The organism is Pseudomonas sp. HN8-3, from assembly GCF_020790195.1.
Taxonomy (GTDB): domain Bacteria; phylum Pseudomonadota; class Gammaproteobacteria; order Pseudomonadales; family Pseudomonadaceae; genus Aquipseudomonas; species Aquipseudomonas synxantha_A.
Window position 1 is genome coordinate 2,512,280 of sequence record NZ_CP086206.1, and the last position, 56,523, is coordinate 2,568,802.

Annotated in this window: 54 protein-coding genes (2 of these 54 only partly in view); 32 read left to right on the forward strand and 22 right to left on the reverse strand. The window is 60.6% G+C overall.

Annotated elements, in window-relative coordinates; genetic code table 11:
* Together LJX92_RS11095 and LJX92_RS11100 are read right to left on the reverse strand one after the other, a co-directional pair.
* On the reverse strand, positions 1–1,501 hold the 5' portion of the coding sequence (locus LJX92_RS11095; protein WP_228309761.1) for an ATP-binding protein. The gene continues 1,271 nt to the left of window position 1, outside the view; only the first 1,501 of its 2,772 coding nucleotides appear in the window; it begins with the start codon at positions 1,499–1,501; its stop codon lies beyond the left edge, outside the window.
* A gap of 58 nt (positions 1,502–1,559) precedes the next feature.
* Complete coding sequence (locus LJX92_RS11100) at positions 1,560–1,958, reverse strand: helix-turn-helix domain-containing protein (RefSeq protein WP_103734404.1); 399 nt, start codon at positions 1,956–1,958, stop codon at positions 1,560–1,562.
* 203 nt (positions 1,959–2,161) lie between these two features.
* Between LJX92_RS11100 and LJX92_RS11105 the strand changes: the two genes are divergently transcribed.
* From LJX92_RS11105 to LJX92_RS11125, 5 genes are all read left to right on the forward strand, one after another.
* A complete protein-coding gene (locus tag LJX92_RS11105; protein ID WP_228309762.1) occupies positions 2,162–3,067 on the forward strand; it encodes a LysR family transcriptional regulator in 906 nt (301 codons plus the stop codon).
* A gap of 124 nt (positions 3,068–3,191) precedes the next feature.
* A complete protein-coding gene (locus LJX92_RS11110; protein ID WP_032876263.1) occupies positions 3,192–3,782 on the forward strand; it encodes an antibiotic biosynthesis monooxygenase in 591 nt (196 codons plus the stop codon).
* Positions 3,779–5,617 carry an amidohydrolase gene (locus LJX92_RS11115; protein ID WP_032876260.1) on the forward strand — a complete coding sequence of 613 codons (1,839 nt, stop codon included), beginning with the start codon at positions 3,779–3,781 and terminating at the stop codon, positions 5,615–5,617. The genes LJX92_RS11110 and LJX92_RS11115 overlap by 4 nt, the downstream gene beginning before the upstream one ends.
* A 24-nt stretch (positions 5,618–5,641) precedes the next feature.
* A complete protein-coding gene (gene ycaC, locus LJX92_RS11120; protein WP_032876257.1) occupies positions 5,642–6,259 on the forward strand; it encodes an isochorismate family cysteine hydrolase YcaC in 618 nt (205 codons plus the stop codon).
* A 180-nt stretch (positions 6,260–6,439) separates the two neighbouring features.
* Complete coding sequence (locus LJX92_RS11125; protein WP_005787668.1) at positions 6,440–7,321, forward strand: LysR family transcriptional regulator; 882 nt, start codon at positions 6,440–6,442, stop codon at positions 7,319–7,321.
* A 44-nt stretch (positions 7,322–7,365) separates the two neighbouring features.
* On the opposite strand, the gene LJX92_RS11130 is transcribed toward LJX92_RS11125, so the two are convergent.
* The 5 genes from LJX92_RS11130 to LJX92_RS11150 form a co-directional block, all read right to left on the reverse strand.
* Complete coding sequence (locus tag LJX92_RS11130; protein ID WP_032876254.1) at positions 7,366–8,310, reverse strand: D-isomer specific 2-hydroxyacid dehydrogenase family protein; 945 nt, start codon at positions 8,308–8,310, stop codon at positions 7,366–7,368.
* Positions 8,307–9,476 carry an acyl-CoA dehydrogenase family protein gene (locus tag LJX92_RS11135; RefSeq protein ID WP_228309763.1) on the reverse strand — a complete coding sequence of 390 codons (1,170 nt, stop codon included), beginning with the start codon at positions 9,474–9,476 and terminating at the stop codon, positions 8,307–8,309. The genes LJX92_RS11130 and LJX92_RS11135 overlap by 4 nt, the downstream gene beginning before the upstream one ends.
* A gap of 66 nt (positions 9,477–9,542) precedes the next feature.
* The gene (locus LJX92_RS11140; protein WP_103734400.1) at positions 9,543–10,517 is read right to left on the reverse strand and encodes an ABC transporter substrate-binding protein; all 975 of its coding nucleotides are present in this window, start codon (positions 10,515–10,517) and stop codon (positions 9,543–9,545) included.
* Positions 10,518–10,599: 82 nt separating this feature from the next.
* A complete protein-coding gene (locus LJX92_RS11145) occupies positions 10,600–12,183 on the reverse strand; it encodes a rhodanese-related sulfurtransferase (RefSeq protein WP_032876248.1) in 1,584 nt (527 codons plus the stop codon).
* Positions 12,180–12,791 carry a cysteine dioxygenase gene (locus tag LJX92_RS11150; protein WP_103734398.1) on the reverse strand — a complete coding sequence of 204 codons (612 nt, stop codon included), beginning with the start codon at positions 12,789–12,791 and terminating at the stop codon, positions 12,180–12,182. Before LJX92_RS11150 ends, LJX92_RS11145 begins: the two co-directional genes overlap by 4 nt.
* A 213-nt stretch (positions 12,792–13,004) precedes the next feature.
* Between LJX92_RS11150 and LJX92_RS11155 the strand changes: the two genes are divergently transcribed.
* Both LJX92_RS11155 and LJX92_RS11160 read left to right on the forward strand, forming a co-directional pair.
* Positions 13,005–13,910 (forward strand): LysR family transcriptional regulator, encoded by a 906-nt coding sequence (locus LJX92_RS11155; protein ID WP_228309764.1) that lies wholly within the window; start codon positions 13,005–13,007, stop codon positions 13,908–13,910.
* Between the two features lie 106 nt (positions 13,911–14,016).
* Positions 14,017–14,811, forward strand: coding sequence for a class II aldolase/adducin family protein (locus LJX92_RS11160; RefSeq protein WP_005787679.1), 795 nt, complete (start codon positions 14,017–14,019; stop codon positions 14,809–14,811).
* Between the two features lie 56 nt (positions 14,812–14,867).
* Here the strand turns inward: LJX92_RS11160 and LJX92_RS11165 are convergent, their stop codons facing one another.
* Positions 14,868–15,950: an LLM class flavin-dependent oxidoreductase gene (locus LJX92_RS11165; RefSeq protein ID WP_228309902.1), complete on the reverse strand. Its 1,083-nt coding sequence runs from the start codon at positions 15,948–15,950 to the stop codon at positions 14,868–14,870.
* Positions 15,951–16,264: 314 nt separating this feature from the next.
* Between LJX92_RS11165 and LJX92_RS11170 the strand changes: the two genes are divergently transcribed.
* On the forward strand, positions 16,265–16,609 hold the full coding sequence (locus tag LJX92_RS11170; protein ID WP_032876239.1) for a hypothetical protein: 345 nt from the start codon (positions 16,265–16,267) through the stop codon (positions 16,607–16,609).
* A 55-nt stretch (positions 16,610–16,664) separates the two neighbouring features.
* The gene (gene glsB, locus LJX92_RS11175; protein WP_103734397.1) at positions 16,665–17,573 is read left to right on the forward strand and encodes a glutaminase B; all 909 of its coding nucleotides are present in this window, start codon (positions 16,665–16,667) and stop codon (positions 17,571–17,573) included.
* A gap of 315 nt (positions 17,574–17,888) precedes the next feature.
* Here glsB and mddA read toward each other — a convergent pair whose 3' ends face one another.
* From mddA to LJX92_RS11190, 3 genes are all read right to left on the reverse strand, one after another.
* Positions 17,889–18,656: a methanethiol S-methyltransferase gene (gene mddA / locus LJX92_RS11180; RefSeq protein WP_078821123.1), complete on the reverse strand. Its 768-nt coding sequence runs from the start codon at positions 18,654–18,656 to the stop codon at positions 17,889–17,891.
* Between the two features lie 188 nt (positions 18,657–18,844).
* Positions 18,845–20,089 carry a saccharopine dehydrogenase family protein gene (locus LJX92_RS11185; RefSeq protein ID WP_032876231.1) on the reverse strand — a complete coding sequence of 415 codons (1,245 nt, stop codon included), beginning with the start codon at positions 20,087–20,089 and terminating at the stop codon, positions 18,845–18,847.
* A gap of 28 nt (positions 20,090–20,117) precedes the next feature.
* Complete coding sequence (locus tag LJX92_RS11190; RefSeq protein WP_103734394.1) at positions 20,118–21,215, reverse strand: carboxynorspermidine decarboxylase; 1,098 nt, start codon at positions 21,213–21,215, stop codon at positions 20,118–20,120.
* Positions 21,216–21,503: 288 nt separating this feature from the next.
* On the opposite strand from LJX92_RS11190, the gene metE reads away from it, so the two are divergent.
* The gene (metE, locus tag LJX92_RS11195; RefSeq protein ID WP_228309765.1) at positions 21,504–23,792 is read left to right on the forward strand and encodes a 5-methyltetrahydropteroyltriglutamate--homocysteine S-methyltransferase; all 2,289 of its coding nucleotides are present in this window, start codon (positions 21,504–21,506) and stop codon (positions 23,790–23,792) included.
* A 474-nt stretch (positions 23,793–24,266) separates the two neighbouring features.
* Here metE and LJX92_RS11200 read toward each other — a convergent pair whose 3' ends face one another.
* A complete protein-coding gene (locus tag LJX92_RS11200; protein ID WP_078821126.1) occupies positions 24,267–25,421 on the reverse strand; it encodes a DUF1624 domain-containing protein in 1,155 nt (384 codons plus the stop codon).
* A 71-nt stretch (positions 25,422–25,492) separates the two neighbouring features.
* Here LJX92_RS11200 and LJX92_RS11205 point away from each other — a divergent pair, with 71 nt between their 5' ends.
* Positions 25,493–26,035, forward strand: coding sequence for a DUF924 family protein (locus tag LJX92_RS11205; protein WP_032880980.1), 543 nt, complete (start codon positions 25,493–25,495; stop codon positions 26,033–26,035).
* A gap of 94 nt (positions 26,036–26,129) precedes the next feature.
* On the forward strand, positions 26,130–26,762 hold the full coding sequence (gene yfcF, locus LJX92_RS11210; RefSeq protein ID WP_148853668.1) for a glutathione transferase: 633 nt from the start codon (positions 26,130–26,132) through the stop codon (positions 26,760–26,762).
* Here the strand turns inward: yfcF and LJX92_RS11215 are convergent.
* Positions 26,721–27,005 carry a hypothetical protein gene (locus tag LJX92_RS11215; RefSeq protein ID WP_032876218.1) on the reverse strand — a complete coding sequence of 95 codons (285 nt, stop codon included), beginning with the start codon at positions 27,003–27,005 and terminating at the stop codon, positions 26,721–26,723. The genes yfcF and LJX92_RS11215 overlap by 42 nt on opposite strands.
* A 137-nt stretch (positions 27,006–27,142) precedes the next feature.
* Between LJX92_RS11215 and LJX92_RS11220 the strand changes: the two genes are divergently transcribed.
* Both LJX92_RS11220 and LJX92_RS11225 read left to right on the forward strand, forming a co-directional pair.
* The gene (locus tag LJX92_RS11220; protein WP_078821128.1) at positions 27,143–27,787 is read left to right on the forward strand and encodes an ATPase; all 645 of its coding nucleotides are present in this window, start codon (positions 27,143–27,145) and stop codon (positions 27,785–27,787) included.
* A gap of 45 nt (positions 27,788–27,832) precedes the next feature.
* Complete coding sequence (locus LJX92_RS11225) at positions 27,833–28,174, forward strand: hypothetical protein (RefSeq protein ID WP_032876214.1); 342 nt, start codon at positions 27,833–27,835, stop codon at positions 28,172–28,174.
* A gap of 137 nt (positions 28,175–28,311) precedes the next feature.
* Here LJX92_RS11225 and LJX92_RS11230 read toward each other — a convergent pair whose 3' ends face one another.
* Together LJX92_RS11230 and LJX92_RS11235 are read right to left on the reverse strand one after the other, a co-directional pair.
* Positions 28,312–29,058, reverse strand: a complete 747-nt coding sequence (locus LJX92_RS11230) for a creatininase family protein (RefSeq protein ID WP_032876212.1) — start codon at positions 29,056–29,058, stop codon at positions 28,312–28,314.
* 30 nt (positions 29,059–29,088) lie between these two features.
* Positions 29,089–29,802 carry a murein L,D-transpeptidase catalytic domain family protein gene (locus LJX92_RS11235; protein ID WP_032876209.1) on the reverse strand — a complete coding sequence of 238 codons (714 nt, stop codon included), beginning with the start codon at positions 29,800–29,802 and terminating at the stop codon, positions 29,089–29,091.
* A gap of 40 nt (positions 29,803–29,842) precedes the next feature.
* Here LJX92_RS11235 and LJX92_RS11240 point away from each other — a divergent pair, with 40 nt between their 5' ends.
* Positions 29,843–31,438: a L,D-transpeptidase family protein gene (locus LJX92_RS11240; protein ID WP_228309766.1), complete on the forward strand. Its 1,596-nt coding sequence runs from the start codon at positions 29,843–29,845 to the stop codon at positions 31,436–31,438.
* 37 nt (positions 31,439–31,475) lie between these two features.
* Here the strand turns inward: LJX92_RS11240 and LJX92_RS11245 are convergent, their stop codons facing one another.
* Both LJX92_RS11245 and LJX92_RS11250 read right to left on the reverse strand, forming a co-directional pair.
* Complete coding sequence (locus LJX92_RS11245; RefSeq protein WP_032876203.1) at positions 31,476–32,867, reverse strand: sensor histidine kinase; 1,392 nt, start codon at positions 32,865–32,867, stop codon at positions 31,476–31,478.
* Entirely contained in the window at positions 32,845–33,528 is a 684-nt protein-coding gene (locus LJX92_RS11250) for a response regulator transcription factor (RefSeq protein WP_005787712.1), read from the reverse strand. Before LJX92_RS11250 ends, LJX92_RS11245 begins: the two co-directional genes overlap by 23 nt.
* 303 nt (positions 33,529–33,831) lie before the next feature.
* Between LJX92_RS11250 and LJX92_RS11255 the strand changes: the two genes are divergently transcribed.
* Positions 33,832–34,737 (forward strand): hypothetical protein, encoded by a 906-nt coding sequence (locus LJX92_RS11255; protein WP_005787714.1) that lies wholly within the window; start codon positions 33,832–33,834, stop codon positions 34,735–34,737.
* 101 nt (positions 34,738–34,838) lie between these two features.
* Here LJX92_RS11255 and LJX92_RS11260 read toward each other — a convergent pair whose 3' ends face one another.
* On the reverse strand, positions 34,839–36,074 hold the full coding sequence (locus LJX92_RS11260; protein WP_228309767.1) for a multidrug effflux MFS transporter: 1,236 nt from the start codon (positions 36,072–36,074) through the stop codon (positions 34,839–34,841).
* 92 nt (positions 36,075–36,166) lie between these two features.
* On the opposite strand from LJX92_RS11260, the gene LJX92_RS11265 reads away from it, so the two are divergent.
* Positions 36,167–37,579: a PLP-dependent aminotransferase family protein gene (locus tag LJX92_RS11265; RefSeq protein WP_228309768.1), complete on the forward strand. Its 1,413-nt coding sequence runs from the start codon at positions 36,167–36,169 to the stop codon at positions 37,577–37,579.
* 7 nt (positions 37,580–37,586) lie between these two features.
* On the opposite strand, the gene LJX92_RS11270 is transcribed toward LJX92_RS11265, so the two are convergent.
* Complete coding sequence (locus LJX92_RS11270) at positions 37,587–38,495, reverse strand: MurR/RpiR family transcriptional regulator (protein WP_032876193.1); 909 nt, start codon at positions 38,493–38,495, stop codon at positions 37,587–37,589.
* Positions 38,496–38,779: 284 nt separating this feature from the next.
* Here LJX92_RS11270 and LJX92_RS11275 point away from each other — a divergent pair, with 284 nt between their 5' ends.
* The 13 genes from LJX92_RS11275 to LJX92_RS11335 all read left to right on the forward strand — a co-directional run bounded on the left by LJX92_RS11275 (position 38,780) and on the right by LJX92_RS11335 (position 52,567).
* Positions 38,780–40,717, forward strand: coding sequence for a bifunctional 5-dehydro-2-deoxygluconokinase/5-dehydro-2-deoxyphosphogluconate aldolase (locus tag LJX92_RS11275; protein WP_228309769.1), 1,938 nt, complete (start codon positions 38,780–38,782; stop codon positions 40,715–40,717).
* A gap of 107 nt (positions 40,718–40,824) precedes the next feature.
* Complete coding sequence (gene iolE / locus LJX92_RS11280) at positions 40,825–41,712, forward strand: myo-inosose-2 dehydratase (protein WP_032876187.1); 888 nt, start codon at positions 40,825–40,827, stop codon at positions 41,710–41,712.
* 3 nt (positions 41,713–41,715) lie between these two features.
* Positions 41,716–42,504, forward strand: coding sequence for a 5-deoxy-glucuronate isomerase (iolB, locus tag LJX92_RS11285; RefSeq protein WP_228309770.1), 789 nt, complete (start codon positions 41,716–41,718; stop codon positions 42,502–42,504).
* A 26-nt stretch (positions 42,505–42,530) separates the two neighbouring features.
* Positions 42,531–43,346, forward strand: coding sequence for a TIM barrel protein (locus tag LJX92_RS11290; RefSeq protein WP_078821135.1), 816 nt, complete (start codon positions 42,531–42,533; stop codon positions 43,344–43,346).
* Between the two features lie 10 nt (positions 43,347–43,356).
* Complete coding sequence (gene iolD, locus LJX92_RS11295) at positions 43,357–45,288, forward strand: 3D-(3,5/4)-trihydroxycyclohexane-1,2-dione acylhydrolase (decyclizing) (protein WP_032876180.1); 1,932 nt, start codon at positions 43,357–43,359, stop codon at positions 45,286–45,288.
* Between the two features lie 19 nt (positions 45,289–45,307).
* Complete coding sequence (locus LJX92_RS11300) at positions 45,308–46,318, forward strand: Gfo/Idh/MocA family protein (RefSeq protein ID WP_032876177.1); 1,011 nt, start codon at positions 45,308–45,310, stop codon at positions 46,316–46,318.
* A 94-nt stretch (positions 46,319–46,412) separates the two neighbouring features.
* The gene (locus tag LJX92_RS11305; RefSeq protein WP_228309771.1) at positions 46,413–47,441 is read left to right on the forward strand and encodes a Gfo/Idh/MocA family oxidoreductase; all 1,029 of its coding nucleotides are present in this window, start codon (positions 46,413–46,415) and stop codon (positions 47,439–47,441) included.
* A gap of 126 nt (positions 47,442–47,567) precedes the next feature.
* Positions 47,568–47,744, forward strand: a complete 177-nt coding sequence (locus tag LJX92_RS11310; RefSeq protein WP_005787736.1) for a hypothetical protein — start codon at positions 47,568–47,570, stop codon at positions 47,742–47,744.
* Positions 47,745–47,793: 49 nt separating this feature from the next.
* Positions 47,794–48,729, forward strand: coding sequence for a sugar ABC transporter substrate-binding protein (locus LJX92_RS11315; RefSeq protein ID WP_032876172.1), 936 nt, complete (start codon positions 47,794–47,796; stop codon positions 48,727–48,729).
* A 65-nt stretch (positions 48,730–48,794) separates the two neighbouring features.
* Positions 48,795–50,348 (forward strand): sugar ABC transporter ATP-binding protein, encoded by a 1,554-nt coding sequence (locus LJX92_RS11320; RefSeq protein WP_032876169.1) that lies wholly within the window; start codon positions 48,795–48,797, stop codon positions 50,346–50,348.
* A 26-nt stretch (positions 50,349–50,374) separates the two neighbouring features.
* Complete coding sequence (locus tag LJX92_RS11325) at positions 50,375–51,397, forward strand: ABC transporter permease (protein ID WP_003191668.1); 1,023 nt, start codon at positions 50,375–50,377, stop codon at positions 51,395–51,397.
* A gap of 361 nt (positions 51,398–51,758) precedes the next feature.
* Positions 51,759–52,163, forward strand: coding sequence for a TraR/DksA family transcriptional regulator (locus tag LJX92_RS11330; RefSeq protein ID WP_003191666.1), 405 nt, complete (start codon positions 51,759–51,761; stop codon positions 52,161–52,163).
* A 200-nt stretch (positions 52,164–52,363) separates the two neighbouring features.
* Positions 52,364–52,567 (forward strand): hypothetical protein, encoded by a 204-nt coding sequence (locus LJX92_RS11335; protein WP_005787746.1) that lies wholly within the window; start codon positions 52,364–52,366, stop codon positions 52,565–52,567.
* A gap of 7 nt (positions 52,568–52,574) precedes the next feature.
* Here the strand turns inward: LJX92_RS11335 and LJX92_RS11340 are convergent, their stop codons facing one another.
* Both LJX92_RS11340 and LJX92_RS11345 read right to left on the reverse strand, forming a co-directional pair.
* Positions 52,575–52,811: a DUF2789 domain-containing protein gene (locus tag LJX92_RS11340; protein WP_032876165.1), complete on the reverse strand. Its 237-nt coding sequence runs from the start codon at positions 52,809–52,811 to the stop codon at positions 52,575–52,577.
* Between the two features lie 71 nt (positions 52,812–52,882).
* Positions 52,883–53,113 carry a hypothetical protein gene (locus LJX92_RS11345; protein WP_005787750.1) on the reverse strand — a complete coding sequence of 77 codons (231 nt, stop codon included), beginning with the start codon at positions 53,111–53,113 and terminating at the stop codon, positions 52,883–52,885.
* 780 nt (positions 53,114–53,893) lie between these two features.
* On the opposite strand from LJX92_RS11345, the gene LJX92_RS11350 reads away from it, so the two are divergent.
* Together LJX92_RS11350 and LJX92_RS11355 are read left to right on the forward strand one after the other, a co-directional pair.
* Positions 53,894–54,343, forward strand: coding sequence for a hypothetical protein (locus tag LJX92_RS11350; RefSeq protein WP_177327419.1), 450 nt, complete (start codon positions 53,894–53,896; stop codon positions 54,341–54,343).
* 131 nt (positions 54,344–54,474) lie between these two features.
* Positions 54,475–55,482 carry an ABC transporter substrate-binding protein gene (locus LJX92_RS11355; RefSeq protein WP_228309772.1) on the forward strand — a complete coding sequence of 336 codons (1,008 nt, stop codon included), beginning with the start codon at positions 54,475–54,477 and terminating at the stop codon, positions 55,480–55,482.
* Positions 55,483–55,603: 121 nt separating this feature from the next.
* On the opposite strand, the gene LJX92_RS11360 is transcribed toward LJX92_RS11355, so the two are convergent.
* Positions 55,604–56,523, reverse strand: partial view of a TonB-dependent receptor gene (locus LJX92_RS11360; protein WP_228309774.1) — the final stretch only. The gene runs 1,207 nt beyond the window's last position; the window shows 920 of its 2,127 coding nt (coding positions 1,208–2,127); the start codon falls outside the window, past its right edge; its stop codon occupies positions 55,604–55,606.

Genomic DNA, 56,523 nt, shown 5'->3' on the forward strand with positions numbered 1-56,523 from the left:
GTGCGTAACGGTCGAGCCAGGGCTGCGTGGCGATCAGTTCCCAGTCGCCTTGCGCCTGTTCCATCAGCGCCAGGCACCTGGCGGCGTGGCGTTCGCGAGTGGCGTGCAGCTCGCCGGCCTGGCTGAGCTTTTCCAGGGCATAGGTGCGGGTAATATCCAGCAGGCGATAAACCATCTCGTCATCGCTGGCTTCCACGTTCAACAGCGACTTGGCCACCAGTTGCGTGATGGAGCCCAGCACCTGGGCCGGGGCAATGTTTTCCCCGGCGATCACCGCCGCCGCGCTGACCAGGCTGAAACCACCGCGAAACACCGCGAGCCGGCGCAGGCAGATTTTTTCGCATTCGGTGAGCAGGTCAAAACTCCAGTCGAGCGTAGCTCGCAGGGTTTGCTGGCGGGGCAGGGCACTGCGTCGCCCGCGGGTCAGCAGACGGAAGTTGTCCTCCATCTGCACCAGCAGCCCCTGCAAGCCAAAGCGTTCGATCTGCGCGGCGACCAGTTCGATCGCCAGGGGAATGCCGTCCAGGCGCTGACAAATATCGATTGCCAACGGCAGTTCGGCTTCGCTGAGGGCAAAGCTGTCCTGATGAGACATCGCCCGCTCGATCAGCAACTGCATGGCCGGGTAACCCAGGGCCTGGGCACGGTTGCCGGTGGCGGGCGGGCAGGCCAGCGGTTCGAGGCGTTGTACATGTTCACCCTCGGCGCGCAGGGCTTCGCGGCTGGTGCTGAGAATGTGCAGGTGCGGCGCATGGCGCAACAGGGTTTCGCTGATCAGGGCAATGTCGTCGAGCAGGTGTTCGCAATTATCGATCACCAGCAGCATCTGGCGCGCCTGCAGGCTGCGGGCAAAGCTGACCAGTGGCGCATTTTCGCCGGGAGTGAGGCCGAGCAGGGCGGCGAGATTGGGCAGGATCATCGATGCGGCGCTCAGCGGCGCCAGGTCCAGCAGATGAATCCCATCGCGGTAATGCCCGATCAGCAATTCGGCGACACGCAGGGCCACGGTGGTCTTGCCGATGCCACCGGCGCCGGTCAGGGTGATGAAGCGTTGCTGCGGCAGTTGCTGCACCAGCGCGTCGATCAGGGCCTGGCGGCCGATCATTCGCGTGCGTCGCAGCGGCAGGTTATGGCGCGGGCGCTGGGGGGCGCCGTCAGTGGGTAGCGTCATCGGTTCGATGCTCAGTGGCGCAACAAAGCTGTAGCCGCGCTGGGCGACTGTGACGATATAGCGCTGCCCGGCCTGGCCGTCACCCAGCGCCTTGCGCAACGCCGCCATGTGTACCCGCAGGTTGCCGTCTTCCACCACGCTTGTGGGCCAGACCCGCGCGATCAGCTCCTGCTTGCTCACCACATTGCCGGCTTGCTCCAGCAGGATCAGCAGGATATCCACCGCCCGCCGCCCCAGGCGCAACGGGCGACCAGCCTCCAGCACCAGGCGCTGGCGCGGGTGGATGCAGTAGGGGCCGAAGTGCACGGCCTGGTCGCTCAGGTCTGTCATGGTTGCCCAGGTTATGGAGTAGGGGTTGGGCCAGCATATTCCAGCTGCGTCACGACCACTAGGCGGCGATCACGTCAGGTTTGGGACGCGAGTGGTGATTTCGCCAGGTCATCGGGTTCACACCTTCGCTGCGCGTGAACATATGGCAGAAGTGCGCCTGGTCGCAGAATCCGCATTCCAGGCTGATTTGCGTGAGGCTCAAGGACGAACCGGTGATCAATTCCTTGGCCCGCAGAATCCGCTGCTGGCGAATCCATTCCTGGGGCGACACCCCGGTGGTGCATTTGAAGGCGCGGGAGAAATGGCTGCGCGACAAGGCGCAGGCCTGGGCCAGGTCGGCGATGGCCAGGCTTTCGCCGAGATTGGCGAGGATCAATTGCTTGGCGATGCGCTCGCGCCGGGGGCACAGGCCACCGGTGGCGGACAAACGAGGGGCATATTGCTCAAGTCGGGCCATGACAAATATCCGCAGTCGATGGGAGCGTTCCCGTGAATGGATGCAGTGTAGACGCGGCTTATCTTGTTGCCGGGCCGCCTGGCTGACGAGTTAATCGTTGTTAATTTCGCCAGGTGCCGTCGCATAAAAGACAGCACGGCTATGCAATCGCAGGCGTGCGGGGCATGCTTTGCTTGCCCTCTGCAAATTGTCTGGATACCGCCATGAACCGCAACGACCTGCGTCGCGTCGATATGAACCTGCTGGTGATTTTCGAGGCCCTGATGTTCGAAAAAAACCTGACCCGGGTCGCCGAGAAGCTCTTCATGGGCCAACCGGCGGTCAGCGCGGCGCTGGGCCGTCTGCGCGATTTGTTCGACGACCCGTTGTTGCTGCGCAACGGTCGCGGCATGGAGCCCACGCCACGTGCGATGGCAATACTCAAGGAGCTGCAACCGGCCATGGACACCATCTCCGGCGCCGTCAGCCGCGCCAAGGATTTCGACCCTTCCACCAGTTGTGCGGTGTTTCGCATTGGCCTGTCCGATGACGCCGAGTTCGGGCTGTTTCCCGCGTTGCTCAGCCAATTGCGCGAGGAGGCCCCGGGCATCATCGTGGTGGTGCGCCGGGCCAATTACCTGTTGATGTCATCGCTGCTGGCCAGCGGCGAGATTTCGGTCGGGGTGAGCTACACCACCGAACTGCCGGCCAATGCCAAGCGCAAGAAACTGCGGGATATTCCCTGCAAGGTGTTGCGCGGGGATGACGGTGAGGCGCCGCTGAGTCTGGATGACTACTGCGCCAGGCCCCATGCAATGGTGTCGTTTTCAGGGGACTTGAGCGGCAATATCGATTTGGACCTGGCGCGCATCGGTCGCTCGCGGCGGGTGGTGCTGGCGGTGCCGCAGTTCAGCGGGTTGCGCGCGTTGCTGGCGGGTACACAGATCATCGCGACCGTGCCGGACTACGCAGCGTGCGCGTTGACCGAAGGCACCCGCTTGCGGGCCGAGGATCCGCCGTTTGCGATTGATGCGGCGGAGCTGTCGATGGTCTGGAGCGGGGTGCATGACAATGACCCGGCGGAGCGCTGGCTACGCGGGCGGATTGCCGAGCATATGGCGGCGAGCTGACTGCCAAGTGACTGTCGGTGATCTCCTCCCACAGAAACCCAGACAGCACATACATCCAATTCCCAGTACCCCCGGCCCGGCAAACTCCTCCCATCGCTCAATCCTGCGGGGGAGTCACCCAATCATGGACCCAACACCTAAAACCAGCTCTGACGAAGTCGTCACGCTGGTCGTCAAGCACCGGGTCAAGCCCGGCCGTGAAACAGAGTACGAAGCCTGGCTACGCCGCATCGTGCGTATCGCTGGCGAACGCCCCGGCCACCTGGGCGTCGACGTGGTGCGCAGCCAGCAAAACGGCACGGCCCTGTTCACCTGCGTATTGCGCTATAGCTCCACCGATGCCCTGGAACTGTGGCTCGACTCCCCACAACGCCAGGCCCTGATCGACGAAGCCGCGCCGATGCTGGCTGACGGCGATCAGACTGAAATCGGCGGCGCCAATGAGTTCTGGTTCGCCCCTCAGGCCGACGGCGCCGCTAAGCCGCCGCGCTGGAAGCAGGCGGTGGTCAGCCTGCTTGTGATCCTGCCGCAAACCTTGCTGCTGCCCTTTATCTGGGGGCCGATCCTGCGGCTGCATCCGTTTTTGTCCAACTACGTGGTCTCGACCTTTTTGGTCACCCTCACCATCGTGCTGTTGGTGGTGTACCTGCTGATGCCGGCAGCCACCCGCTTGTTCGCTCCCTGGCTTGAAGCCTCTGTAAAGGAAACCCTATGAACGCCGATCTGATTCTGTTCAATGGCCAGTTCCACACCGTGGACCGGGAAAACCCACGCGCCAGCGCCGTCGCCATTCGCGACGGGCGCTTCGTCGCTGTCGGCACTGACGGCGAGGCCATGGCCCTGCGCGGCAACGGCACCCAGGTGATCGACCTCAAGGGCCGCACCGTCATCCCCGGCCTCAACGACTCGCACCTGCACCTGATCCGTGGCGGGCTGAACTACAACCTCGAACTGCGCTGGGAGGGTGTGCCGTCCCTGGCCGATGCCTTGCGCATGCTCAAGGACCAGGCCGACCGTACCCCCACGCCGCAATGGGTGCGCGTGGTCGGCGGCTGGAACGAATTCCAGTTCGCCGAAAAACGCATGCCCACCCTGGAAGAACTCAACCAGGCCGCGCCGGATACGCCGGTGTTCGTGCTGCACCTGTACGACCGCGCCTTGCTCAACCGTGCGGCGCTGCGCGTGGCCGGCTACACCAAGGACACGCCGAACCCACCGGGCGGCGAGATCGTACGTGACAGCAACGGCAACCCCACCGGGATGCTGGTGGCGCGGCCCAACGCGATGATTTTGTATTCGACCTTGGCCAAAGGCCCAAAACTGCCGCTGGAATATCAGGTTAACTCCACCCGCCAATTCATGCGCGAACTCAATCGCCTGGGCCTGACCAGCGCTATCGATGCCGGCGGTGGTTTCCAGAACTACCCGGACGATTACGCGGTGATCGAGCAACTGGCCAAGGACCAGCAGTTGACGGTGCGCATCGCTTATAACCTGTTCACCCAAAAGCCCAAGGAAGAACTCAGCGACTTCAAGAACTGGACCGGCAGCGTGACCCTGCATCAGGGTGACGACTACCTGCGCCACAACGGTGCCGGGGAGATGCTGGTGTTCTCCGCTGCGGACTTCGAAGACTTCCTCGAACCACGTCCGGACCTGCCGCTGACCATGGAACAGGAGTTGGAACCGGTGGTGCGCCACCTGGTGGAACAGCGCTGGCCGTTCCGCCTGCACGCCACTTACGACGAATCCATCTCGCGTATGCTCGACGTGTTCGAGAAGGTCAACCGTGACATTCCGTTCAATGGCCTGCCGTGGTTCTTCGACCATGCCGAAACCATCACCCCGAAAAACATCGAACGGGTGCGCGCCCTCGGCGGTGGTATTGCGATCCAGGATCGCATGGCGTTCCAGGGTGAGTACTTTGTCGAGCGCTATGGCGCCAAGGCCGCCGAAGCCACGCCACCGATCAAACGCATGTTGGCCGAAGGCGTGCCGGTAGGGGCGGGCACCGATGCCACGCGGGTCTCCAGCTATAACCCCTGGACCTCGTTGTACTGGATGGTCAGCGGCCGCACGGTCGGCGGTCTGGAGCTGCACGCCGAGGGCTTGCCGCGCCTTACCGCGCTGGAATTGTTTACCCACGGCAGCGCCTGGTTCTCGTCCGAGCAGGGCAAGAAAGGCCAGATCAAGGTCGGCCAGTTGGCGGACGTGGCCGCGTTGTCGGCGGACTTCTTCAGTGTCGATGAAGAAGCCATCAAGTGGATCGAGTCGGTACTCACCGTGGTCGGCGGCAAGGTCGTCTACGGCGCTGGCGACTTCGAAGATTACGCCCCGCCGCGCGTGCCGGTGCTGCCGGACTGGTCGCCGGTGGCCAAGGTGCCAGGGCACTGGCGCCCGACTTCGCCGATGCAGGCGCAGGTACATCAGTGCAGCGGCCCGTGCGGCGTACACGCCCACAGCCATGAAAAAGCCCGTCTTTCCAGCGTGCCGGTCAGCGACTTCCAGGGTTTCTGGGGCGCGTTCGGCTGCTCATGCTTTGCCTTTTAATCCAGAAACCCAAGGAGTTACCCCATGACTTACAAGCGCTTGAACAAAGATGACGCCGTTGTCCTGCTGGTCGATCACCAAACCGGTCTGATCTCCCTGGTGCAGGATTTTTCCCCCAACGAGTTCAAGAACAACGTGTTGGCCCTGGCCGACGTAGCCAAGTTCTTCAACCTGCCGACCATCCTGACCACCAGCTTTGAAAGCGGCCCCAACGGCCCACTGGTTCCGGAACTCAAGGCACTGTTCCCGGACGCGCCGTACATCGCTCGCCCTGGCCAGATCAACGCCTGGGACAATGAAGAGTTCGTCAAGGCCGTCAAGGCCACCGGCCGTAAGCAGATCATCATTGCTGGTGTGGTGACGGATGTGTGCGTTGCCTTCCCGACCCTGTGCGCCCTGGCCGAAGGCTTCGAGGTGTTTGTGGTCACTGACGCCTCCGGCACCTTCAACGAGACCGTGCAACAAGCTGCCTGGGCACGTATGACCGCCGCGGGTGCGCAACTGGTGAACTGGTTCTCGGTGGCCTGCGAGCTGCAAGTGGACTGGCGCAACGACATGGAAGGCCTGGCCAACCTGCTGTCGCCGCGCATCCCCAACTACCGCAACCTGATGAACAGCTACTCGGCGTTTACTACCAAATAACCGGTTCTCGAAACTTGTAGGTAATCCCTGTGGGAGGGGGCTTGCTCCCGATAGCGGTGAGTCAGATATGGATTAATTGACTGACCCACCGCTATCGGGAGCAAGCCCCCTCCCACATCAGGTTTGTGGTGTGCCTCTTAACCCGCTATAAAACAGCCCATCGTCCACCGAGTAGCGACAATGAACCCCTTCGAAGACATGCGCCTGTTCTGTCAGGTCATGGAGTCCGGCAGTTTCACCGCCGCCGCCGAGCAACTGGGCCTGTCCAAGCAATTTGTCAGCCGCCGCCTGATCCAGCTGGAAGAACGCCTGGGCGTGCGCCTGCTCAATCGCTCCACGCGGCGCCTGGATGTCACGCCACTGGGCCAGAGTTACTACGAATCCGCCTTGCGCCTGCTCAGTGATGTCGAGCAGGTGGAGCAGGGTATTGCCGGGCAGAACAGCGAACCGCGCGGCACGATTCGCCTCAGTGCGCCGCTTTCGTTTGCCATGGCGCACTTGGGTTGCCTGCTGCCGCTGTTCCTGCAGCGCTATCCCGACGTGTCGGTGGAGGTTGATCTCAGCGACCGCCCGGTAGACCTGATCGGCGAAGGCTACGACTTGGTGCTGCGGATCGGCACCCTGGAAGACTCCACCTTGATCGCCCGCCGTATCGCCAGCATCCCGAGGGTGTATTGCGCCAGCCCCGATTACCTGGCTTTGCGCGGCACGCCGCAAAAACCTGACGACCTTGCCGACCACGACTGCCTGCCTTACGGTCACGGCCGCCAGGTGCAATGGCGTTTCAAGGGCAAGCTGCAAGCGCTGAATGTGAGCGGGCGCATGCGGGTCAACAACGGCGATTTGCTGCGTGACACCGCCATTGCCGGGTTGGGGGTTACCTACCTGCCGACGTTCATAGTCGGCGAGGCATTGAAGGACGGTCGCCTGGTCAGCGTATTGGACGAGTTCGCGCCCGAAGCCCTGACGTTGTCGGCGGTGTACCCCCAGCACCGGCAGAGTTCACGGCCGGTACAGGCGTTGGTCGAGTTCCTGCGTGAACGCCTGGCTGGCGGCTGCTGATAAGTGTGGGAGCAGGCAAGCCAGCTCCTGTACTTTGAATAGCGTCAGGCGTTTGCTACGTTGGTTAATTCAAGGCCCGCCACATACCGCTCCAGATTCGCCAGGAACGTATCCGCAATCTCCTCCTTGCTGTTGGTAGAAATCGCCGACGTATGCGGCGACAACCGCACCCTGGGATGGGTATACAGCGGATGCCCGTCCGGCAACGGCTCCGGCTCGGTCACGTCGAGCGATGCCAGCCCGATCTGCCCGTTATCCAGCGCCTCCAGCAGCGCCTCCTGATCCAGCAAGCCACCGCGTGCGATGTTGATCAGGTGCAGCCCCGGCTTGGCGCTGCCCAGCACGTCACGGTTGATAACGTGCCGCGTTGCCTCGGTCAGTGGTGCCGCCACCACCAGGTGGTCGGCGCGGGCGAACAGGTCGTGGATGTCAGTGGCGGCCTCCACGCCGGCGCTGAACGGAGCCTGGCTCTGACGCAGCGCGATCACCTTGAGGCCAAGGCCCAGGGCTTTTTGCGCCAGGCTTTCGCCAATCGCCCCAAAGCCCAAGATACCCAGGGTGGTACCTTTGAGCGGGCGCAGGGCGGTGAAATTCCACTGCGAGTCTTTCACCCAGATGTCCGGCAGATGTTTGGCGGCGGCAAAGATTGCTGCCAGGGCGAATTCGGCCAGGTTGTCGGCCGCGCTGCCCCGGGACGTGCTCACAGGCGGGCCGTTGAACAGCCACTGCGGGTAGAAGTCGATGCCCGATGACACCAGGTGCACCCATTGCGCGCCGTAGGGCCAGCCCGGTGGGGGCGTGTCGGGGGCGATATAGCCGCGCACATTGATCGGGCGCAACAGCAGGATATTGGCCTGGGGTGGCAGGTCGTTCGGCGCACCCACCGGCACACCGATCACCTGAGCTTGGGGGTGCAGCGGCGCCAGTCGTTCGCGAATGACCTGGTTGAAGTCTTCGTCCAACTGGCTGGCAATTATCACGTGGCTCATGGGCGCTCCTTCTGGTGTTGGGTAAACACGGCTCTGCCGACACCTTGCAGCACGGCGTCGTTTTGTGGGGTATGCACGCGGCTGCACAGCACATCGCGGTAATGCCGTTGCAGTGGGCTATGGCGTGACAAGCCTGGGTTGCCCGAGGCTTCGATGGCCAGCTCGACGGCGCGGATCGCGTTACCGGTCACCAGGTATTTCAATTGTGCGGCGTTGGCGGTCGGCGTGTGGCCTTGAGCGGCAGCCTCAAGCAGGCTGCGATTGGCGAACAGCAAGGTGTCGATATGGCCGACGGTTTCCTGAAAGCGCGGCAAAGTGGACAGCGCAGCACCCAGGTTGGATGGCTTGCGCTCTTGCAGCCAATTCACCAACCAGTCCCGCGCCGCCTGGGCTACCGCGTCGTAAACCGACGACAGCAGCACTGACATCCACAGCAAGCCTTCGCCATCCAGTTCCGGTTGCGGCGCGCTAAAGGGGCTGACGCTGACGGCGTGGTCCAGTGGCACCAGTACGTTGTCGAGCACCACCTCGTGGCTGCAAGTGGCGCGCATACCCAGGTGATCCCAGGTGTCGATGATGCTCACGCCGGGGCTGTCCTTGGCCACCAGCCAGGCGCCCACCAGCGGGTCTGCGTCGTCGCTGCGCGCCCATACGCTGAACCAGCTCAAGCCATGGCTGCCGGTGGAGTAGAGTTTGCGCCCGCTGATACGCCAGCCGTCAACGGTGCGCACGGCGGTGGTGGCGGGTAAACCGCCACGGGCCGGTGTGCCCAGGTCCGGCTCGACGCGCAGGGCATTGATCAGCGCACCGTTGCGCACCGCGTCCTCGGCGACGCGTACCCGCAGGTGCCGGGGCCAGGTTTTGCTGTCTTGCAGGCGGGCGTGTTGCAGGTACTGCATCACCAGGATCAGCGCCGTGGAGGGCTCGCCCTTGGCGACGGCGCTGATGGCCTTGCGCGCCTGTGCCAGGCTGGCACCGCCGCCGCCGAGGGCGCTGGGGACGGTGAGGGCGACCAGGCCGTGTTGGTGCAACAGGTTGAAGTTGGCGTGGGGGAAGGCGCCGCTTTCGTCATAGGCATGAGCGGTCCCGGCCAGTTCGGCGCTGAGGCGGGTGAGCGTGGTGTCGAAATCGACGACGTCTACAGCGCGTAGAGACGAGTGAGTCATCAGCATGTACTCGGTCAAGTGTGGGAGGGTGTCTAGCCTTGAGCGGGGCTCGCACTGCATCCCTCTTTAGCGCGAGGCCTGGTCGAGGGTGGCACGCTTGGCGTTAAAGCTTGGGTCGAAGCCTTGGGAGACATCGATGCGATTGGGCAGCAGTCCCTCTTTTACATACGTGTCGGCGGTGGCTTGCAGGCCGCTGATCACTGCGTCGTCAATCGCGACCGGCGACAGGTGAGTGTCCTTGGCCACTTCGATATGCACGGCCAGCGGCAAGCCGGTGATCCTGGCCTGGGCGGCGGCATACTCATCGGGGTGGGCGTTGGCCCAAGCGTAGGCGCGGTCAACCCGTGCGACAAAGTCGTCCAGTTGCGCGCGCTTGTCGGCAATGGCCTGGCCGGTCGCAGCGAAGTACAGGTGATTGCTCAGCACGTGTTTACCGCTGACCAGCACGCGAGCGTTGCTCTGTGAGGTGACCACGGTGGTGTACGGGTCCCAGGTGGCCCAGGCGTCTGCAGTGCCGTTGTCCAGCACCAGCCGCGATTCGGCAGGCAGCAGGAATATGAACTGCACATCCTGAGTGCTCAGGCCCGCATCGTTCAGGGCCCTGATCGCCAGGTAATGCCCGATGGAGCCGCGCCCGGTGACGATTTTTTTGCCTTTGAGATCGGCCGCGGTCTTGATCGGCGAGTCCTTGGGCACCAGCAGCGCGGTGGTGTTACGCCCTTGTGCATGGATGATGCTGATCACTTTGAGCGACGCGCCGGCGCCCAGAGCGAACACATAAGGAGCGTCACCAAGCGCGCCGACATCCACGGCGCCGGCATTCAGCGCTTCGCCCAAGGGCGAGGCCGAGGGGAATTCCGACCACTTGATTTCGTAGGGCACGTTGCGGGTTTCGCCAGAGGCTTGCAGCAGCGCCTTGATCGTGGATTTCTGGTTGGCCACGCGCAGCGGTTGCAGGTCAGCAGCCTGTACGCTGGACAGCAGGCCGAGGGCCAGGGCGGCGCCCAGTAGCAGGTGTTTGAAAGGGATGGCGTACAGCATGGGACACACTCCAGGCGTTGGATAAGGGGGATACCTCCACCTGGAGAAGGGGTCGGATAGGCGAAAACGATGCAGCAGCAGGTCAGATCACGTAGAAACCATGGGTGCCGTCGCGGGCCAGTTGCTCGACCAGGCCGAACTCCCAATCCAGGTAAGCCTGCATGGCTTCCCGTGGGTTGTCGGTGCCTTCGTAGGGGCGACGGTAGCGGTCGATACGCGGTGAGGCGAGGTGGGTTTCGCCTTCCTCCAGGGGCAGTTGCGCGGCGATCCAGGCGGCAGTGCCGTCCTGCAACACGAACACCTGCTGGCCGGTCAGCGCTTGCACCTCGGCCACCGCCAGGCGTGCCAATTGGCTGCTGCCGCAGGTCAATACGTAGCGCTGGGCACGCGGCACCTTGGCCAGGGCCTGGGGCAGTTGCGCACGCAGCACCCACCAGGCACCGGGGATATGGCGTTTGACGTAATTGGCGCTCGCGGTGAAGTCCAGCACCACGGTGTCACCATGGCCCAGCCAGTCGGCGAGGGTGTGCGGGCTGATCAGTTCGGCCTGGGGTGGCGCAGGCACTGGCGCGACCCACCCGCCGCGTTCGCTGAAGTGCTCGGCTTGCAGGTCATCCAGCACATGCACTTGCCAACCCAACTGAGCCAGCCAGGAGGCGGACATATTGGCACGCACGCCGTCATCATCGACCAGCACCAGGCGCGCACCGCGTACGCTGGCGACGTGGTCGGTTTCCTGCACCAGTTGCCCGCCGGGTGTGGCGCGTGCCCCGGGCAGGTGCCCGGCTTCGAATTCTTCCGGGGTGCGCACATCGAACAGGTAGGTGGTGCGCGTCGTGTCCTGCTGCCAGTGGTGTAGATCGTCAAGGGTGGCGCGGCCGACACGGGCCTTGTCGGCAACGCGGCGTGCAGCCTCGGCGGCGGGTTGGCGATGTTCCTCTGGCGTTGGCGCGAAGCGGCGGGCTTGGCTGTGGGCAAGTGTTTGCCCGGCCAGGGTCCAGCCGATGGTGCCGTTGCGTAGCGCCGCGACCGGGTTGGGAAGGCCGGCATTGATCAACGACTGGGTACCAATAATGCTGCGGGTGCGCCCGGCGCAGTTGACGATAATGCGCGTGGCCGGGTCTGGCGCCAGTTCGCGGGCGCGCAAGACCAGCTCGGCACCCGGCACGCTGATACCGGTTGGAATACTCATGGTCTGGTATTCGTCGAAACGGCGGGCATCGAGCACCACCATATCGGCCTGGCTGTCGAGCAGGGCCTGGACTTCTTCGGCGGCCAGGGATGGCGTGTGGCGCTGGCTTTCCACCAGCTCGCCAAAGGCTTTGCTCGGCACGTTGACGTCGATAAACAGCTCGCCACCCGCGCGGCGCCACCCGTCCAGTCCCCCCTCAAGCAGGCTGACCTGGGTGTAGCCCAGCTCAAGTAGACGTTCGGCAGCGCGGCTGGCCAGCCCTTCACCGTTGTCATACAGGGTGACCTGGGTATCGCGGCGTGGAATGCGTGCGTACACCTCCAGTTCCAGCTTGGACAGCGGGATATTGGCGGCGAACAACGGGTGGGACTCGGCAAACGGCGCTTCTTCACGCACGTCGATCAACGCCAGCTCCTCACGGTCCAACAGGGCCTGACGAATCTGGGCAAAGCTGCGGGTCGATACGGTGGTCATAGGGCAGGGCTCTTTTCTTTGGACAGGTCCCAGATGTTCGGGAGCGTGGCGTTGGAATAACCGGAGATAAACAATTTTTCGCTGCCGTCGGGCTGGTACACCGCACGGCGTACCGCACCGATATTAGCGCCGTATACATGGATGCTGATGGACACCTGATCGCGGTGGGCATTGCTGACCTGATGGATATCGCCGATCTTGGGCGATACCGCCTCGACCTGGCCCGGCAGCAGCTGGACGGGTGAGCCTTGCGCCACCAGGCTGCCGTCGGGCGCACGAGCAAAGCCCTGGGAAAACTCAGCGCCCCGCAACATGCCGATCAGCCCCCACACCCGATGGTCATGAATCGGCGTGCTTTGCCCTGGCCCCCACACAAAACTGACCAGGCTGAAACGCTGGCGCGAATCGGCATGCAGCAAAAATTGCTGATAGCGCTTGGGATCGGGCTGGGCGAACTCGTCGGGGAGCCAGTCATCATGGCTGACCAGTTGCGCCAGCAGCTTGCCGCCGCGGTGCAGCAGGTCGCCTTCACGTGGGTTGGCGTCGATCAATTCCGCCAGGGCGCCTATGAAGGCTCTGAGTCTCTCGGGGTGTCGGGCCTGGGGCATGACCATTCCATCGTGCTGTTGTGATGGGTTTATATAAGCATAATGTTTAAGGTTAATATGCTATTTTTTAATGATTAGCTTATAGCCACAGGTAATTTAGAACCGACGTGAATAGCGTTAGACGTTATCGATCCCAAGGCGGGCTATCCAGAGCGGTGCGCGACAACTATGCTTCACGCACATCTTAATGACTGATCTCTATGTGCGGCCCAAATGAAAATTGACGATATCGATGCCTTTGTCGAAGTGATTCGTTGCCAGTCCATCAGCCATGCCGCCGAGTCGTTGCAACTGACCCAGCCGGCTATTACCCGCCGTGTGCAGAACTTCGAGCAGGCGCTGGGGGTGGAGCTGTTCGACCGCAACACCAAACCCCTCAAGCCGACGCTGATCGGCACCCGCGTCTATGAACAATGCCGGCTGATCTTGCGTGAGATGGATGCCCTGCGCGAACTGGTGGCCACCGATGCACCGCCCACCGGCGTGTTACGCCTGGGCGTCCCGCAAACCATTGGCGATGTGGTGTTGCTGGATGCGCTCAAGCACCTGCGCACTGAATACGCCGACCTGCGCGCCCAGGTTGCCACCGGCTGGGGCAGCCAATTGGTCGGCAAGATCGAACGCGGCGAACTGGATGCGGCGGTGGCGTTGTTCCCGGCGGGCAAGATTTTCCCGGACAACGTTGTCGGCGAGTCCATCGGCAAGATGGAACTGGTGGTGGTCTGTGCCAAGGCGCAGCTGCCGAAGAAGCCTTGCAAGCTGGCGGACGTGTACCAGAACGGCTGGATCCTCAACCCGGATGGTTGCGGCTTCCGTGCCGGGTTGCAGCGCACCTTGTCGGACCAGGGCCTGGCGTTGCGGGTCAACCTGGAAACCTTCGGCACCGAGTTGCAACTGGGTCTGGTGGCGGATGGGCTGGGCCTTGGCCTGGTGCCACGTCCGTTGCTGGAACGCAGCGCTCAGCGCGAGCACCTGGCAGTGATGCCGCTCAAGGATTTCAAACCGGTGATGGATTTGTGGCTGATCTATCCGCACTTTCTCGGCAACCTGCAAGGGCCGGTGAATGCGTTCGGGCAATGGGTGGCGGCTTCTTTGCATAAGGTTCGGGAAGTGGCGTGATATGAAAAAAAATAATAATTAGCTTAGATTAAAATGTGCTTTTTATTATTTTTTTGCTTCCCCTAGGCTGGCCTGACGTCCTTAAGGCCATCCAGGAAGTTTTGTCATGAGCAGCGTCACCTCGCTATCGAGTGTTTCCAATACTGTCCGCCAACGTGTTACGCCAGAGGAATGGGAGGTGCGTGTCAAACTGGCCGCCGCCTATCGCCTGGCGGCCCTGTACAAGTGGACCGACCATATCTATACCCATTTCTCGGCCCGTGTGCCGGGGCCCGATGAGCATTTCCTGATTAACGCCTTTGGGCTGTTGTTCGATGAAATCACTGCGTCCAACCTGGTTAAGGTCGATCTGGACGGCACTCTCGTCGATGACCCTACGGGCCTTGGCATCAACTACGCCGGTTATGTGATCCACAGTGCCATTCACGGCGCGCGCCACGATTTGCAAGCGGTGCTGCACACCCATACCCGCGACGGCATTGCCGTGTCGGCGCAGAAGGGCGGCTTGCTGCCGATCTCCCAGCACGCCATTGCGTTCTCAGGGCGCGTGGCCTACCACGGCTATGAAGGCGTGGCCCTGGACCTGGACGAGCGCGAGCGGCTGGTCGCGGATTTGGGCGACAAGAGCGTGATGATCCTGCGTAACCATGGCTTGTTGACGGCGGGTGTCAGCGTCGAGCACGCCTTTCAGCAACTGCAAGGCCTGGAGCGCGCGTGCAATATCCAGATTGCTGCGCAGGCGGCGGGGAATGCCGAGTTGGTTTTCCCGCCCGCAGAGGTGGTAGCCAAGGTCGAGCAGCAGGCCAAGGTGTTCAGCAATGGGGAAGGGCCGGGCGTGGCACGGCATTGGAATGCGCTGGTACGCCAGTTGGAGCGCACTGATACCGACTACAAGAACTGATCCTGAGTGCGCAGCAAATCAAATGTGGGAGGGAGCAAGCCCCCCCCACATTGTTCTTAAGCCACTTGCTGGGCCTGTTCCCTCTCTGCGACCAACTCGCGGGTGAGGGGAATCAACTTCTTGCCATAGTCGATCGCATCATTGAGCGGATCAAACCCGCGAATCAGGAAAGTGGTAATCCCCAGGTCGTAGTAATCCAACAGTGCCTCTGCAACTTGTTCTGCGGTGCCCACCAACGAAGTGGAGTTGCCCTGCGCCCCGAGCAACCCGGCGATCCCGGTCCACAAACGCTTATCCAGCCGCGACCCCTGTGCCGCCGCCGCCAGCAACCGCCGCGAGCCTTCATTCGGCGGTTCACGGCGCACAAAGCCATGCTGCTCGGCCAGTGCTGTGGCCTGCTGCAGAATCTGCTCGGCACGTTGCCACGCCAGTTCCTCGGTCTCGGCGAGGATCGGCCGTAGAGACAAACTGAAGCGAATCGTACGCCCGTGCCTGGCCGCTTCTGCCCGCACCTGGGTCACCACTTCGCGTACCTGTTCATAGGTCTCCCCCCACAGCGCATACACATCCGCGTGCTTGCCGGCCACTGCGATCGCAGCAGCTGAGGAACCGCCAAAGTACAGTGGAATATGCGGTTGTTGCGGCGACTTCACCGTGGAGTGCGCGCCTTGCACTTGGTAGTACGTGCCGGTGAAGTCGAAGGGATGCTCGCTGGTCCATTCCTGGCGCACCACGCTCAGGTACTCGTCGGTGCGCGCATAGCGTTCATCCTTGCCGATATGACTGCCATCGGCACGCAGTTCGTTGTCATCGCCACCGGTGATGATGTGCACGGCGGTACGCCCTCCGTTGAACACATCCAGCGTGGCGAACTGGCGGGCAGCCAGGGTGGGCTGGGCAAAGCCCGGGCGGTGGGCGATAAGAAATTGCAGTCGGGTGGTGACGCTGGCCGCATGGGCCGCGATCAACGTGCTGTCCGGGCTGTTGGAATGGAATGCCACCAGGGCGCGGTCGAACCCCGCCGTTTCGTGGGCACGGGCGACGCTTTCAACGTAGTCCGGTTGCAGAGTCGGGCCGCTGCGCGGGTGGATTTCCGAGGCGTGATGGCCGCCGATATAGCCGATGAATTCGATGCTCATGGTCAGGTCCTTGTCGAGGTCGGTAAACAAGCCTCCACCGGGCAGGGGGTCGGTCCGTCGCATGAAAGTAGGGCTCACGGGCGAATCTGTAAAATGCCGATTGGTTCTAACCTAATTATAAAATTAAAGAATAATTATGATTGATTATTATAGAAGCTGTTTTTTGGCTTCGATCTCAAATGGAGAGCGTTTATAGATAAGGCCTCTAAAAAACTGTTCTCGGACGTGGCGCATTTCTAATGCCTCGCCTTGGCTCGACAGCGCCTGCAAATGAACTACCTTGAGTGACGAGCCCTCCCAATCGGTACTCAAGTATGCGCACGTTATGGACGCGATATCTGGCGTTGCTGGACAACGACCTGAGCACACAGATCTTCGACAACGTAAAGAACCTGCTGGTGTGCGCGCTGTTGTTCGCAGCGGGGACCAATACGCTGGTGGGGCAACAGGAGTTGTTTATCGGGGTGTTCGCCTCCAACGTCGCCGGTTGGGGGTTGATTATCCTGTCGACGCTGTTGATGTTGCTGAACGTCAGTGACGGCATTCGAAGGCTGGCCAAGTTGCGCTATCACCTGGCGCTACAACTGTTGTTGATCCTGGTGTACGTGGTGGTTGCCGAGCGGGTGGTAGAGATTGTGTGGGGCTTCCGCGCCCATTGACGTATCCTGCGCGCCTGGTTTTTCACTGATTCAAACAAAGATGACAGGACAAGATATGCAGGCGCTGCTCGAGTCGATTCTCGACGAAGTGCGCCCCCTGATCGGCCTCGGCAAAGTGGCCGACTACATCCCTGCGCTGGCCGACGTGCCCGCCGACCAACTGGGCATTGCGGTCTACGGCAACGATGGCACGGCTTACAGCGCCGGTGATGCCGACACACTGTTCTCGGTGCAAAGCATCTCCAAGGTCTTCAGCCTGGTGCAGGCCATCGATCACGGCGGCGAAAGCATCTGGGAACGCCTGGGCCATGAGCCCTCAGGGCAACCGTTCAACTCCATGGTGCAACTGGAATTCGAACGCGGCCGCCCGCGCAATCCGTTTATCAATGCCGGCGCTCTGGTGATCTGCGACATCAACCAATCGCGCTTTGCGGTGCCGATCTTGTCGATGCGCGACTTTGTACGGCGCCTGTCGGGTAACCCGCAGATCCTGGTCAATAGCGTGGTCGCCGAATCCGAAGCCCAGCACGGTGCGCGCAATGCGGCCATGGCCTACCTGATGAAATCCTTCGGCAACTTCCATAACGATGTGGACGCGGTGCTGCACAGCTACTTCAACTATTGCGCGCTGCAGATGAGCTGCCTGGACTTGGCCCGGGCCTTCAGTTTCTTGGCCAATGAAGGCGTGAGTGCCCACAGTGGCGAGCAGATTTTGACAGCGCGCCAGACCAAGCAGGTCAACTCGATCATGGCCACCAGCGGGCTGTATGACGAGGCGGGCAATTTTGCCTATCGCGTTGGGTTGCCGGGCAAGAGCGGGGTAGGCGGGGGGATCGTCGCGGTGGTACCGGGGCAGTTTACGGTGTGCGTGTGGTCGCCGGAGTTGAACGCGGCAGGGAACTCGCTGGCGGGGATGAAGGCGTTGGAATTGTTGAGTGAGCGGATTGGGTGGTCGGTGTTCTAGGGGCGAGTGGAACGCTGATCAACAGGCGCTATAAAAACACAATGTGAGAGGGGGCTTGCTCCCGATCGCCGTGTGTCAGATATAAATTAATTGACTGACGCACCGCTATCGGGAGCAAGCCCCCTCCCACATTTGCATCTTCAGTGTTTTGGGGAGTGGTGTACGGCCTGGCTTTATGTGGCGGGGCAGGCTTCATCCAGGAGTTTGTCTACCAGCAACTGCGCGCCTTCAGCATCCGGCAGATGCCCAGCGTTCATCCAGGCTGCCTGCGTCATCCTTGACGATCTTCGCGAGCAAACTCGCTCCTGCAGGAATCTAGCGACGTGGCTTTTTGAGGCGCGGCACAATCATGCCCACCTCACGCCTGTAGCGTCGATACCGCTCACCAAACAGCTGCACCAGATCCCTTTCTTCGAAACGGGCACCCACGAACAAATAAACCGACATCCCCAGCGCAAACAACAGATGGCCTGCCGTCATATGCGGGGTTGCCCAGAAAGCGATCAAAAATCCCAGGTACATCGGGTGACGCACGACACGGTAGAACAGCGGCGTTTTAAATATCGCCGCCTTTTGTGGGGTGTTTCGCCAATGATCAACGGCCTGTTTTAACCCGAACAGCTCGAAGTGACTGATCAGGAAGGTTGCCAGCAACACCATGCCCCAGCCCAGCCAGAACACACCTGACAACAGTGCCTTGGCCCAAGCCGCTTCAACCTCCCAGACGGTGTATGGAATGGGTTGCCACAGCCAGAACATCAACCCAAGCACCAGGCTGCTGAGCAGCACATAGGTGGAACGTTCAGCCACGGGGGGAATGAGTGTGGTCATTGTGTTCTTGAAGCTTCTACGTGCCATGAGGCTATGCTGGGCAGCGAACAGAATCATCAGCAGGCCGTTACTCAGCGCTGCAAGCGGCCAGTTGACAGGTTGCCCATCGTTAATGGCTTTGGGCACCAGCACGCTACCAGTGAAGCCTATAAGGTATAAAAACACGGTCAGGAAAATCAGATAGCAGGCAATGCTGTAGAGCAGCCAGGCCAGATGTACCGTGAGGTCGTTGGTTTGTTTTTGCGGACTCATGACGATTCCTTTCGCACATGGTGAGGGGATAAGTGAGTCAGACTAGTGGAATTTGTGCGGCCCTTAACCTGTGAGAATTGACAGTTGCTTAGATGGATTGGCGATTATCTTGCGTGGATTGTGGTGTGCTTGCCCAAACAAAAAATGCGCCCTGGGGGCGCATTTTTTGTCAGTCAGCAATCACCTATTCAGGCAATCGCATCCCAAGCCCGATCACCGTTCTCGTCCTTGATCCGAGTCGGTAAGCCCATCACGTCCAGCGCTTTCAGGAACGGCTCAGCCGGCAGTTCCTCGACGTTGGCCATGTGCTTCACATCCCATTCACCACGCGCAACCAGCAGCGCTGCGGCTACCGGTGGTACGCCTGCGGTGTAGGAGATGCCCTGGCTGTCGGTCTCGGCAAAGGCTTCTTCATGGCAGGCCACGTTGTAGATGAACATCTCGCGTGGCTGGCCGCCTTTGGTGCCTTTGACCAGGTCGCCGATGCAGGTCTTGCCGGTGTAGCCCGGGGCAAGCGATGACGGGTCGGGCAGCACGGCCTTGACCACTTTCAACGGCACCACTTCCAGGCCTTCGGCGGTCTTGACCGGTTTTTCCGAGAGCAGGCCGAGGTTTTTCAGCACGGTGAACACGTTGATGTAGTGCTCGCCAAAGCTCATCCAGAACCGCACGTTGGGCACGTCGAGGTTTTTCGACAGCGAGTGCACTTCATCGTGGCCGGTGAGGTAGAGGTTTTGCGAGCCGACTACCGGCAGGTCGTCGGTACGTTTGACTTCGAACATGGTGTTGCTGGTCCACTGGCTGTTCTGCCAGCTCCACACCTGCCCGGTGAATTCGCGGAAGTTGATTTCCGGATCGAAATTGGTGGCGAAGTATTTGCCATGGGAGCCGGCATTGACGTCGAGAATGTCGATCGAATCAATGCGGTCGAAATGCTGTTGCTGCGCCAGCGCGGCGTACGCGTTGACGACACCCGGGTCGAAGCCCACGCCAAGGATGGCGGTGATGTTCTTCTGTTTGCATTCTTCCAGGTGATTCCATTCGTAGTTGCCGTACCACGGCGGGGTCTCGCAGACCTTGCCCGGCTCTTCGTGGATGGCGGTGTCGAGGTAGGCAACGCCCGTGTCGATGCAGGCACGCAGCACCGACATGTTGAGAAACGCGGAACCTACGTTGATGACGATCTGCGACTCGGTCTCGCGGATCAGGGCCTTGGTCGCTTCCACGTCCAGGGCGTTCAGCGCAAAGGCCTGGATATCGGCGGGTACCTTGAGGCTACCCTTGGCCTTGACGCTGTCGATGATGGCCTGGCATTTGGAGATGTTGCGCGACGCGATAGCAATACGACCGAGTTCGTCGTTGTGCTGCGCGCACTTGTGGGCCACCACCTTGGCGACACCTCCTGCACCAATGATAAGAACGTTCTTTTTCAATTGCTTTATTTCTCCTATATCCGCCAGCTTAGGAAAGGCTGGACAGGTAGTCGTCGTAACCAAATTCACGAACCACCTCGACTGTACCGTCGAGTTGTTTCACTACGATGGACGGCATTTTCAGGCCGTTGAACCAATTTTTCTTGACCATGGTGTAGCCCGCGGTGTCGATGAACGACAGTCGATCGCCGATGGCCAGCGGACGATCAAATTGATACTCGCCGAAGATGTCCCCGGCCAGGCAGGATTTGCCGCACACCATGTAGGTATGTTCGCCCTCGCTCGGCGCCAGCTTGGCGTTGAGGCGATAGATCAGCAGGTCCAGCAGGTGGGCTTCGATGGAGCTGTCTACTACGGCGAGGTTCTTGCCGTTGTAGAGGGTGTCGAGCACGGTGACTTCCAGGGAGGCGCTATTAGTGATCGCTGCTTCGCCGGGTTCCAGGTACACCTGCACGCCGTACTTCTCGGAAAACGCCTTCAAGCGTGCGCAGAACGCGTCCAGCGCATAGCCTTCACCGGTGAAATGGATGCCGCCGCCGAGGCTGACCCATTTGACCTTGTGCAGCAGCTCACCGAAGCGTTCCTCGATGGTGCCGAGCATCTTGTCGAACAGGCTGAAGTCGCCGTTCTCGCAGTTGTTGTGGAACATGAAGCCGGAGATCTGATCGATCACGGCATCGATCTTCACCGGGTCCCACTCGCCCAGGCGGCTGAACGGGCGCGCAGGGTCGGCCAGCAGGTAATCGGAGCTGCTCACCTGCGGGTTTACGCGCAGGCCACGGGTCTTGCCTTCGCTGCGCTCGGCAAAGCGCTGCAGCTGGCTGATGGAGTTGAAGATGATCTTGTCGCAGTTCTCGAGCATCTCTTCGATTTCATCGTCGGCCCAGGCCACGCTGTAGGCGTGCGCTTCACCTTCGAACTTCTGGCGACCGAGCTTCAACTCGTACAGCGACGACGAGGTGGTGCCGTCCATGTATTGCTGCATCAAGTCGAACACCGACCAAGTGGCAAAACACTTGAGCGCCAGCAGAGCCTTGGCGCCGGACTGCTCGCGCACGTAGGCAATCTTCTGCATGTTGACCAGAAGCTTCTGTTTATCGATGAGGTAGTACGGCGTTTTGATCATTTTTGAGAGCCTGCGGCGGTGCCTGCCAAAAAAGGACACGCATTGTGCCCGCACTTGGGGCAGATCGAAAGGTTAGCGGGCGGAAATTGCGCGCTTGCGTTTAAGCATACGGAACGAGTGTGACCGTTCGTTAGGATGACGGTAATAACTGCCAGTGCGGTTATGGGCAATGCGCAGTCGTACGAACATGAATGGATCTTGTGATGATCTAGAATTAAATGAGTTTGTCTCACTATTGCCGACTGCCGACAATGAGCGCCATAAACATCGACATTGGAGCTTTACGTCATGGCAGTCGCTCATTCCCTCGGATTTCCGCGCATTGGACGCGATCGTGAACTGAAAAAAGCGCAGGAAGCGTTCTGGAAAGGCGAGCTCGACGAAGCCGGCCTGCGCGCCGTTGGCCGTGACCTGCGCAAGACCCATTGGGCGCTGCAAAAACAGGCTGGTATTGAACTGCTGCCTGCTGGTGATTTCGCCTGGTACGACCAGGTGCTGACTCACTCGCTGATGTTTGGCGTGATCCCCGAGCGTTTCCGCCCGGCCGATGGCCACGCCACGTTGCACACCTTGTTCGCCATGGCTCGCGGCGTCAGTGACAACTGCTGCGGCGGTGCTCACGCCCAGGAGATGACCAAGTGGTTTGATACCAACTATCACTATTTGGTGCCGGAGTTCAGCGCCGATCAGCAGTTCCACCTGGGTTGGGATCAACTGTTCGAAGAGGTCAAGGAAGCCCGTGACCTGGGCCACACCGTCAAGCCTGTCGTCATTGGCCCACTGACCTACCTGTGGCTGGGCAAGGCCAAGGGCGACGCTTTTGACAAGCTTGATCTGCTTGAGCGCTTGCTGCCGCTGTACGGGCAGATCTTCCAGCGCCTGGCGGACCTGGGCGTTGAGTGGGTGCAGATTGATGAGCCGATCCTGGTGCTCGACTTGCCGCAGGACTGGAAGAACGCGTTTGAGCGTGCCTATAACCTGATCCAGCGGGACCCGCTGAAAAAACTGGTGGCTACCTACTTCGGTGGCCTGGAAGAAAATCTCGGCCTGGCGGCCAACTTGCCGGTGGATGGCCTGCACATCGATCTGGTGAGAGCACCGGAACAGTACCCGACCATCCTGGATCGCTTGCCGGCCTATAAGGTGTTGTCCCTGGGCGTGGTCAATGGCCGCAACGTGTGGCGTTGCGACCTGGAGAAGGCCCTGGCCACGTTGCAGCATGCCCATGAGAAGCTCGGCGATCGCCTGTGGGTCGCGGCGTCCTGCTCGTTACTGCACAGCCCGGTCGACCTGGGCCGTGAAGACAAGTTGGATGCCGAGTTGAAAAGCTGGCTGGCCTTTGCCGTGCAAAAGTGCGAAGAAGTGGCGCTGCTGGCCCAAGCTGTCGACCAGCCCGAGGCACCCGCTGTACTTGCCGCCCTGGCTGAAAGCCGTGCCGTACAGGTTGCTCGCCAGGCATCGACACGGATCCACAAGCCTGCCGTACAAGCCCGCGTCGCCGCCATCACCGAGCAGGACAGCCAGCGCCAGTCGCCATTTGCCCAGCGTATCGAGAAGCAGCGCGCCGGCCTGAACCTGCCACTGTTCCCGACCACCACCATCGGTTCGTTCCCGCAGACCGCGTCGATCCGCCTGGCGCGCCAGTCGTACAAGGCTGGCAAGTTGAGCGAGGCCGAATACGTCGAAGCCATGCACAGCGAGATCAAGCACGCTGTCCAGGTGCAGGAAAACCTCGGCCTGGATGTGCTGGTGCACGGTGAGGCCGAGCGTAACGACATGGTCGAGTACTTCGCCGAACAACTGGATGGCTACGCGTTCACTCGTTTCGGCTGGGTGCAGAGCTACGGTTCTCGTTGCGTGAAGCCGGCAGTGATCTTCGGTGACCTGAGCCGCCCGAAAGCCATGACCGTGGAGTGGATCCGCTACGCCCAGGGGCTGACCGACAAGGTATTGAAGGGCATGTTGACCGGCCCGGTAACGATGCTGATGTGGTCGTTCCCACGGGAAGATGTGAGCCGCGAAGTGCAGGCCCGGCAACTGGCCCTGGCGATTCGTGACGAAGTGGTGGACCTGGAAGCCGCTGGCATCAAGATCGTGCAGATCGACGAAGCCGCGTTCCGCGAAGGGTTGCCGTTACGCCAGGCGCAGTGGCAACACTACCTGGACTGGGCTACTGAAGTGTTCCGCCTGTGCGCCTGCGGTGTGCGCGACGAAACCCAGATCCACACTCACATGTGCTACAGCGAGTTCAACGATGTGATCGAGTCGATCGCAGCGATGGATGCCGACGTGATTACCATCGAAACGTCGCGTTCGGACATGGAGTTGCTTGATGCCTTTGAAGCCTTTGACTACCCGAACGACATCGGCCCCGGTGTGTATGACATCCACTCGCCACGGGTGCCGGATGTATCGCAGATGGCTAACTTGCTGCGCAAGGCCGCCAAGCGGATTCCGGCAGAGCGTTTGTGGGTCAACCCCGATTGCGGCTTGAAGACCCGCGGTTGGCCGGAGACGGAGGCGGCGCTCATTCACATGGTCACCGCCGCCCGCCAACTGCGCGCCGAATTGGCCTGATATTGTCTGCAAGTGTGGGAGGGGGCTTGCCCCCGTGGCGGCCTGACAGCCGAAGCATCTCTACCTGACACCCCAGGATCTAAATGTGGGAGGGGGCTTGCTCCCGATGGCGGCCTGACAGCCGACACAGTTATACCGAGTACATATCCATTCCTGCGGTAACGGCTGATATTGGTTCCGCTTTTACAGCGGCTCACTTTTGAAAAGCGCAAAAGTACCCAAACGCTCTTGCCCCACCACTCGGCACCTCGCTTCGGCTCGGTGTACCCGTAATCCGACACTGATTTGGGGGGGCGCCTAAGATCAAGATCAAAAGCAGATCAAGAGCGGCTCGCTTCGCATCGTGGTTACGGTCGGCAGCTACAAAGTTGTGTAGATACCTATGCCCCGATAGCGGTAGTTCAGCCAAGGAATTGGATACTGATCCACCGCTATCGGGAGCAAGCCTCCTCCCACATTTTGAGCCGCGTCAGGTCAGAGGTACTTGAGCCAGGCGATATCGCGCCGGCGCGCTTTGAGCCCGGCAAACCAACGTACCGGCGGGTATAGCACCAGCGGCAACACCAAAGCTGTCAGCCACACCGCACCGATGCTGTCGAAGCCGAAATAGTTGCCGTGGTTGAGCCCAAACCACGCCACACAGGCGACATACAGCACCTTCAGCACATACAGATGCAGCAGATAAAAGAACATCGGCGCTGCGCCAAACACCGCCAGCACGCCAATCCAGCGCTTATGCCCAGCGCGTTCGAATGCCAGCAACAGCAACAACCCAACCCCCAACGTCAACGCCAGGAACAACAGCGACGGCGGGTACTTGGTGATGTTGAAGAAGCTCATCAGGGTCTGCACGCCATTGTCATACACGTACCAAGGCTGCTCGCCGTAGCCATTGACTGCCCGCAGCAGCACAAAACCCATTAATGCCGCCACGCCCGCGATCAGCAAATGACGCTGACGCACAGCCGGTAGTGCGGTAGCGGCAAACCATGGCCCGAATCCATAACCCAGGGCGATCACACCGATCCACGGCAGCACCGGATAAGTCACGCGCAGACGCAGGTTTTCCGACGCCTCGATCCAGCTGCGCTCATGCAGGATTGACCAGCCACTCTGCAACGCCGAATCCTGGGCAAAGTGCACTCCGTCGAGCAGGTTATGCCCGGCGATGATCATCAGCGCCAAGCTGATCAGCAGCGGGCGCGGCAACCACACCAGTGCTGCGAGGGCGATCATGCTCACGCCGATGGCCCAGATCACTTGCATATAGATCACACTGGGCGGCAACTGGAAGGTCCACGCGAAGTTGACCAAGGTGAATTCCAGCACCACCAGAAACAGCCCACGTTTGAACAAAAAGGCCGACACATCGCGTCGCCCCTGATACTTCTGGCCGTACAGCCACGCCGACAATCCAGTGAGCAACACAAATACCGGCGCGCAGAGATGGGCGAGGGTGCGGCTGACAAACAGCGCAGGCTCGGTGCTGTCGATGCTCATGGGGTCGCTGACCTGGCGATGCAACAGGAAGGTTTCACGCACGTGGTCCAGTAGCATGAACAGGATCACCAGGCCGCGCAGGGCGTCGATGGACTGCAGGCGTTGGCGTAAGGTAGTAGCGTCAGTCATAAGTGGGAATCACAAGCGGGCAAATAATTGACGTTATCCTATAACATTTATTGAGGCACATGATGATCAGCATGAAGACGCAATCAGCCGAGGCCGTGATCGAATTCTGGAAACAGGCGGGGCCCAAGCGTTGGTTCGCCAAGGACGATGGCTTCGATACAGCCTTTCGCGACACCTTCCACGCCACCCATATGCAAGCCGCGCGGCGCGAGCTGGACGGTTGGCTGGCCACGGCCGACGGCGCACTGGCGTTATTGATCCTGCTGGACCAATACCCGCGCAACGCCTTTCGCGGCACTGCGCATATGTTCGCCACCGACCCGCTGGCGCGTCTGTATGCGCAGCAGATGGTGGACGCCGGGTTGGATCAACAGATCGATCCCCAGTTACGCGCGTTTTGTTATTTACCGTTTGAGCATTCGGAAGACCCGCAAGACCAGCAGCGCTCGTTGGTGCTTAACCAGCAGTTGGACGCCAGCACCTATCACTGGGCCAGGGAACATGCCGATATTATCCAGCGGTTTGGGCGCTTTCCCCATCGCAATGCGGTGTTGGGCAGGGTCACCACCGAGCAGGAGCACCTGTTCCTCAAAGCGGGTGGTTTCGCTGGTTGATGCTATTCCCATCAGGAATGCCCCCATAAAAACCCTGCATTGTCCTTATCGACCTGAATCTCGTAGCGTGGCGTTTCATCTTCGGAGATAGCCCATGAGCCAACCCCCGCTGCGCCTCTACGTTGATTCGCTGTTCACCAGCCCCTACGCCATGTCGGTGTTCGTTGCCCTGCGGGAAAAAGGCCTGACGTTCGACACGGTCACCCTGGACCTGGATGCTGGGCAAAACCAGTCGGCAGATTACGCCCAGCGCTCCCTGACCCAACGGGTACCGACTCTGGAGCACGGTGATTTTACGCTGTCGGAATCTTCGGCAATCACTGAGTACCTGGACCAGGCGTACCCCCAGATCAGCGTTTACCCGGCTGATCTGCAGCAGCGGGCGAGGGCGCGGCAGGTTCAGGCATGGTTGCGCAGCGACTTGCTGCCGATTCGCCAGGAACGCTCGACGCTGGTGGTGTTCTGCGGGCAGAAGATGCCGCCTCTATCGCCGGTGGCTCAGGCTGCTGCGCGTAAGTTGATCGGCGCGGCGCAGGTTCTCCTGGCAGGCAACCCTGAGCATTTGTTTGGCGAGTGGTCGATCGTCGATGTAGACCTGGCGGTGATGCTCAATCGCCTGATCCTCAACGGCGACCCCGTGCCGGCCGAGCTGGTGATGTACGCGCAACGCCAGTGGCAACGGCCGTCAGTGCGGGAGTGGGTCAACCTGCGACGGCCTGTGCTCTAGCTGCCACTCTTCCTCGACACGTCGGTCCAGGTCCTCCCAGTGGGCCATGCCCAGCACCCGCATGGTGTTCAAGCCCCGCAGGTAACCACGCAGTTGCTGGGCGCTGGCCGAGCGTTGTTTGGCGTCGGCACTTGGGTCCAGCAACACTTCTTCATACTCGACCAGGTAATCGGCGACCCGCTCGCGAAATTCCGGCAGTACGGCATCGCGGATACGGTCGAAGGTTTTCTGGTAGGGCTTCATGGCGGGGTCCTTATAGGTTTTATGGGCTGCCTGACACTATCGGTTCAAATGATAGTCACCATCAAGGATCACAAGTTCTGTTTTTTCGCCAAGCGCGCAGAATCTGCTCATCCAGACGCAGCTCAAGGAAATGCGCGATGAGGACGATTATCCAGCTTACTTTAATGGCCCTGATGTTGGGCACCACCCTCATGACCACCCCGGCGATTGCCGATGAGCTGCGTACAGGCCATTTGCTGCCGCTGGCCGCTAGCGTAGAATCCCTGCAACGCACCCAGAGGGTAGGGGTGTTGTTCAGCGAAAATACCCGCGACAACCTCATCTACCTTGAGCGCTACCATGCCATGGCACTTAACGGCGCCAAGGATGCTCTGGATGGGCGGATTCGCCAGGCGTTCGTCAACAGCTCCGATCCCGAGCTGGCCATCGACTGGTTGATGAACTCGCTGCAGGGCGCTTTTTTCTCGGTGACGGTCTATGGCAGCCTGGATGACATGGTGCAGGCGCATCCGGATGTGGTGGTGGTGCTCGATACCCATAACCAATTGCTGACCCAGCGTAACGACCGGGTCGAGGCACGCTTTGCAGCACGCTTCTATGACGCGAACCTACAATACATCGCCAAGGCCGAAGGTTCGGTGGACAGGCAAGTGCCGTCAGTGTGGGTGCACGGCAAGGCGGCGCCGGAGATTGCCGCGCTGATCGAGCAGCAGCGAGATGTACAGCAAGATGCCCTGAAGCAGTTCGATGTGTCGCTCAAGGCCCTGGTTCGCGCAGGTTGATTCGCGAGTGGATGTGAACCCTATTGGTTATTTTCAGGAATCTGTATGCGCTCTTTTTTCGCTCCGGCCCTGGCTTTTGCAGCCTCGTTGCTGACCGGTTGTATCACGGCTCCCAATGCCCCATCGCTGACCCTGCAAACCGACAAGACCCCCGAAGGCTATGTGCAATGCGTATTGCCCAAGCTGGAAAAACACGGCATCACCTCGACCGTGACGCAGAATTCGCGTCACGCCAAGGTGCTGTTGACCAGCAAGATTGCTGCTGATGATGTGCTGGAAGCCTACAAGTCCCAGGACGGCACCAAGGTGTTCCTGTATGAGCGCAAACCGCTGGCCTCTGCGATCAAACCGTCGCGGCTTGAGCAGGCGGCCCAGGACTGCAAGTAAGCCCGTTCTGAAAGGCAATGCCTTTCAAAATGTGGGAGGGGGCTTGCTCCCGATGGCGGTGGGTCAGCTACAGATGAGCTGACTGACACACTGCTATCGGGAGCAAGCCCCCTCCCACATTTGGACCAACACTCGGCTCAGGGTTTGGCTTCGTTGCTGAAACTGCTCACGGTCTTGATCAGCCCCAGCGCCGCCAACGCCACCAACTCACCGCCTTTCTCCACCGTCGCCAGCGCCGGGTCCGAGCCCATGCGGCCATCGGGGAAGCGCGCGCGAAAGTCCAGCGCCTCGCGGATCGGCCCGGTGTTGGCAATTTGCGGTGAGTAATCGGCAGACTTGATCGACTGCGGGTAAGCCCACTGCGTCACCGCAATCTCCGACGGCGTGGCGTGGCTGCCGTGGCCGACCGGGAATTGGCGCTGGGCCAGGTCGGTGACGCCTTCCAGGTCCCACCAGTTCACCAGCTTCAGCGCAAACCCGGCCGGGCGGCGGGCGAAGCTGGCTTCGGCGTACAGTTCGGAAAACGCCGCTTCGATCGTGGCGATATTGCCGCCGTGGCCGTTCAGGAACAGGATTTTCTCGAAGCCATGCCCGGCCAGCGAACGCACCCAATCGCCAATCGCGGCGATAAAGGTGGAAGGGCGCAGCGAGATGGTGCCGGGAAACCCCAGGTGGTGCTGGGCCATGCCGATATTGAAAGTAGGGCCGATCAGAATGTCGGCGTTTTTTTGCGCCTCATGGGCGATGATCTCCGGGCACATCCAGTCGGTGCCCAGCAGGCCCGTGGGGCCGTGTTGTTCGTTGGAGCCGATGGGGATCACGACCGTGCGGCTGCGTTCCAGGAACTGCCCGATTTCGATCCAGGTGCTGGTGTGTAGAAGCATGCGAGGCTCTCTTTTATCTGTGGGGACAGGCTATCCGCCACGGATTGTACGACTACTCGCTACCTGCTGTGGCTTGCAATTGAGGTAGGTCGAGGACTTCAACCAGCGCTGGTCGGGGTACCAGGAAAACATGAACTGCCCATCCTTGAGCTTGTCTACCACTTGACGGGCGACCTGCGGGCGTACTGCCGGGCAGCCCTGGCTGCGGCCGATGCGGCCTTCGCGCTTGCTCCACAACGGGCTGACGTAGTCGGCGGCATGGATCACGATGGCGCGGTCGCGCGCCAGGTCATTGAAGCCGGGCTCCAGGCCATCCATGCGCAGCGAGTAGCCATGAGCGCCGAGGTAGCTTTCCTGGGTGCGGAACAAGCCCAGGCTGGATTGATGGCTGCCTTCGAGATTGGAGAACTGGGTGGCGAAGTTTTCCCCGGACTTGGCGCCATGCGCCACCAGGTCACGCAGCAGCAGGGTCTGTTTGCGCAAATCGAAGATCCACAGCCGACGGGCGGTCGAGGGCTGGGAGTAGTCAATAACCGCTAGGCGATCGGAACGTTCTTCGCCGTTATTGACAGCGCACTGCACCGCGCTCAGGGCGCTTTTGAGTACAGTGGGATTGAGTTCTGGAGCCGAGCGCGCCAGGCTGCTATACAAGGAAGGTGGGGTGCCAGTGGCCGCGAGCGCAAAATTGCTCAGTAAAGCCAGGCCCCCGGTGATCAAGCCGAGGTGGCGCATAAAAGTCAGCATCTACAGTCGATTCCCCCGCTGTGGAGTGGAGCTAAGTCAATTGTTCAAAAAACACGCATGTTACTTGAGCATTTGCCTGCTCGTTGCACCATTGGTCGCGACAGCCGATGCGCTGGCGCCTGAGCCGCTACCTGTGACCACGCCTGCGCCCGTCGACCTGGCGCCGGTACAGCAGGCGCTGGCGCAACTGTCCAGCGTCTGCCCCCACCTGGTCTCGCGGGTCGATGCCACCGCCCAAGTGCGCCTGCAAGCCTTTTACCAGCAGCAAGGCAATGCACCGTTATGGTCGGCCGACGAGTCCCGGCAAGCCTTGCAAACCCAGTTGTTGATGCTGGCCGACGACGGCCTGGACCCCACCCACTATAGCTTGCCTGCGGTAGATGCCACGGCCAACGTGCTGTGCAGCGATATCGCGACCAGTCAGCAATACCTGCAAGCCCTGCACGATTTGCATTACGGGCGCCTGCTGCAATCGCGCTATGAACCGCTCTGGCATTCGCAACCGCCTGCGACGGACCCGAACACCGTAGTATTGGCATTTGCCGCCACCGGCTTGCAGGACATGGCCAAAGCGTTTGACCAGGCACGCCCAAGTGCAGACTTGTACCGCAGCCTGCGCAACGTCTATTCCAGCCTGCGCCAGCAGCCTTTACCGCACTGGGATGCGGTGGGTAGTGGCCCGTTGTTACGCCCCGGCATGGAAGACCCGCGCGTGCCGGAGTTGGCGCGACGCCTGCACAGTGGCGGCTATCTGGCCAAGTTGCCCAACGGCAAGCAATATCAGGGCGACCTGGTCAAGGCGGCGAAGGCGTTCCAGCTCAGCCACTCGTTGCAAGCCGATGGCGTGATCGGCGCCGGCACCGTGGCCGAACTTAACATCAGCCCGGCGGTACGCCGCGAGCAACTGCGCATCAACCTGGAGCGTTTCCGCTGGCTGGCCCAGGACCTTGAGCCTGAAGGCGTAGTGGTCAATGTGGCCGCCGCGCAATTGAGCGTGTACCAGAGCGGCATCCCGGTGTGGCAAACCCGCTTGCAAGTGGGCCGCGCCGAACGCCAGACACCGCTGCTCAAGTCGCGCATCACGCGGCTGACCCTCAACCCCACCTGGACCATCCCGCCGACCATCATGCGCGAGGACAAACTCCCGGCTATCCGCCTCAACCCCGAGTACCTGCGCCAGCAAAACCTGCAAGTACTCGACGCCGAAGGTCATCCGCTGACCCCCGAGCAGGTCGATTGGGCGCGCCCCGGCAATATCCTGCTGCGCCAACAGGCTGGCCCGCGCAACCCGCTGGGCAAGATCGTGATGCGCTTCCCCAACCCGTTCTCGGTGTACCTGCACGACACGCCCAGCCAGCCGCTGTTTACCAAGGGGCCAAGGGCGTTCAGTTCGGGGTGTGTGAGGGTCGAGCAACCGCTGCTGCTGCGTGACCTGCTGGTGACCCCGGCCGAACGCACCCGTACCGATGAACTGTTGGCCACCGGCTTGACCCATGAATTCAGGCTGGCCACCCCGGTGCCGGTGCTGTTGGGCTATTGGACGGTGGAAGTGGATCGCCAGGGGAGCCTGGTCTATGCGCCGGATATCTATGCGCTTGATCCGGTGTTGATCAAAGCCATGGGAAGTGTGCTCTAGGCACAATGTGGCAGGGGTCTTCATGACCCCATCTGACCTATTCAGGTATCAACTGCTGGCGACATTCCAGCACCAGTCGGGCGCCGCCCAGCTCACTGGTACCGACGTCGAGCTTGAAGCCATGCAGGTTGATGATCGCCGCCACAATCGACAGCCCCAGACCAAAGCCACCTTGCTGATCGTTTTCATCCACCCGATAAAAGCGCTGGAACACCGACGCGCGTTCAGCCGCCGGAATTCCGGGCCCCGAGTCGAGCACTTCAATGCGCGTACTGCCCATATCATTGACCGCTCGCAGGATGACCTTGCCATTGGGCGGAGTGAACTTGATCGAATTGCTCAACAGGTTGGCCAAGGCTTCAAACAACAGGGCGCGGTCGCCCGTTACCCACGGCAGCGATTCGGGAGCCTGCAATACCAACTCCATTTCACCTTCCTCCGCCAGGGGCAGGTAGAAGTCATGCAATTCGCGCAGCAACGGCAGCGGGTCCAGCACCAGGAAGCCTGACCTGCGCTGGTGATCTTCCAGTTCGGAAATGCGCAGCAGCCCGCGAAAGCGCGCCATCAGCGTGTCGGTTTCGGCAATGGCGTCATCGAGTTTCACTGCGTGGGCGGAGTCTTCCTCGGCTTGCTGCTTGATGCGGTAAAGCTGTGCGCGCAGGCGGGTGAGGGGGGTACGCAGGTCATGGGCGATGGCGTCGCACACGCCCTTGACCTCGTTCATCAGTTTCTCGATGCGTTCGAGCATGGCGTTGACGATGGCCGCGAGCATGTCCAGTTCGTCGCGCCGATTGGACAGCGGCAAGCGGTGCGTCAGGTCGCCGGCGACGATGGCTTCGGCGCTGGCCTGGATCCCGCGGATGCGCCGCAACGGACGCCGGCGCAGCAGGTGCCAGCCCGCAGCGCCGGGGATGATGGTCAACGACAGCGCCCACAGCAGGGCATGCCAGATGATCCGCGTCACACCGAACAACGACCCGTTGGCGCGCACCAGCACAAGCCAGCGCCCGTCGTCGGTGTGGGTGGCCACGGCATCGCAGCTGTCCTTGGGCAGCTTGGGGTCATCGGATTCGACGCAATTGGCCAGGGTGTGGATCTTGCCATCCAGGGGCAGGTCCGCCGGTACCGTGCGGATTGGCCCGCTCAAGGGCCGAAACTGCTCATCGAACAAGCCATAAGCATCCACGCCCTTCATGTCGAAGGTCATGCTGGTGGTCAGCGCTTCCACCAGGGCTTCGCCGTCGAAGCGCTGGAACAAGTGCTGGCGTTGCAGAAGAGAATGGCGCGAGAGGTCGCTGAGGTAGCCCGACACCTCGTAATACAGCACCCCCATGAGGATGCAACTCCACGCCACGAACAACGAGCTGTACAGCGCCAGCAGGCGGCTGCTGGAAGAGCGCCAGCCCTTAGAGGGGTTCAGCAATGACATACCCGGAACCTCGTACCGTGCGGATCAGCGGCGTGAGGCCCGGGGGATCGATTTTCTTGCGCAGGCGACCGATGTGCACATCGATCAGGTTGGTGCCCGGGTCAAAGTGATAACCCCAGACTTCCTCGAAAATCATCATCCGCGACAGGATCTGCCCGGTGTTGCGCATCAGGAATTCCAGCAGTTTGTATTCGGTGGGCAACAGGGTCAGCGGCTGCTCGGCGCGGCTGGCTTCGCGGCTGATCAGGTTCAATTCTAGATCCGCCACGCGCAGGGCGGTTTCGAACTCCTTGACCGTGCTTTTGCGCCGCAGCAGCACTTCGACACGGGCGGCCATTTCGTCGGAGGCGAACGGCTTGGTCAGATAGTCATCACCGCCGGCACGCAGGCCACGTACACGCTCGTCGACATCGGAGAGGGCGCTGATCATCAGGATCGGCGTCGATACGCCAATCGTGCGCAAGGTGGTAACGATGGCCAGGCCATCCAGTTCGGGCAACATGCGGTCGAGGGTGATCAGGTCGTAATCGCCGCTTACGGCGCGGACCAGGCCCTCGCGGCCGTTGTCTACCCAGTCTACGTCCAGTCCATGGCTACTCAGCTCGGCGACGATCTCGCGGGCCGTTACGGCGTCATCCTCGATGGTCAAAATGCGGGTCATAGGATTACCTGGTGAGCGTTCACACTAGAAGTGGACGTCATTTTGCCAAGAAGTTGCTGAATGTTTCCTAAATAAAACTTCATCTTGGCAAAACTGCCACCTGTTCATGACTGGCACCACCACATGAATGCATATCGCCCGCCCTTAACGCCCGTTTCTTGCAACTTGCATGACTTTAGTAAGTTCAATTTAATTAACTTATTGAAATACAAGGAATTTAAATTATTTGCCGACTGGCATGGTGCCTGCACTGTCCCTTTTGAGACTTGTAACACTATTTTTCATGCCTGGAGCAAAACAACAATGATCACATCCTCATCCGCGCTGCAAGAGTCAAGCACGCTCTCCGGGGTTTCCTGGGGGGCGATCTTCGCCGGGGCCGCTGCGGCGGCTGCGCTGTCACTGATTCTGGTGCTGCTGGGCTTCGGCCTGGGCTTTTCGGCGGTGTCGCCGTGGGCCGATAGCGGTATCAGTGCCAAGGGCCTTGGCATTTCCACGATTGTCTGGCTGGCCTTTACCCAGATCGTCGCTTCGGGCCTGGGTGGCTACATCGCCGGCCGCTTGCGGGTGAAGTGGGCCAACATGCATGGCGATGAAGTGTACTTTCGCGATACCGCCCATGGTTTCCTGGCGTGGGCCGTGGCCACATTGATCACGGCAATGCTGGTGGTCGGTTCGGTCAGCAGTGTCGTCAGTGGTGGTGTGAAAGCCGGTGCCAGCGTTGCGTCGGGCGCCGCCAGTGGCTTGACCCAAGCAGCCGGCAGCGCAGCCAAAGGTGCCGACAGCGGCGACTTCGGCTACTACGTCGACAGCCTGTTCCGCGATGACCGCCCAGCCGCGGTCAGCGACGATGCGGCCCATGCCGTGGTCGGCCGTATCTTCGCCCGGACCCTGAGCAATGACGGTCAACTGGCCGCCGAAGACCGTGCCTACCTGGCCCAGTTGATCACCCAGCGTACCAACCTCAGCCAGGCGGATGCCGAAGCGCGTATCGATAAAGTGTACGGCGATGCCCGTAAAGCCATCGAAGACGCCAAGCTCAAAGCCAAGCAGGCCGCCGAGACCGCCGCGAAAGTGGCTGCCTATACCTCGCTGTGGACCTTCGTGGCGCTGTTGATCGGTGCATTCTTCGCCAGCTTCGCTGCCACCTTCGGCGGTCGCCGCCGGGATGCCGTGGTGTACGTCGAAACCGAAAACTACGTTCGTTAATTCAAGGCCCATTCATTTAAGGAAAGCATCATGCGCTCATTACTGCTGTGGTTCCTCGGCGTGCCGATTCCGGTGATCATTCTGATCGCGATCTTCATGCACTAAACCCGGGCCTGGCTCGGTAAAGGGTGGGAAGGGCTTTGCTCCTTCCCACTTTTCGTTTTGCGCAACGTCAGCCAACTGATGACCAGCAAGGTGCTGGCCAGCGATGTCATGATTACCAACGGTTGTGCAGTGCCATCCGATAGCAGCCCGGTGGCCCAACTGCTCACAGCCGTCACAAACATCTGAATAAAAAAGAACAACCCCGACGCCGTACCGGCAATCGCGCCGTAGGGCTGCAACACCGACAACTGGCAGGCGGGCATCGTCAGCCCCACCGACACCATGATCACCACCATCGGCAACACAATCGCCAGCCAATCCTGCGCCAGCAGTGTCGTGGCCGTCGCAAGCAGTACGCTGCCCAGCACATTCAGGCCGATGGCGAAGCTGATCAAGCGGTCTGCCTCGAACCGCGCTACCAGGCGGCGGAACAGGTTGGCGCCGAACATATAGCCACTGATCGTTGCGGCAAATACCAGGGCGTAGGCGCTCGGCGATAAATCAAAGCCGCGTTGCAGCAACGCCGAAGACTCGCTGATAAACGGAAAATAGGTGCTGTACACGCAGCCGATCGCCAAGGCATAACGCAGGAAATAGCGGTCGCGCAGCAGTTGGCCGTAGATGCTCAGCAATTGGGTGGGTGGCGCGGCGGCCACTTGTGGCGGACGGGTTTCCGGCAGGCGGCGCTGGACCACCAGGCACAACAGGCTGCCAATCACCGCCAGCAAAACAAACAAACCCCGCCAACCCAAGAGGGGCAACAGCACGCTGCCAAGCACCGGCGCGGCCATGGGCGAGACCGCCATTGCCATGGAGATCAACCCCAGCAAGCGCGCCTGCTCCTGTGGGGCAAAATAGTCGCGCACGATCACCCGGCCTATTACCGTGGTGCAACACCCGCCAAGGGCCTGGAACAGCCGCGCAATGATCAATACCCTCAGGCTGTCGGCCAGTGCGCAGGTGAGGGTTGCCAGTACATACATCGTCAACCCGGCCAGCAACACCGGACGCCGGCCGAAGCGGTCGGTAAGCGGGCCGCTGACCAGCAAGGAAATCGCCGATCCGAGGGTGTAGAGCGTCAGTACCAGCTGCAGTTGGCTATCGGAGGTCTGGAAGTAGTCGGCCATAGCGGGCAGGGCGGGCAAGTGCAGGTCCAGGGTGAGGCGCGGCAAGCCCACCAGGACCGTCAGCAGCGTTAGCCAGAACCAGGGAGCGAGAATGCGTTGCGTCATGGGCGGTTACTTCGCGAGGGGTAGAGCCCGGACTCTAGCGGCGTTGTGGTTTAATCCGCAGAACCACTTGTGCATGGAAGGACTGGACCACTATGAGCCGAGGAAAAGCCGCCTCCAACCTTGACTTGCCGCGCCCGGACAACTTGGGCGAGGGTAAACAGCAGGGCGCCTATGAGGCTTTGCGGGGGGCGATCCTGACTCGGCAGTTGCCGGCCGACAGCCGTTTGCCATCGACCCGCAGCCTGGCCGAGCGCTGGCAGGTTTCGCGCGGCACCCTTGAGGTCGTGTTCGACCGCTTGCACAGCGAAGGCTATGTGCAGCGCGTGGCGGGCTCTGGCACGCGGGTGCGCGCGGTGATTCCCGAGCAATTCATTGCGGCCCCGGCGTCAAAACAAATGCTGCGCCGCCCGGTTGACCCCGACCCACCCCACGCCGGGGTACAGAGCCATGTGCCCTTTGTCGCACGGCGCCCGGATGCCGGCCTGTTCGACCTGAAAGCCTGGGCGCGTTGCGTCGCCCGTGGGTTGTTGGCCGCAGGCCCTGGTGTACTGGAGGCCGCGCATCCTGGTGGGCTGCCGGCCCTGCGTGAGCACATTGCGGATTACTTGCGCAGTTATCGCGGCATGCACTGCGAGGCGGATGAAGTGATTGTCACCACGGGTATTCGTCATGGCCTTGACCTGATCGCCCGCACGCTGCTCCAACCGGGTGACCTGGCCTGCGTCGAGGACCCCGGCTACACCCCGGCGCGGCGTCTGTTCAAGCTGGCCGGCGCACAGGTGCAGTCGATCCCGGTCACCGCCGAAGGGCTCGATACCGCTCAGTTGCCTGCCCACGCACGACTGGTGTATGTCACCCCCGCGCACCAGGCCCCGCTGGGCGTGACCCTGTCGGTGTCGCACCGCCTGGCATTGCTGGACTGGGCAAATCGAGCGGATGCCTGGGTGGTCGAAGACGACTACGACAGCGAGTACAACTACAACAGCGCACCTTTGGCCGCGCTCAAGTCCCTGGATGCGAACGACCGCGTGCTCTACTGCGGCAGCTTCAACAAGAACCTGTTTCCAGGGTTGCGAGTCGGTTTCATGGTGGTGCCCAAAACCCTGCGTCCGTCACTGCTGCGCACCTTGCAACTGACCGGGCATTCGGTGGGCGCCAGTGATCAGTCGGGCCTGGTGGACTTTCTTGGCAGCGGTGCGTTTGTGCGGCATTTGCGCGCTTCGCGTCAGGCCTATCAGGCGCGGCGTGATGCCCTGCTCGCCTGCCTCCCGCCGGACGTCACGGTCACTGGCGAGCAGGCCGGGCTGCATTTTGTGCTGTGGTTACCGGCAGGGGTGCCAGAGGCGGATTTCTGCGCCCGTGCCGCCGACGCCGGGCTGAGTTTGCAGGCACTGGGCAAGTTTTGTGTCGATGTAACGTTGCCGCCCGCCGTGATTGTCGGCTACACCGCATTGACCCTCGCGCAGATCCGCTTCCACGGCCGGGCTCTGGCGCAATTGCTGTAGGAGCGCGTCAGTCGTCGAACCCGACCTGCTCATGAATTTCATCCACCTTCAATTCCAACCGATAGGCCACCGCAATAAACAACGCCTGGCACAGGCACAAGGTGGCGCTCAGCGAGCGAAAGGCAAACGATGAGCCTTCATTGACCAACAGCACCGCATTCGCGCGCTTGGCCAGCGGCGACAGGTTGCTGTCGGTGATGATCAAGGTCTTGGCCTGGTGATGCTGGGCAATGCGCAGGCAGTGCTGGGTCTCTTTGCCGTAGGGCGTAAAACTGATGGCAATCACCAGGTCATTGGCGCGCACGCTGCGCATCTGCTCGCGATAACTGCCGCCTAGCCCCGAGATCAGGTGGATGCGCTTGTTGGTGTGCTGCAGGTTGTAGACCAGGTAGTCGGCCACGGCAAAGGAACGGCGCACACCGACCACGTAGATGTTGTCGGCATTGACCACCAGGTCCACGGCTTTCTCGAAGGCCGCATCGTCCAGTTCCAGGCCCAGGCGTTCGATCCCGGACAGGGTGGCGTTGACACACTCACGCGCCAGGTCGCCGCCGCTGGCTTTCTGCGACTTGTTGGCGATCATGCTGCGGATGCGCTGCTGGTAGTTCTGCACCGGTGTGGTCTTGTGGGTATAGGCCTCGCGAAACAGCGCCTGCATTTCACTGAAACCGCTGAAGCCGAAACGCTGGGAAAACCGCACGATGGCCGAGGGGTGCACTTCGCATTCACGGGCGATGTCACTGATGCGATCGACCATGATCCGGTCGCTCTGCTGGCTCATGTAACTGGCGATGCGCTTGAGCTGGCGCGGCAGGCTTTCGTATTCGTCGGTGATCAGCTGCAACAGGCGTTCGGCATTGATCGGAGGGCTGGCGACAGTTGCTTCCAGGGTGGTCTCGGGATCGGTGCGGGACATGGGCAATCCTTCTGGCGTGTTCGTCTGATGCGCTGATGGGTGGCGCAAGTCTACAGGGTAGGCGCAAAAAAATACCTCGGCATCACGGCCCGCGTGGCCTGCTGAAACGATGCACGGGCGCTGGCGTGCCGCTATGCTGACGTATTGGAAAATATATTCCACTAAAAATAATTATGGAATAAATATTGATTGCCGCCGTCGGACGTTCTAGTCTGCTCCCACCAAGAGCGTTTGCCGCCACTACGGCGGCACAACGCAGGCTGATAAAAATAACAGGAGCCAGCATGGGCCAGACTCGTTTTGCCAGTGGGCGTCAATTGGATCTGATTTGCCTGGGGCGCCTGGGCGTCGACCTCTACGCGCAGCAAGTGGGTGCGCGGCTTGAGGATGTGTCCAGCTTTGCCAAATACCTCGGCGGTTCCTCCGCCAACATCGCCTTCGGCACTGCCCGGCTGGGGCTCAAGTCGGCGATGCTGAGCCGGGTGGGCGACGACCATATGGGCCGTTTTCTGATCGAATCCCTGACCCGCGAAGGTTGCGATGTCAGCGGCATCAAGGTCGACCCCGAACGCCTCACCGCCCTGGTGCTGCTGGGTCTCAAAGACCGTGAAACCTTTCCCCTGGTGTTCTACCGCGAAAACTGCGCCGACATGGCCCTGCGCGCCGAAGACATCAGCGAAGCCTTTGTTGCATCGAGCAAGGCGCTGCTGATCACCGGCACGCATTTCTCCACCGACGGTGTGTACAAGGCCAGCATTCAGGCGCTGGATTACGCAGCCAAACACAACGTCAAACGGGTGCTGGATATCGACTACCGCCCGGTGCTATGGGGCCTGGCGGGCAAGGCCGATGGCGAAACCCGTTTTGTTGCCGACCAGAATGTCAGCCAGCATGTGCAGAAAATCCTGGCGCGTTTCGACCTGATCGTCGGCACTGAAGAAGAATTCCTCATCGCCGGTGGTAGTGAAGACCTGCTCACCGCCCTGCGCACGGTGCGCGAACTGACGGCCGCCACCCTGGTGGTCAAGCTCGGCCCGCAAGGCTGCACGGTGATCCACGGCGAGATCCCTGCGCGGTTGGAGGACGGGGCTATCTATCCCGGTGTGCGCGTTGAAGTGCTTAATGTGCTGGGTGCTGGCGATGCCTTCATGTCAGGCTTTCTCAGTGGCTGGCTCAACGACGCCAGCGACGAGCGTTGCAGCCAGTTGGCCAATGCCTGTGGCGGCCTGGTGGTCTCGCGGCACGCCTGTGCGCCGGCCATGCCCACGCCCGCCGAACTCGATTACCTGTTCAACAGCCCGGTGCCGATCACCCGTCCCGATCAGGATGCGACCCTGCAGCGCCTGCACCGCGTCACGGTGCCGCGCAAGGCTTGGAAGCAACTGTTCGTGTTTGCCTTCGATCACCGCTGGCAGCTGGTGGACCTGGCGCAAAAAGGCGGCCAGGACTTGACGCGAATCAGCGCCATCAAGCAGCTGTTTATCCAGGCCATCGAACGTGTGGAGACCAAGCTCGCCGAGCAGGGCATCGAGGCCGACGTGGGCCTGCTTGCCGATCAGCGTTTTGGCCAGGATGCCCTCAATGCCGCCAGCGGCCGAGGCTGGTGGATTGCCCGCCCGGTCGAAGTGCAGAACTCACGGCCTCTGGCGTTCGAACACGGTCGCTCGGTGGGCAGCAACCTGATTGCCTGGCCCCAGGAACAGATCATCAAATGCCTGGTGCAATTTCACCCCGATGACGAACCTATGCTGCGCCTGGAACAGGAGGCGCAGCTCAAGGCGGTGTATGAGGCGTCCATCGTCAGCGGCCATGAACTGCTGCTGGAAGTCATCCCGCCCAAGGATCACCCCTCCACTTATCCCGACGTTTTGTATCGCAGCCTCAAGCGCCTGTACAACTTGGGTATCTACCCGGCCTGGTGGAAGATCGAAGCGCAGTCGGCCGCCGACTGGAAAAAGCTCGACGAACTGATCCAGGAGCGTGACCCGTACTGCCGTGGTGTGGTGCTGCTTGGCCTGAACGCGTCGGCTGAATGTCTTGCCGACGGTTTTCAGCAAGCCCGCCTGAGCACCACCTGCCGCGGATTTGCCGTCGGCCGCACGATCTTCCAGGAGCCGAGCCGGGCGTGGATGGCGGGGGAGATCGATGATGAGACCTTGATCCAGCAGGTACAGGCTACCTTCGAACAACTCATCAACGCCTGGCGCAGTGCTCGAATTTAGTCACACATTCCAAATGTGCAATGCAATCCAATGTGGGAGGGAGCAAGCCCCCTCCCACATAAAGCAGATCTCAGTGATCTCTAGAGAAAACAATAAAAGGTGCAGCCATGCCCGCAATCCGAATTGGCATCAACCCGATCTCCTGGAGCAATGACGACCTCCCGGCCCTTGGCGGTGAAACCCCGCTGAGCACGGCCCTGAGTGAAGGCAAGGACATCGGCTACGAAGGTTTTGAACTCAATGGCAAGTTTCCCAAGGATGCCAAGGGCGTCGGAGACGTGCTGCGTCCCTATGATCTGGCGCTGGTCTCGGGCTGGTACTCCAGCCGCCTGGCCCGTCGTTCGGTGGCCGAGGAGATCGAGGCCATTGCCGGCCATGTCGAACTGCTCAAACAAAACGGCGCCAACGTACTGGTATACGGCGAAGTCGCCGATTCGATCCAGGGTTCACGCATTCGCCTGATAGAACGTCCGCGTTTTCATAGCGAACAGGCCTGGCAGGCGTACGCCGACAAGCTCACCGAGCTGGCGCGTTTCACCTTGTCTCAAGGCGTGCGCCTGGCCTACCACCACCATATGGGCGCCTACGTCGAGTCTCCCGAAGACATTGACCAGTTGATGAAACGCACGGGGCCGGAAGTCGGCCTGCTGTTCGATTCGGGCCACTGCTACATGGGCGGCGGCGAACCCATCGAGGTGTTGCGCAAGCACATCGACCGCGTTTGCCATGTGCATTTCAAGGACGTGCGCAAACCCGTGGTGCAATTGGCGCGCAATCAGATGTGGAGTTTTCCCGATTGCATCGTCAACGGCACTTTCACCGTGCCAGGGGACGGCGATATCGACTTTGCGTCGTTACTGGACGTGCTGCTGGCTGCGAACTACGCAGGCTGGCTGGTGGTGGAAGCCGAGCAGGACCCGGCCGTGGCGCCCAGTTATATCTACGCAAAAAAGGGCTATGACACCTTGCGTGCGCTTCTCGACGAGAGGGTTTGAGTGATGAGCTTGTTGGTCAAAAGCAGCAAACGCGGGCAAACCATGGTTGCCCTGGAGGCGGGGCGCCTGGAGTACGTAGGTTTCGCCGTTTACCGCTTGAGCCTGGGCGAAACCTTGCCGGTCAGCGCGGGCGATCAGGAGCTGTGCCTGGTGCTGCTCAGCGGTCGGGTGAATATCGAAGGCGAAGGCTTCAATTGGCAGAACCTGGGTGATCGCCAGTCGGTGTTCGAAGACAAATCACCGTTCGCCGCCTATTTGCCGCCGGGCATCGACGCCCAAGTCACGGCCCTGAGCGATGTACAGATTGCCGTGTGTGCGGCGCCGGGTGCGGCGGGTTTTGCCCCGCGCCTGATCCGCCCCGAGCAGTGCAAACGCAGTGTGCGCGGCAAAGGCGCCAACACCCGCTACGTCTGCGACATCCTGCCCGACAGCGAGCCGGCCCATTCGCTGCTGGTGGTGGAAGTGCGCACACCGTCGGGGCATTCCTCAAGTTACCCGCCGCACAAACACGATACCGATGACCTGCCGCACCAGAGCTTTCTGGAAGAAACCTACTACCACCAGGTCAATCCACCCCAGGGCTTTGTGTTCCAGCGCGTGTACACCGACGACCGCAGCATCGACCAGGCCATGGCCGTGGAAAACAGCGACCTGGTGGTGGTGCCCAAGGGATATCACCCGGTCAGCGTGCCGTATGGCTACGAGTCTTATTACCTCAATGTCATGGCCGGCCCCAAGCGCGCCTGGCATTTCCATAACGACCCGCAGCACAGTTGGCTGCTGGACCTTTAAACGGTTTTGGACGGAGAACAACAACAATGAAGTCGCCGCTACGTTTTGCCCTTAACCGTATGGTCGCGCCTGACTTGCCCCTGGCGGATTTTATCCAGCTGGCCAAAGCCCTCCAGTGCGATGCCATCGAGATTCGCAACGACCTCAAAAACCGCGAAATCGAATACGGCATGTCCGCCGCCCGCGTGCGTGAGTTGTGCGCGGCGCAGGGCATCAAGGTACTGTCGATCAACGCGCTGTACCCTTTTGATGTGTGGAACGACGAACGCCGCGCTCAGGCAATCGAACTGGCCACCTACGCCCGTGAGTGCGGGGCCCAGGGCCTGGTGATGTGCCCGTTCAATCAGCCTGGCGATACGCGTAACGACGCGCAGCGCGCCGCTGGTTTGCGCACCGCGTTGAGCGAACTGGCATTGATCCTGCGTGAGTACGGGATTCTCGGTTTCATCGAACCCCTGGGCTTCGCAGTATCCGCCCTGCGCCGCAAGCGCGTGGCAGTGGATGCAATCAAGGCCATCGGTGGCCTGGATGTGTTTCGTGTGGTGCATGACACCTTTCACCATCATTTGGCCGGCGAGCATGAGTTCTTCCCGGAGCTGACCGGGCTGGTGCATATCTCCGGGGTGGAAGACCACGAGGCGCCGCTTGACTCAATCCGCGACGGCCACCGCGTGCTGGTGGGCGAGGACGATATTCTCGGGAATGCGGCGCAGATCGACACCTTGCTGAGCACCGGCTACAGCGGCTATCTGTCGTTCGAGCCGTTTGCCGAAAGCGTGCATGGATTGGCGGATATCCGGCAGGCGTTGGGGGCAAGCATCGCCCACCTGCAAAAACGATAAGGGGCGCGACATGAGCACCACACGATTGACCATGGCCCAGGCCTTGGTGAAGTTTCTGGATAACCAATACATCGAAGTCGACGGCGTACAGAGCAAGTTCGTTGCCGGGGTGTTCACTATTTTCGGGCATGGCAATGTGTTGGGCCTTGGCCAGGCGCTTGAGCAGGACAGCGGCGACCTGGTGGTGCACCAGGGCCGCAACGAACAAGGCATGGCCCATGCCGCCATCGGGTTTGCCAAGCAGCACCTGCGCCGCAAGATCTATGCGTGCACGGCCTCGGTGGGGCCTGGCGCTGCGAATATGCTCACTGCCGCAGCCACCGCCACGGCCAACCGCATACCGCTGCTGCTGTTGCCCGGCGATGTCTACGCCAGCCGCCAGCCCGACCCGGTGCTGCAGCAGATCGAGCAGTTCCACGACCTGAGCATCAGCACCAACGACGCGTTCCGCGCCGTGAGCAAATACTGGGACCGCATCAACCGCCCCGAACAGTTGATGACGGCGGCGATCCACGCCATGCGCGTGCTCACCGACCCTGCCGAAACCGGCGCGGTGACATTGGCGTTGCCCCAGGATGTGCAGGCCGAGGCCTGGGACTATCCCGACTACTTCCTGCAAAAGCGCGTGCACCGTATCGACCGGCGCCCGGCCACCGCCGCGATGATCGGCGATGCGCTGGCGGCGTTTCGCGGCAAGCGCAAACCGCTGATCATTTGTGGCGGCGGGGTGAAGTACTCCGGCGCCAATGCGGCGCTGCAAGCCTTTGCCGAGCGCTTTGAGATTCCCTTTGCCGAAACACAGGCCGGTAAAAGCGCGGTGGTCTCCAGCCATGCACTGAACGTCGGCGGCATCGGCGAAACCGGCTGCCTGGCGGCGAACCTGCTGGCCCCCGAGGCGGACCTGATCATCGGCATCGGCACGCGGTATACCGACTTCACGACCTCGTCGAAATCGCTGTTCAAGCACCCCGAGGTGACTTTTCTCAACCTCAATGTCAGCACCTGCGACGCGTTGAAGCTGGACGGTGTGCAAGTGGTGGCGGATGCCAGAGTCGCGCTTGAAGCGCTGGCCGATGCCCTCGGCGATTACCGTTCCGGCTGGGGCGAGCAGATCGCTGACGCCAAGGCGCAACTGAATGCCGAAGTGGATCGCGTGTACCAGGTGCAATACTCAGACGATGATTTCGTGCCGGAAGTTGACGACCTTCTGGACCGCGCCGTACTGCGCGAGTTTATCGAGCTGACCGGCTCCTGCCTGACCCAAAGCCGCGTACTGGGCGTGCTCAACCAGGCGCTGGCCGACGATGCGATCATCGTCGCCGCCGCCGGCAGCCTGCCCGGGGACTTGCAGCGCGCCTGGCGCAGCAAGGGCGTCAATACCTATCACGTCGAATACGGCTATTCGTGCATGGGCTACGAGATCAATGCCGCCTTGGGCGTGAAGCTCGCCGAGCCGACCAAAGAGGTCTACGCCCTGGTCGGTGACGGCTCCTACATGATGCTGCACTCGGAGCTGGCCACTTCGATCCAGGAACGGCGCAAGATCAACGTGGTGCTGCTCGACAACATGGCCTTCGGTTGCATCAACAACCTGCAAATCGGCAATGGCATGGACAGCTTCGGCACCGAGTTTCGCTTCCGCAACCCCGAGAGCGGCAAGCTCGACGGCGGCCTGGTGCCGGTGGATTTCGCCATGAGTGCGGCGGCCTATGGTTGCAAGACCTACAAGGTCAGCACGCTAGAGCAGCTGGAAGCGGCCCTGGCCGATGCGCGCACGCAAACCGTCTCGACGCTGATCGATATCAAAGTGCTGCCCAAGACCATGGTCCACGGCTACCTGTCGTGGTGGCGGGTAGGTGTGGCGCAGGTGTCCACCAGTGAACGCACGAATGCAGCGGCAAAAAAACTCAATGAACACCTGGCCAAGGCCCGGCAGTACTAATAACAAGAGGAGTGTTTACATGTCTTTGAAGCTTGGAGTGATTGGTACGGGCGCCATTGGCCGGGACCATATCCGTCGTTGCAGCCAGACCTTGCTCAACAGCCAGGTGGTGGCGGTCACTGATATCAACCTTGCGCAGGCCGCGCAGGTGGTGGCGGACTTGAAGCTGGACGCCGAGGTGTACCCGGACGGCCATGCGCTGATCAACTCGCCAGAGGTCGAAGCCATCCTTGTGACGTCGTGGGGGCCGAGCCACGAAGAGTTCGTGCTGGCCGCCATCGCCGCCGGCAAACCGGTGTTCTGTGAAAAACCCCTGGCGGTCACCGCGCAAGGCTGCCGCAAGATCGTCGAGGCCGAAGTGGCCTGCGGTAAGCGCCTGGTGCAGGTGGGCTTCATGCGTCCGTATGACGAAGGCTATCGGGCCTTGAAAGCTGTGATCGACAGCGGCCAGATCGGCGAGCCGTTGATGCTGCACTGCGCGCACCGTAACCCGACGGTGGGCGAGAATTACAACACCGACATGGCGATCACCGACACCCTGATCCACGAACTGGACGTGCTGCGTTGGTTGCTCAATGACGACTATGTGTCCGTGCAGGTGGTCTTCCCGCGCAAGACCAGCAAGGCCCTGGCCCACCTGCGCGACCCGCAGATCGTGCTGCTGGAAACCGCCAAGGGCACGCGTATCGACGTGGAGGTATTTGTGAACTGCCAATACGGCTACGACATCCAGTGCGAAGTGGTGGGGGAGACCGGCATCGCCAAGTTGCCGGAGCCGTCCCAGGTGCAACTGCGCAGCGGTGCGAAGCTGTCCAATGCGATCCTGATGGATTGGAAGGATCGCTTTATCGGTGCCTATGACGTGGAGTTGCAGGCGTTTATCGACAGCGTGCGGGCTGGGCAGGTCGGTGGGCCGTCGGCGTGGGATGGGTATGCGGCGGCGGTGGCGGCGGATGCGTGTATTGAAGCCCAGGGCAGCGGGCAGATTGTGCAGGTGAGCTTGCCGGATCGCCCACACTTCTACGGCTGATCCCAATCTCACAGGTGGAACCTGGTCAATGTGGGAGGGGGCAAGCCCCCTCCCACATTTGAACAGTGTTTGCACTTCAAAGCAGGAGTGAATCATGCGAATTGGACTAGTCGGCTATGGCCACGGAGGGCGCTTCTTTCATGCGCCGCTGATTGCGACGTTGCCTGGTGCGACGTTTGTGGGCGTTGTCACACGCTCGCCGGAGCGTCGCCAGCAATTAAGTACCGATCTACCAGGCGTGAAGGCCTTCGACTCCATCGGCCAGATCGTCGAAGCCGGCGTCGACGCCCTGGTGATTTCCACCACCCTCAAAGGTCGCCCAGCGTTGGTACTGGAAGCCATCGAACACGGCGTGGCGGTGGTCAGCGACAAACCCTTTGCGGCCAACGCCGAACAAGCCCAAGCCCTGATCACTGCCGCCGAGCGCCAGGGCTCGCTGCTCAGCGTCTACCAGAATCGGCGCTGGGATTCGGATTACCTGACTCTGCGCAAACTCATCGATGCCGGTGCCCTGGGCACCATCACCCGCTTTGAATCTCGTGTAGAACGCTACAGCCCACAAGCCGTGGGCAATGCCAGCGGCGGCGGGTGGCTGCTTGACCTGGGCAGCCACTTGGTCGATCAGGCGCTGCAACTGTTCGGCCCGGTGGACCGAGTGTTCGCCCAACTGCACTACACCCCTGAACACCCCAGCGTGGATCACGGCTTTTTTGTTTCCCTGAGCCACGCCAACGGCGTGATTTCACACCTGTGGGGCAACGCCTTGCAGAACAGCCAGGCGCCGCGCTTTCGTGTCAGTGGAACCTTGGGTTGCTACACCGTCGAAGGGTTGGATGGCCAGGAAGAAGCGCTGATCGCCGGTAAATCGCCGAAGACCGAAGGCGAGCACTGGGGCGCGGAGGAGCATCGACGCTGGGGCTGGTTCGAACAAGGCTCGGAGCGTGAGCGGGTGCCGTCGGAAAAGGGCTGCTGGACACAGTTCTATCGCCAGTTGCAGTTGGCCGTGCAAGGGCAGGGACCGCTGCCGGTGAGCGCCTATGACGCGCTGGAAACCACCCGTATATTGGACGCCGCACGCCTGGGCGCCGAGCGCCAGCAAGTGGTTTCGACAAAAATAGAATAAAATTCTAAAACAGGTTGATATGGAAATTATTTTCTAATACAGTCGTTTCCAGGTTGCATAAAGTACGTCCCGGACCCAGCGGGCGACTCAACAAAAACAAGATCAAAAACAACCAGGTACCGTCAGATGAAAATCTTCAACGCTGTACTTCGAGTTTTACGCCCCGCCCAAGCGCCACGCGGACTGCCCCGCGCCCGGCCGTTCTACTTCTCCTTCCTTAACGTGCTGTGCGTCGAAAACCAGGGCGCGCTGGTGTGCTGCATTCCAGGGGCGCCAGTGGTGCGACTGACAGCCGAGTCCTGATAAACGCAACGTCGAAAAAAACCAACAAGAAAGTGGAGACAGACCGTTCATGAAGACCCCGATCCGTTTTACCGCGCTGGCCCTGTCCATGCTGCTGGCCAGTGGCGTTGCCGGCGCCGCCGATCTGAAGGTGGGCGTCACGATGTCTGCGTTCGATGACACCTTCCTCACCTACCTGCGCGAAGACATGGACAAGCAAGCCAAGTCCTACCCCAAGGGCGATGGCGTGCAATTGCAGTTTGAAGACGCGCGGGCCGATGTGGTCAAGCAATTGAGCCAGGTCGAGAACTTTATCAGCCAGAAAGTCGACGCCATTATCGTCAACCCGGTCGATACCGCTTCGACCAAGAACATCATTGCGGCTGCGACCAAGGCGGGCATTCCGCTGGTGTTCGTCAACCGTCGCCCGGACCAGAAAGACTTGCCCAAGGACGTGGTGGCAGTGACCTCCGATGACGTCGAGGCCGGGCGCCTGCAAATGCAATACATCGCCGAAAAACTCGGCGGCAAGGGCAAGATCGTGATCCTGCTGGGTGACCTGGCGAACAACTCCACCACCAACCGCACCAAGGGTGTCAAGGAAGTGCTGGCCAAGTACCCGGACATCAAGATCGAGCAGGAGCAGACCGGCGCCTGGCTGCGTGACCGGGGCATGACCCTGGTCAACGACTGGTTGACCCAGGGGCGTGATTTCAATGCGGTGCTGGCCAACAACGATGAGATGGCGATCGGGGCGTCCATGGCCCTGCGATCGGCCGGCAAGGAAAAAGGCAGCGTGCTGATTGCCGGTGTTGACGGTACGCCGGATGGCTTGAACGCGATCACCAAGGGTGACATGGCCGCCTCGGCGTTCCAGGACGCCAAGGGCCAAGCGGTGGGTTCCGTGGAAGCGGCGCGCAAGATGGCCAAAAAAGAGCCGGTGGAGCAGAACGTGGTGATCCCGTTCCAGTTGATCACCCCGGACAACGTCAAAGACTTCAAGTAGCCCTGACACAACAACAATAAGCCGGCAGGGCGGTCACGGCCGCCCTGCAGATGGAGTGCCTCCCTATGCTTGCTCAAGCCGCTGCCTCGCAGCCCCCGGGCATCCAGCCGTTGCCGCTGGACGAACCCTACCTGCTGGAAATTCTCAACATCAGCAAAGGCTTTCCCGGTGTTGTCGCCCTGGACGATGTGCAACTGCGGGTGCGCCCCGGCACGGTGCTGGCATTGATGGGCGAGAACGGCGCGGGTAAATCGACGCTGATGAAGATCATCGCCGGCATCTACCAGCCCGACGCCGGGGAAATCCGCCTGCGTGGCAAGCCTATTACCTTCGAAACGCCGCTGGCGGCGCAAAAGGCCGGGATCGCCATGATCCATCAGGAGCTCAACCTGATGCCCCATATGAGCATCGCCGAGAACATCTGGATCGGCCGCGAGCAGCTCAACAGCCTGCACATGGTCAACCACCGCGAAATGCATCGCTGCACCGCCGAGTTGCTGGCGCGCCTGCGCATCAACCTCGACCCTGAAGAGCAGGTGGGCAACCTGAGCATCGCCGAACGGCAGATGGTCGAGATTGCCAAGGCGGTCTCGTACGACTCCGACATCCTGATCATGGATGAACCCACCTCGGCCATTACCGACAAGGAAGTGGCCCACCTGTTTTCGATCATTGCCGACCTCAAGGCACAGGGCAAAGGCATCGTGTACATCACGCACAAAATGAACGAAGTGTTCGCTATCGCCGATGAAGTGGCGGTGTTCCGCGACGGCCAGTACATAGGCCTGCAACGTGCCGACAGCATGAACAGCGACAGCCTGATCTCGATGATGGTGGGGCGAGAGTTGAGCCAGTTGTTCCCGGTGCGCGAGACGCCGATAGGTGAGTTGCTGCTGTCGGTACGCGACCTGAGCCTGGACGGCGTGTTCAAGGACGTCTCGTTCGACCTGCACGCCGGGGAGATTCTCGGTATCGCCGGCCTGATGGGCTCTGGGCGTACCAATGTGGCGGAAACCATTTTTGGCATTACCCCAAGCACCGGTGGGCAAATCACCCTGGACGGCAAGGCGGTGCGCATTACCGACCCGCACATGGCCATCGAGAAAGGCTTTGCGCTATTGACCGAAGATCGCAAACTCAGCGGCCTGTTCCCGTGCCTGTCGGTGCTGGAAAACATGGAGATGGCGGTGTTGCCGCACTATTCGGGCAGTGGCTTTATCCAGCAGAAGGCCCTGCGCGGCCTGTGCGAAGAGATGTGCAAGAAGCTGCGAGTAAAAACTCCGTCCCTGGAGCAATGCATCGACACCTTGTCGGGCGGTAACCAGCAAAAGGCACTGCTGGCACGCTGGCTGATGACCAACCCAAGGCTGCTGATCCTGGATGAACCGACCCGCGGTATCGATGTGGGCGCCAAGGCCGAGATCTATCGCTTGATCGCCTTTCTTGCCAGCGAAGGCATGGCGGTGATCATGATTTCCTCGGAACTGCCCGAAGTGCTTGGCATGAGCGACCGGGTGATGGTGATGCACGAAGGCGAACTGATGGGCACCCTGGATCGTGCCGAGGCCACCCAGGAAAAAGTCATGCAGTTGGCCTCCGGCATGTCTGCGGTCCACTGATCTACAGAATAAGAAGGTGATGGGCTATGAACGCAATAACAGACAACAAGCCGGCGACGGCACCGGTGAAGAATCGTCGACGCATGCCCACCGAGCTGAGCATCTTTTTGGTGCTGATCGGTATCGGCCTGGTGTTTGAACTGTTCGGCTGGATCGTGCGCGACCAGAGCTTCTTGATGAACTCCCAGCGCCTGGTGCTGATGATTCTGCAAGTCTCGATCATCGGCCTGCTGGCCATCGGCGTGACCCAGGTGATCATCACCACGGGGATCGACTTGTCGTCAGGCTCGGTGCTGGCCTTGTCGGCGATGATCGCTGCCAGCCTGGCGCAGACCTCGGATTTTTCCCGGGCGGTGTTTCCGTCCCTGACCGACTTGCCGGTGTGGATCCCGGTGGCGATGGGCCTGGGCGTGGGGCTGCTGGCAGGGGCGATCAATGGCAGCATTATCGCGGTGACCGGCATCCCGCCGTTTATCGCGACCCTGGGCATGATGGTCTCGGCCCGTGGCCTGGCGCGTTACTACACCGAAGGCCAGCCGGTGAGCATGCTCTCGGATTCCTACACGGCCATCGGCCATGGTGCCATGCCGGTGATCATCTTCCTGGTGGTGGCGGTGATCTTCCATATTGCCCTGCGTTATACCAAGTACGGCAAGTACACCTACGCCATCGGCGGCAATATGCAGGCGGCGCGCACCTCGGGCATCAACGTCAAGCGCCACTTGATCATCGTCTATAGCATCGCCGGGCTGCTGGCGGGCCTGGCCGGCGTGGTGGCCTCGGCCCGTGCCGCGACAGGGCAGGCGGGCATGGGCATGTCCTACGAGCTGGATGCGATTGCCGCTGCGGTGATCGGCGGCACCAGCCTGGCGGGCGGGGTGGGGCGCATCACCGGCACCGTGATCGGCGCGCTGATCCTCGGCGTGATGGCCAGCGGGTTTACCTTCGTGGGGGTGGATGCGTATATCCAGGACATCATCAAGGGCCTGATCATCGTGGTGGCAGTGGTGATCGACCAGTACCGCAACAAGCGCAAGCTCAAGCGCTGAGTGAATCCAAGGGCCGACTCAGATCAAATGTGGGAGGGAGCAAGCCCCCTCCCACATTTAGCCCGGGATCAGCCACTTTCAACCGTTTGTCTTCTATATAGCTCCACAAACTTGAATTTCTTGCTATAAACGCACTCCGATGACCGTTCGCCAAGCCCGTCCTGGTGCCTTTGGGGGTTAATTGGGAAAAAATGCCTGTCTTTTCAGTTGCTGCGCTCTCAAGTCGGCCTTAGACTGCCGCCCCTCGTAAATTGAGTGCCGGGTGGCGCTTGAAATGGACGGCGCCCTTCCGAGACCTGCACAGGCCTTGCGGAACGCTCCCTTATTCGCCTTAATGCACGTATTTTTTATAGAGAAATCAATGACAAAGGAAAAGTTGCTGGCCATGCCGGCGGATGACTACATGAATGCCGAACAGCACGCTTTTTTCGAGAAGTTGCTGCAAGACATGAAGGTGGAACACCACGAGCGCATTGAACAGAACCGCATCGCCATTGAAAGCCTGGACACCCCGGCGGACCCGGCTGACGCGGCTTCCGTCGAAGAAGAGCGCACCTGGCTGGTAAATGCCATCGACCGCGACCAGCGTATGCTGCCGCAACTTGAGCGCGCCCTGGAGCGCATCAAGGAAGATTCTTTTGGCTGGTGTGATGACAGCGGCGAGCCGATCGGCCTCAAGCGCCTGCTGATCAGCCCGACCACCAAGTACTGCATCGAAGCCCAAGAGCGCCACGAGCAGATCGACAAGCATCAGCGTCAAGCCTGATGTGCTGAATGGGGGGCCTGCCAGTGAGCTGGCTGCCCCGTCTGCAACAACCTCCCGAGATCATCCGGCCCGCGTCTGGCGCGATGGATTGTTGCTGTTTATGCAATGAAGCTATTCCCAGGATAGCTTTTTCCAACTGGAATAAAACCGTAGCATGGCCAACATTGTTAGGCAGCTAACTAATGCTACGGAGAACTTCCATGCAAAACAAAGTCGATGTGGCCGTGATGATCGGCAGCGGTGTACCTGAGACCCTGCGTGCCTTGGGTCAGAAAGCCTGCTGGGTAGTGTTGCTCAATGGTGAACAGCGCGGCACCGCTTTTGCCAGTCGCGATGAGGCGCAGGAGTGTCAGGCTGCCTGGCAAGCGCTGTTGCGCATGGAACAGTCAGACAGCCTGCATTGAGACCTTGCTAGTGAGATTGATGCAGGCGCTGATTCAACTCATCCACCGGGATGGCCCACTCAGCGTCTTCACGCAGTTCTTCCTTAAGAAACTGCGCCTGTTGGGGCGTCCAGAACGGCGCATCGATCAACTTCACGCCTTCCGGCAACGGATGCGCGACGATGAAGGCATCAATGGCCTCAGGGGTTGAATCCAGGCCCAGTTGTTCAAACAGGGTTTCGAGCGTGGGGATTGGCGCGTCCATTGGGTACTCCATACAAAGTGAGGATCGTTGTGTATGGGAGGCTTGAGGCGCGTTAGAGTTCTATCGAGGTGTCAGGAATTGAGAGCACCCGAATCCACGGCGGTTTTCAGGGCTTTTGCGGCTTCTTTTGCTGCAAAGGCAGCGGCGTCTACAGTCTTGAACCAACGGTCTTTTTCTACTTGGTGCGCGGTCACAGTGGTCAGCGGTGGTTTGGCCCGCATGATAATGACTGCTTGAAACTCTCCGTCTACTTCCCTGGCATCGCCGTGGATAAAAAATTCGCCAATATCAAATTCCGTCACGTATAGCCTTCCCTTCAAGGTAACTGCACTGATGAAACCTGACCCGCACGGGGCAAACTTCAATGGACGGGCCAGTATGGCAGTTGTTGAGGGGCGCAGGCGCAGTAAAGTCACCCAGGTGACGAAACGAGTCCCCCGCAAAGGGCATGCAGCCTGGCTTCAAGCATTTTGGCCAATTCACAGGCTTTATTGTGGTCGCTGCGAAACCCCTTGATCCTGCCACTGGGCACTTCAAGAATGTGGAAAAAGTTCTTTCCGGCCGGTACCACTTGGTAAATAACCGAATGGGAGTACCCATCAAGGTTATGCAAGCAGTAGTATTGGCGTTCGTCTGGACATGATGAACGAGTGTGGAAGGACGTAGCATTGTGTTGACGTCGTTGCATGCTCAGCTCCTGTCGATCGATCTTGTTAGCCTGTGTTTGGCGTTTCGGGTGGTTTTGACCCGGCTTGCTGTTTTAGTATTGTCGTCGGTAGTTCGCAACTGGTTCCATGCCCGTGTATTTTTTGTTTCGGGTGTCGGAAAGTGCACTTTTGACTGGGTTATTCTCTGAAGTTGGTCGACTCGTATTCTCGGGTCGTTGAACCTGTGATTTGCTGTGCCACCGGCTGACCTTGCTTTAGGTCCACCGCGGCTGGGTGTACGAGTCCTGCGGGTTATCTTCAGGTTTTTGACGAATGTGTGATCGTGCCGTAACGGCCGTTTTTTTGTGCTGCCCGCTTCGGCGGCCAGCGCTTTCTTGATGTGGGGGCGTTTCCTTGGCAGTCAGTAATCTGGATATGCACGCGTTATTCGTGCTGGGTGATTTGCGCGCAAAGTTGGTCAAACAGTTTCAATCCCGGTTTGTCTACGTCACTGAACAGACGCCGGAAGGCATCTACATCGCCGAGATCGATACCGAAGCGGCACTGGTCGTGGATGACAAGCCACGCCTGGAACTCAAGGTGGGCGACCATTTCCGTGCGGCTGTTTTACCCAGCCGCGAAGGTGGAAAGTTCGAACTCAAGTTTCGCGATATCAAGTTGACCGTTTACGGCCTCGGCGACTACGCCTTTGTATCGTCGAACGAAGGCCAGGGCATTGTGTTCAAGGAAGGCCATAGCGTGATGCTGGTATTTGCCGCCCATGAACAATTGCAGGAAGGGTTGACCAAAACTCTCAAGGCCGTGACGGGCAAGGCCGCCAAGTGGCGCAAGGGTGAACTGGTGACGTTCAAGGCCAGCGAATAACCGATAAATACGCTGTGCACCTTTGTCTTTCGGAACCTCTACTACAGTTGAGTTGACTTAACTATTCAGAGGCTTCGCGCATTAGCGGCAAAGCCGTTTGCCATGACTGAGAGAACGCGAGGTGCAAAGGCATGAGAGGATTGAAGTCACTGGTGGCAGCGTCACTGACGGCCCTGAGTCTGTCACTGCCGGTATCGGCTGCTCAGGCACCGGTGCATTTTGCCGACCTCAACTGGGAAAGCGGCAGCCTGATCACCGAAGTACTGCGCTTTATCGTCGAAAAGGGTTATGACTTGCCCACCGACACCTTGCCTGGCACCACCATCACCCTGGAAACCGCCCTGGCCAAGAACGACATCCAGGTGATCGGCGAAGAGTGGGCGGGCCGCAGCCCTGTTTGGGTCAAGGCTGAAGCCGAAGGCAAAGTGGTAGGGCTTGGAGACACAGTCAAAGGCGCCACTGAAGGCTGGTGGGTGCCGGAATACGTGGTCAAGGGCGACCCGTCCAGAAACCTCAAGGCCCTGGCGCCGGACCTGAAGAGCGTACAGGACCTGGCGCGCTACAAGGATGTATTCAAAGACCCGGAATCCCCGGGCAAGGGGCGCTTTCTCAACAGCCCCATCGGCTGGACGTCCGAAGTGGTCAACAAACAGAAGCTCAAGGCCTATGGCCTGGACGACACTTACGTGAACTTCCGCAGCGGCTCGGGCGCAGCGCTGGATGCCGAGATTGCCTCGTCGATCCGCCGGGGCAAGCCGGTGCTGTTCTATTACTGGTCACCCACCCCGTTGATGGGGCGCTATAAATTGATCCAGCTGGAAGAACCGCCGTTTGATGCCGATGCATGGAAGACCCTGACCGACGCGGACAACACTGACCCCAAGCCTACGCGCTCGCTGGCATCCAAATTGAGCATTGGCGTATCGACGCCGTTCCAGCAGCAATATCCGCAGATCACCCAGTTCTTCGAAAAAGTCGAGTTCCCCATCGAGCCGCTTAACAAGGCCCTGGCGAAGATGAGCGAAAACCACACCGCGCCACGGGACGTGGCCCAGGCGTTCCTCAAGGAGCACCCTGAGGTGTGGAAGGCGTGGTTGACGCCAGATGTAGCCCAGAAGGTTGAGGCGAGTCTCAAGTAACCGATAGTCTTAATGTGGGAGGGGGCTTGCTCCCGATAGCGGTGTATCAGCTTGCATATGCATTGACTGAACCACCACTATCGGGAGCAAGCCCCCTCCCACAGTTGACTGCATTTCAGGCTCAGAACTTGGTTTGCACCGCTACCTCAAACGTTCTCGGCGAACCCAGGTAATACGCCGGCGACACATGGGCAAACTCGGCATACACCTCATTGGTCAAGTTGCGCACCCGCGCGGTCACCGAGGTGCGGGCGTCCAGCTTGTAGCGCAGGAACGTACCGAACAGCGTGTAAGCCGGCACTGTCTGGGTGTTGGCATAATCGGCATACACCTGGTCGACATAGCGCGCATCCACCCCCCCTTGCCAATCCTCTGAGAAGTCGTAGGTCAACCACAGGTTGCCCACGCGCTTGGGCACATTGGTCGGCGTATTGCCTTTGCGCGATACCACGGCGCCGCTGGCAACTTTGTCATTGAATTCATCGTACTCGGCATCCACCCAGGCAAAGTTCCCTTCGGCCAGCAGCCTTGGCGTGATGCGCAGTGAGCTGGCCAGTTCGATACCCTTGGACGACTGCGCGCCCACCGGGATGCTGTTGGTGGGGTCCTGTGGGTCAGTGACGGCAAAGTCTTCGCGTTCGATCTTGTAGACGGCGACCGTTGCCGAGCCGCGACCGTCCAGGTAATCGAACTTGCTGCCGATCTCCCACTGCTTGCCGGTGGATACGTCGAACACCTGGGTGGTGGTATTGGGCTGTTCGACGGCGGTGCTGTATTGCACATAGACGTTGGCCGACGGAACAAACTGATAGGTAAGCCCCACACGGCCGGTTACTGGCTCCCAACTGCGCTTGAAGTGCCGAGGGTTGGTAGCGGTGATTGTGCGGTGGTTGGTCACGTCCAGGTCGATGGCGTCATAACGCAGGCCGGTCAGCAGTGACAGCTTGTCCGTGAGCCCCAGGCGGTTTTCCACGAACAGCGCCTTGGTGGTGACCTGGTTGGTCTTGTCCTTGATGAAGCCCGGCCGGGTGCCGGGGATGT

Coding starts and splice junctions, on each gene's coding strand:
- LJX92_RS11105 (WP_228309762.1), top strand. CDS start 2,162: ATGAACCGCAACGACCTGCGTCGCGTCGATATGAACCTGCTGGTGATT.
- LJX92_RS11315 (WP_032876172.1), top strand. CDS start 47,794: ATGAAGACCCCGATCCGTTTTACCGCGCTGGCCCTGTCCATGCTGCTG.
- iolB (WP_228309770.1), top strand. CDS start 41,716: ATGAGCTTGTTGGTCAAAAGCAGCAAACGCGGGCAAACCATGGTTGCC.
- LJX92_RS11215 (WP_032876218.1), bottom strand. CDS start 27,005: ATGAAGCCCTACCAGAAAACCTTCGACCGTATCCGCGATGCCGTACTG.
- LJX92_RS11115 (WP_032876260.1), top strand. CDS start 3,779: ATGAACGCCGATCTGATTCTGTTCAATGGCCAGTTCCACACCGTGGAC.
- LJX92_RS11335 (WP_005787746.1), top strand. CDS start 52,364: ATGCAAAACAAAGTCGATGTGGCCGTGATGATCGGCAGCGGTGTACCT.
- LJX92_RS11220 (WP_078821128.1), top strand. CDS start 27,143: ATGAGGACGATTATCCAGCTTACTTTAATGGCCCTGATGTTGGGCACC.
- LJX92_RS11150 (WP_103734398.1), bottom strand. CDS start 12,791: ATGCCCCAGGCCCGACACCCCGAGAGACTCAGAGCCTTCATAGGCGCC.
- LJX92_RS11160 (WP_005787679.1), top strand. CDS start 14,017: ATGAGCAGCGTCACCTCGCTATCGAGTGTTTCCAATACTGTCCGCCAA.
- LJX92_RS11330 (WP_003191666.1), top strand. CDS start 51,759: ATGACAAAGGAAAAGTTGCTGGCCATGCCGGCGGATGACTACATGAAT.
- LJX92_RS11230 (WP_032876212.1), bottom strand. CDS start 29,058: ATGCTTCTACACACCAGCACCTGGATCGAAATCGGGCAGTTCCTGGAA.
- LJX92_RS11350 (WP_177327419.1), top strand. CDS start 53,894: ATGCACGCGTTATTCGTGCTGGGTGATTTGCGCGCAAAGTTGGTCAAA.
- ycaC (WP_032876257.1), top strand. CDS start 5,642: ATGACTTACAAGCGCTTGAACAAAGATGACGCCGTTGTCCTGCTGGTC.
- LJX92_RS11110 (WP_032876263.1), top strand. CDS start 3,192: ATGGACCCAACACCTAAAACCAGCTCTGACGAAGTCGTCACGCTGGTC.
- LJX92_RS11325 (WP_003191668.1), top strand. CDS start 50,375: ATGAACGCAATAACAGACAACAAGCCGGCGACGGCACCGGTGAAGAAT.
- LJX92_RS11145 (WP_032876248.1), bottom strand. CDS start 12,183: ATGACCACCGTATCGACCCGCAGCTTTGCCCAGATTCGTCAGGCCCTG.
- LJX92_RS11305 (WP_228309771.1), top strand. CDS start 46,413: ATGCGAATTGGACTAGTCGGCTATGGCCACGGAGGGCGCTTCTTTCAT.
- iolE (WP_032876187.1), top strand. CDS start 40,825: ATGCCCGCAATCCGAATTGGCATCAACCCGATCTCCTGGAGCAATGAC.
- iolD (WP_032876180.1), top strand. CDS start 43,357: ATGAGCACCACACGATTGACCATGGCCCAGGCCTTGGTGAAGTTTCTG.
- metE (WP_228309765.1), top strand. CDS start 21,504: ATGGCAGTCGCTCATTCCCTCGGATTTCCGCGCATTGGACGCGATCGT.
- LJX92_RS11265 (WP_228309768.1), top strand. CDS start 36,167: ATGAGCCGAGGAAAAGCCGCCTCCAACCTTGACTTGCCGCGCCCGGAC.
- mddA (WP_078821123.1), bottom strand. CDS start 18,656: ATGAGTCCGCAAAAACAAACCAACGACCTCACGGTACATCTGGCCTGG.
- LJX92_RS11270 (WP_032876193.1), bottom strand. CDS start 38,495: ATGTCCCGCACCGATCCCGAGACCACCCTGGAAGCAACTGTCGCCAGC.
- glsB (WP_103734397.1), top strand. CDS start 16,665: ATGCAGGCGCTGCTCGAGTCGATTCTCGACGAAGTGCGCCCCCTGATC.
- LJX92_RS11245 (WP_032876203.1), bottom strand. CDS start 32,867: ATGTCATTGCTGAACCCCTCTAAGGGCTGGCGCTCTTCCAGCAGCCGC.
- LJX92_RS11165 (WP_228309902.1), bottom strand. CDS start 15,950: ATGAGCATCGAATTCATCGGCTATATCGGCGGCCATCACGCCTCGGAA.
- LJX92_RS11320 (WP_032876169.1), top strand. CDS start 48,795: ATGCTTGCTCAAGCCGCTGCCTCGCAGCCCCCGGGCATCCAGCCGTTG.
- LJX92_RS11130 (WP_032876254.1), bottom strand. CDS start 8,310: ATGAGCCACGTGATAATTGCCAGCCAGTTGGACGAAGACTTCAACCAG.
- LJX92_RS11260 (WP_228309767.1), bottom strand. CDS start 36,074: ATGACGCAACGCATTCTCGCTCCCTGGTTCTGGCTAACGCTGCTGACG.
- LJX92_RS11125 (WP_005787668.1), top strand. CDS start 6,440: ATGAACCCCTTCGAAGACATGCGCCTGTTCTGTCAGGTCATGGAGTCC.
- LJX92_RS11155 (WP_228309764.1), top strand. CDS start 13,005: ATGAAAATTGACGATATCGATGCCTTTGTCGAAGTGATTCGTTGCCAG.
- LJX92_RS11250 (WP_005787712.1), bottom strand. CDS start 33,528: ATGACCCGCATTTTGACCATCGAGGATGACGCCGTAACGGCCCGCGAG.
- LJX92_RS11355 (WP_228309772.1), top strand. CDS start 54,475: ATGAGAGGATTGAAGTCACTGGTGGCAGCGTCACTGACGGCCCTGAGT.
- LJX92_RS11200 (WP_078821126.1), bottom strand. CDS start 25,421: ATGACTGACGCTACTACCTTACGCCAACGCCTGCAGTCCATCGACGCC.
- LJX92_RS11290 (WP_078821135.1), top strand. CDS start 42,531: ATGAAGTCGCCGCTACGTTTTGCCCTTAACCGTATGGTCGCGCCTGAC.
- LJX92_RS11235 (WP_032876209.1), bottom strand. CDS start 29,802: ATGCTGACTTTTATGCGCCACCTCGGCTTGATCACCGGGGGCCTGGCT.
- LJX92_RS11225 (WP_032876214.1), top strand. CDS start 27,833: ATGCGCTCTTTTTTCGCTCCGGCCCTGGCTTTTGCAGCCTCGTTGCTG.
- LJX92_RS11205 (WP_032880980.1), top strand. CDS start 25,493: ATGAAGACGCAATCAGCCGAGGCCGTGATCGAATTCTGGAAACAGGCG.
- LJX92_RS11135 (WP_228309763.1), bottom strand. CDS start 9,476: ATGACTCACTCGTCTCTACGCGCTGTAGACGTCGTCGATTTCGACACC.
- LJX92_RS11140 (WP_103734400.1), bottom strand. CDS start 10,517: ATGCTGTACGCCATCCCTTTCAAACACCTGCTACTGGGCGCCGCCCTG.
- yfcF (WP_148853668.1), top strand. CDS start 26,130: ATGAGCCAACCCCCGCTGCGCCTCTACGTTGATTCGCTGTTCACCAGC.
- LJX92_RS11310 (WP_005787736.1), top strand. CDS start 47,568: ATGAAAATCTTCAACGCTGTACTTCGAGTTTTACGCCCCGCCCAAGCG.
- LJX92_RS11340 (WP_032876165.1), bottom strand. CDS start 52,811: ATGGACGCGCCAATCCCCACGCTCGAAACCCTGTTTGAACAACTGGGC.
- LJX92_RS11170 (WP_032876239.1), top strand. CDS start 16,265: ATGCGCACGTTATGGACGCGATATCTGGCGTTGCTGGACAACGACCTG.
- LJX92_RS11100 (WP_103734404.1), bottom strand. CDS start 1,958: ATGGCCCGACTTGAGCAATATGCCCCTCGTTTGTCCGCCACCGGTGGC.
- LJX92_RS11275 (WP_228309769.1), top strand. CDS start 38,780: ATGGGCCAGACTCGTTTTGCCAGTGGGCGTCAATTGGATCTGATTTGC.
- LJX92_RS11255 (WP_005787714.1), top strand. CDS start 33,832: ATGATCACATCCTCATCCGCGCTGCAAGAGTCAAGCACGCTCTCCGGG.
- LJX92_RS11300 (WP_032876177.1), top strand. CDS start 45,308: ATGTCTTTGAAGCTTGGAGTGATTGGTACGGGCGCCATTGGCCGGGAC.
- LJX92_RS11190 (WP_103734394.1), bottom strand. CDS start 21,215: ATGATCAAAACGCCGTACTACCTCATCGATAAACAGAAGCTTCTGGTC.